General features: G+C 52.8%; 36 protein-coding genes, 1 other RNA gene and 2 pseudogenes (1 of these 39 running past the window's edge). 27 read left to right on the forward strand and 12 right to left on the reverse strand.

Translation table 11 applies throughout. From position 1 onward, the window contains the following. Positions 1 to 861 carry the 3' portion of a hemolysin family protein gene (locus D3H35_RS27890; RefSeq protein ID WP_119152378.1) on the forward strand. 480 nt of this gene lie to the left of the window's left edge, so 861 of the gene's 1,341 nt are visible here — the last part of the coding sequence; its start codon lies beyond the left edge, outside the window; it ends in the stop codon at positions 859 to 861. A gap of 349 nt (positions 862 to 1,210) precedes the next feature. Here D3H35_RS27890 and D3H35_RS27895 read toward each other — a convergent pair whose 3' ends face one another. Both D3H35_RS27895 and D3H35_RS27900 read right to left on the reverse strand, forming a co-directional pair. After that, positions 1,211 to 2,383, reverse strand: a complete 1,173-nt coding sequence (locus D3H35_RS27895; protein WP_119152379.1) for an MFS transporter — start codon at positions 2,381 to 2,383, stop codon at positions 1,211 to 1,213. Next, entirely contained in the window at positions 2,380 to 3,711 is a 1,332-nt protein-coding gene (locus D3H35_RS27900) for a multi antimicrobial extrusion protein MatE (RefSeq protein WP_119152380.1), read from the reverse strand. The genes D3H35_RS27895 and D3H35_RS27900 overlap by 4 nt, the downstream gene beginning before the upstream one ends. A gap of 176 nt (positions 3,712 to 3,887) precedes the next feature. On the opposite strand from D3H35_RS27900, the gene D3H35_RS27905 reads away from it, so the two are divergent. The 3 genes from D3H35_RS27905 to pfkA are packed head-to-tail and all read left to right on the forward strand — an operon-like array spanning position 3,888 to position 6,357. Further along, a complete protein-coding gene (locus D3H35_RS27905; RefSeq protein WP_233568203.1) occupies positions 3,888 to 4,247 on the forward strand; it encodes a hypothetical protein in 360 nt (119 codons plus the stop codon). 24 nt (positions 4,248 to 4,271) lie between these two features. After that, a complete protein-coding gene (locus D3H35_RS27910) occupies positions 4,272 to 5,348 on the forward strand; it encodes a tetraprenyl-beta-curcumene synthase family protein (protein ID WP_119152381.1) in 1,077 nt (358 codons plus the stop codon). Positions 5,349 to 5,388: 40 nt separating this feature from the next. After that, positions 5,389 to 6,357, forward strand: coding sequence for a 6-phosphofructokinase (gene pfkA / locus D3H35_RS27915; RefSeq protein WP_119152382.1), 969 nt, complete (start codon positions 5,389 to 5,391; stop codon positions 6,355 to 6,357). A gap of 64 nt (positions 6,358 to 6,421) precedes the next feature. Here the strand turns inward: pfkA and D3H35_RS27920 are convergent, their stop codons facing one another. Further along, a complete protein-coding gene (locus D3H35_RS27920) occupies positions 6,422 to 6,886 on the reverse strand; it encodes a peroxiredoxin (protein ID WP_119152383.1) in 465 nt (154 codons plus the stop codon). Between the two features lie 78 nt (positions 6,887 to 6,964). Here D3H35_RS27920 and D3H35_RS27925 point away from each other — a divergent pair, with 78 nt between their 5' ends. The 9 genes and pseudogenes from D3H35_RS27925 to D3H35_RS27965 all read left to right on the forward strand — a co-directional run bounded on the left by D3H35_RS27925 (position 6,965) and on the right by D3H35_RS27965 (position 15,883). Further along, positions 6,965 to 7,177 carry a DUF3906 family protein gene (locus D3H35_RS27925; protein ID WP_119152384.1) on the forward strand — a complete coding sequence of 71 codons (213 nt, stop codon included), beginning with the start codon at positions 6,965 to 6,967 and terminating at the stop codon, positions 7,175 to 7,177. 161 nt (positions 7,178 to 7,338) lie between these two features. After that, positions 7,339 to 8,303, forward strand: a pseudogene (locus tag D3H35_RS27930) (sugar-binding transcriptional regulator). Continuing rightward, positions 8,300 to 8,971 (forward strand): deoxyribose-phosphate aldolase, encoded by a 672-nt coding sequence (deoC, locus tag D3H35_RS27935; protein ID WP_119152385.1) that lies wholly within the window; start codon positions 8,300 to 8,302, stop codon positions 8,969 to 8,971. Before D3H35_RS27930 ends, deoC begins: the two are co-directional and overlap by 4 nt. Before the next feature lie 51 nt (positions 8,972 to 9,022). After that, the gene (locus D3H35_RS27940; protein ID WP_119152386.1) at positions 9,023 to 10,324 is read left to right on the forward strand and encodes a pyrimidine-nucleoside phosphorylase; all 1,302 of its coding nucleotides are present in this window, start codon (positions 9,023 to 9,025) and stop codon (positions 10,322 to 10,324) included. 30 nt (positions 10,325 to 10,354) lie between these two features. After that, positions 10,355 to 11,182, forward strand: a complete 828-nt coding sequence (locus D3H35_RS27945) for a purine-nucleoside phosphorylase (RefSeq protein WP_119152387.1) — start codon at positions 10,355 to 10,357, stop codon at positions 11,180 to 11,182. Positions 11,183 to 11,236: 54 nt separating this feature from the next. Continuing rightward, a complete protein-coding gene (locus D3H35_RS27950) occupies positions 11,237 to 12,292 on the forward strand; it encodes a BMP family lipoprotein (protein ID WP_119152388.1) in 1,056 nt (351 codons plus the stop codon). Positions 12,293 to 12,313: 21 nt separating this feature from the next. After that, positions 12,314 to 13,848 (forward strand): annotated as a pseudogene (locus D3H35_RS27955) (ABC transporter ATP-binding protein). Further along, on the forward strand, positions 13,841 to 14,920 hold the full coding sequence (locus D3H35_RS27960; protein ID WP_119152389.1) for an ABC transporter permease: 1,080 nt from the start codon (positions 13,841 to 13,843) through the stop codon (positions 14,918 to 14,920). The pseudogene D3H35_RS27955 and the gene D3H35_RS27960 overlap by 8 nt, the downstream one beginning before the upstream one ends. Positions 14,921 to 14,947: 27 nt before the next feature. Beyond that, a complete protein-coding gene (locus D3H35_RS27965; protein ID WP_119152415.1) occupies positions 14,948 to 15,883 on the forward strand; it encodes an ABC transporter permease in 936 nt (311 codons plus the stop codon). A gap of 301 nt (positions 15,884 to 16,184) precedes the next feature. On the opposite strand, the gene D3H35_RS27970 is transcribed toward D3H35_RS27965, so the two are convergent. The 3 genes from D3H35_RS27970 to D3H35_RS27980 all read right to left on the reverse strand — a co-directional run bounded on the left by D3H35_RS27970 (position 16,185) and on the right by D3H35_RS27980 (position 19,731). Then, on the reverse strand, positions 16,185 to 17,141 hold the full coding sequence (locus D3H35_RS27970; protein WP_158594316.1) for a transposase: 957 nt from the start codon (positions 17,139 to 17,141) through the stop codon (positions 16,185 to 16,187). 372 nt (positions 17,142 to 17,513) lie between these two features. Further along, positions 17,514 to 18,704: a putative glycoside hydrolase gene (locus D3H35_RS27975; RefSeq protein WP_119152391.1), complete on the reverse strand. Its 1,191-nt coding sequence runs from the start codon at positions 18,702 to 18,704 to the stop codon at positions 17,514 to 17,516. 181 nt (positions 18,705 to 18,885) lie between these two features. Continuing rightward, positions 18,886 to 19,731: a YitT family protein gene (locus D3H35_RS27980; RefSeq protein ID WP_119152392.1), complete on the reverse strand. Its 846-nt coding sequence runs from the start codon at positions 19,729 to 19,731 to the stop codon at positions 18,886 to 18,888. Positions 19,732 to 19,928: 197 nt separating this feature from the next. On the opposite strand from D3H35_RS27980, the gene D3H35_RS27985 reads away from it, so the two are divergent. The 4 genes from D3H35_RS27985 (at position 19,929) to D3H35_RS28000 (ending at position 23,067) form a co-directional block, all read left to right on the forward strand. Further along, positions 19,929 to 21,566, forward strand: coding sequence for a DEAD/DEAH box helicase (locus tag D3H35_RS27985; RefSeq protein ID WP_119152393.1), 1,638 nt, complete (start codon positions 19,929 to 19,931; stop codon positions 21,564 to 21,566). Between the two features lie 40 nt (positions 21,567 to 21,606). Next, entirely contained in the window at positions 21,607 to 22,383 is a 777-nt protein-coding gene (locus tag D3H35_RS27990; protein WP_119152394.1) for a YesL family protein, read from the forward strand. Between the two features lie 36 nt (positions 22,384 to 22,419). Continuing rightward, a non-coding RNA gene (gene ssrS / locus D3H35_RS27995) (6S RNA) lies at positions 22,420 to 22,602 on the forward strand. 81 nt (positions 22,603 to 22,683) lie between these two features. Next, positions 22,684 to 23,067 carry a DUF1499 domain-containing protein gene (locus tag D3H35_RS28000; RefSeq protein ID WP_119152395.1) on the forward strand — a complete coding sequence of 128 codons (384 nt, stop codon included), beginning with the start codon at positions 22,684 to 22,686 and terminating at the stop codon, positions 23,065 to 23,067. 71 nt (positions 23,068 to 23,138) lie between these two features. On the opposite strand, the gene tpx is transcribed toward D3H35_RS28000, so the two are convergent. Continuing rightward, positions 23,139 to 23,636 carry a thiol peroxidase gene (gene tpx / locus D3H35_RS28005; protein ID WP_119152396.1) on the reverse strand — a complete coding sequence of 166 codons (498 nt, stop codon included), beginning with the start codon at positions 23,634 to 23,636 and terminating at the stop codon, positions 23,139 to 23,141. Positions 23,637 to 23,740: 104 nt separating this feature from the next. On the opposite strand from tpx, the gene D3H35_RS28010 reads away from it, so the two are divergent. After that, on the forward strand, positions 23,741 to 24,643 hold the full coding sequence (locus tag D3H35_RS28010; RefSeq protein ID WP_119152397.1) for a LysR family transcriptional regulator: 903 nt from the start codon (positions 23,741 to 23,743) through the stop codon (positions 24,641 to 24,643). A gap of 80 nt (positions 24,644 to 24,723) precedes the next feature. On the opposite strand, the gene D3H35_RS28015 is transcribed toward D3H35_RS28010, so the two are convergent. Both D3H35_RS28015 and D3H35_RS28020 read right to left on the reverse strand, forming a co-directional pair. Then, positions 24,724 to 25,410: a zinc metallopeptidase gene (locus D3H35_RS28015; RefSeq protein ID WP_119152398.1), complete on the reverse strand. Its 687-nt coding sequence runs from the start codon at positions 25,408 to 25,410 to the stop codon at positions 24,724 to 24,726. A gap of 36 nt (positions 25,411 to 25,446) precedes the next feature. Further along, positions 25,447 to 25,902: a MerR family transcriptional regulator gene (locus tag D3H35_RS28020; RefSeq protein ID WP_119152399.1), complete on the reverse strand. Its 456-nt coding sequence runs from the start codon at positions 25,900 to 25,902 to the stop codon at positions 25,447 to 25,449. 385 nt (positions 25,903 to 26,287) lie between these two features. On the opposite strand from D3H35_RS28020, the gene D3H35_RS28025 reads away from it, so the two are divergent. Genes D3H35_RS28025 through D3H35_RS28035 form a run of 3 tightly spaced genes read left to right on the forward strand, consistent with a single transcriptional unit; the run spans position 26,288 to position 29,505 of the window. Further along, complete coding sequence (locus D3H35_RS28025) at positions 26,288 to 27,652, forward strand: ammonium transporter (protein WP_119152400.1); 1,365 nt, start codon at positions 26,288 to 26,290, stop codon at positions 27,650 to 27,652. A gap of 48 nt (positions 27,653 to 27,700) precedes the next feature. Further along, positions 27,701 to 28,756, forward strand: coding sequence for a DUF294 nucleotidyltransferase-like domain-containing protein (locus D3H35_RS28030; protein ID WP_119152401.1), 1,056 nt, complete (start codon positions 27,701 to 27,703; stop codon positions 28,754 to 28,756). 5 nt (positions 28,757 to 28,761) lie between these two features. After that, entirely contained in the window at positions 28,762 to 29,505 is a 744-nt protein-coding gene (locus D3H35_RS28035) for an exonuclease domain-containing protein (RefSeq protein WP_119152402.1), read from the forward strand. 3 nt (positions 29,506 to 29,508) lie between these two features. On the opposite strand, the gene D3H35_RS28040 is transcribed toward D3H35_RS28035, so the two are convergent. Together D3H35_RS28040 and D3H35_RS28045 are read right to left on the reverse strand one after the other, a co-directional pair. Continuing rightward, positions 29,509 to 29,958, reverse strand: coding sequence for a M67 family metallopeptidase (locus tag D3H35_RS28040; protein WP_119152403.1), 450 nt, complete (start codon positions 29,956 to 29,958; stop codon positions 29,509 to 29,511). Between the two features lie 89 nt (positions 29,959 to 30,047). Further along, a complete protein-coding gene (locus tag D3H35_RS28045) occupies positions 30,048 to 31,358 on the reverse strand; it encodes an MFS transporter (RefSeq protein WP_119152404.1) in 1,311 nt (436 codons plus the stop codon). Between the two features lie 191 nt (positions 31,359 to 31,549). On the opposite strand from D3H35_RS28045, the gene D3H35_RS28050 reads away from it, so the two are divergent. Then, a complete protein-coding gene (locus D3H35_RS28050) occupies positions 31,550 to 32,122 on the forward strand; it encodes a TlpA family protein disulfide reductase (RefSeq protein ID WP_158594317.1) in 573 nt (190 codons plus the stop codon). 437 nt (positions 32,123 to 32,559) lie between these two features. Here the strand turns inward: D3H35_RS28050 and cimA are convergent, their stop codons facing one another. Next, positions 32,560 to 34,173 (reverse strand): citramalate synthase, encoded by a 1,614-nt coding sequence (gene cimA / locus D3H35_RS28055; RefSeq protein ID WP_119152406.1) that lies wholly within the window; start codon positions 34,171 to 34,173, stop codon positions 32,560 to 32,562. Positions 34,174 to 34,306: 133 nt separating this feature from the next. On the opposite strand from cimA, the gene D3H35_RS28060 reads away from it, so the two are divergent. From D3H35_RS28060 to D3H35_RS28080, 5 genes are all read left to right on the forward strand, one after another. Continuing rightward, on the forward strand, positions 34,307 to 35,590 hold the full coding sequence (locus D3H35_RS28060) for a DNA polymerase IV (protein ID WP_119152407.1): 1,284 nt from the start codon (positions 34,307 to 34,309) through the stop codon (positions 35,588 to 35,590). A gap of 125 nt (positions 35,591 to 35,715) precedes the next feature. After that, positions 35,716 to 35,952 (forward strand): ferredoxin, encoded by a 237-nt coding sequence (locus tag D3H35_RS28065; RefSeq protein WP_119152408.1) that lies wholly within the window; start codon positions 35,716 to 35,718, stop codon positions 35,950 to 35,952. A gap of 180 nt (positions 35,953 to 36,132) precedes the next feature. Further along, positions 36,133 to 37,953, forward strand: coding sequence for an adenylate/guanylate cyclase domain-containing protein (locus D3H35_RS28070; protein WP_119152240.1), 1,821 nt, complete (start codon positions 36,133 to 36,135; stop codon positions 37,951 to 37,953). Between the two features lie 24 nt (positions 37,954 to 37,977). After that, the gene (locus D3H35_RS28075; RefSeq protein ID WP_119152409.1) at positions 37,978 to 41,325 is read left to right on the forward strand and encodes a FecR family protein; all 3,348 of its coding nucleotides are present in this window, start codon (positions 37,978 to 37,980) and stop codon (positions 41,323 to 41,325) included. Positions 41,326 to 41,434: 109 nt separating this feature from the next. Further along, positions 41,435 to 42,034: NHL repeat-containing protein (locus D3H35_RS28080; protein ID WP_459178274.1), on the forward strand; the 600-nt coding region annotated here is incomplete at its 3' end.

Here is a 42,034-nt window from a genome sequence, read left to right on the forward strand (position 1 = left end):
CTGTTGAACGGGACGGCCAATTTGCTTCTCCGGCCGTTCGGCATCGATACGTCGGAAGTGTCCTCTTCCGCCCATACGGAGGAAGAAATTCGGATACTCGTGAAGGAAAGCCACAAGAGCGGCCTGATCGACAACAACGAGATGACGCTGGTGGACAATATATTCGATTTTTCCGACACGACATCGCGCGAGATTATGATTCCCCGGACGGAGATGACGTGCCTCTACGGCAATCTGACTTACGAGGAGAACAAGGAAATTGCCTTGCGCGAGATGCATACCCGATATCCGGTGTGCGAGAAAGACAAAGACAATATTATCGGTTTCGTACACATTAAGGATTTGCTGAAAGTCGCCGACGGATCCATTACCGATATCCGGCAGTTGACCCGCCCGATTACGACCGTGCCGGAGAGCATGCCGATCAGCGCTCTGCTGAAGCTGATGCAGAAGCGGAAGACACAGATCGCCATTCTGATAGACGAATACGGCGGAACCTCCGGGCTCGTCACGCTCGAGGATATTATGGAAGAGATCGTAGGCGAAATTCAGGACGAATTCGATGAAGAGCGCCCAGAAATCGAGCAAAAGGAAGACGGCATTTATTCGATCAACGGATTGATGCTGATCGAGGAAGTGAACAGCTTCTTTAATCTCGATATCCCGACCGACGACTACGATACGATCGGGGGGTGGATCTACTCCCAGATCGAAATTCCGCCGAAGAAGAACCAATCGGTTCATACGGAGGACGGGTCGTACCGGTTCACGATTGAGGAGACCGATCATTTGAGAATATCCCGGGTAACCGTATCCCGCGAGGCGAACGCCGAGTGGGAGCCGGAAGCGGAAACCGGTTAATGTTAAAAAAGGTCGAGCAGAGTTGAGGGGTCAGTCCCTTGATCTGCTCGGCCTTTTTTGATGTTGATCAACAGGAGTGCGTCCCACTGGTGAGCACCCGCACACCAATTTCGTCGAAAGAATGGCAGCACGTCCCACTAATGAGCGCCCGCACACCAATTTCGTCGAAAGAATGGCAGCACGTCCCACTGATGAGCGCGCGCACACCAATTTCGCCAAAAGAATGGCAGCACGTCCCACTAATGAGCGCCCGCACACCAATTTCGTCGAAAGAATGGCAGCACGTCCCACTAATGAGCGCCCGCACACCAATTTCGCCGAAAAAATGGTAGCACGTCCCGCTAAAAGGTTATCCGCGATCCGCTCTCCGGGACGGAGAAATGTGCGAATAGAGAAAGCCTATAGCAGAGACGAGGGCGGTACACGCGCCGATCCGGTAAACGAAGGACAATCCTGCCGAATCGTACAGCCAGCCGCCGAGCAGGCCGGCGACAAGGCCGGCGATGCCCGACCAGACGACGGTGAACAGCGCTTGCCCGGAGGAGCGGTATTCGTCGGGAACAAGCGTAAGCAAATAGCGAAGCGCCGTAATATAGAAAATGCCGAACGTAACCGAATGCATCATTTGGAGCGCGACGAACATCCACGGCTCGTCGGCGAAGCTAAGGAGGCTAAGCCGAACGACGTACATGATGCTTGCGATGGCGAGCAGAGGAAGCTCCTTGAATCGTTGTCCGTACTTGGCGAGCAGGAAAAAAATAGGCATTTCGCTAACGGCCGAGGCGAGTGAAGCGGTACCGATCAGGAAGTCGCTCGCGCCGTTGTCGCGCATGGCTACGGACAAGAAGCCTTCGTTCATCCGATGGGAGATGGACACGAACGCGATAAACAGAAAAAACAGAACAACCTCCCGCCGCCGAAATAACGCCCATAATCCGCCGAACTCGAACTTTTTGACGGAAGCCTGAAAATTGCCGAGCAGGATCGAGAACAGGAGCGCGCATGCAGTCGTAGCTAGCCCGATCTTGAGCGTCAACGTCGAATCGCTTACTTTGAGCAAGTAACCGAAAGCGACCGCGCTTACGGCGTAGCCGAGGGAACCGAATACCCGAATGGATGGGAAGCTGATTTGCATCCTTTCGGCAGCAAGAAGGCTGACGCTGTCCAGCATCGAATTGACAGGTGTCTGAAACAAATAGAACAGCGCCATAACGCCCGCGACGAGGCCGAATTCCTTCTGGGGAAGCAGCAGGGCAAGCGCGAGAATTTGGCCGACAAACAGCAGGTTCAGCACTCGGCGGACGTTTTTTGTTTTGTCGCTGACGAAGCCGGCCAGAAGATTGGAGAAAATCGACAAGACTGGTCCGATCGAGTAAATCGCCCCGATCTGCTGCTTCGAGAACCCGAGGCTGTCGAAGTACAGGGGGAAGAATGCGACGACTAGCGCCATGGTCGCGAAGCTGGCAAATTGAAGGCTTCTTAATATCCATAGCTGGGCGCGAAGATTCATGTTGTCTTTCATAGCTGCAGCTCCCGCATCGATGGTGGAACGGTTAATTTATGCTTTAAATTGCGGCGGTATAGCCAGAACAGAACGGACAATTCGGCTATAATGCCCCCGGAGAGCGCGTGAGAGCCCAAGGAGCCGTTCCATGAGGGCAGCAGAATAGCCAGGACAATCATGACCAGAATGGTGACGACTGCGTTTGCCGTCTGGGAAGCGAACATAAGCTTGGTCTCGCCATTCGCCATCACAATGCCGTTCAACGTGTCCAGCCATGGAAAGACGAGCACGAAGGGCAGAAAGCTGCGGAAGGCGTGAACGCTGGCTTCCAGCAGTTCGTTCTTGACTCCGAGAACGTGGGCCAGCAGCCAAGGAGTTGCCGGAGTGAAGCCGACAGCAATGATCAGCGCAGCGGGAACGAAGCCTAGCATCAGAGTAAACTTGCGCACTTGGGCCGGATCGGACTTGATGAAAAGCAGCGAGATTTGGTGAAAATAAGTAAAGAAGCCGAGAATCAAGTTCATAAGACTGGACGCGATCGAAAAAGAAGCGACGGCAAGCGTAGCTTTGTTCGTCGTGCCGAGCAGCGTATTCAAGATCGGCATAATCCATACGACAACAAGAGAGGAATAAAGCAGCGGCTTATAGAAGAAAAGCACTTGCTTCGGACGCTTGATTTCGCAATCGGGCGCTTCCTTAGGCATTTCGCGAACGAGCTTGCGGCATTCCCACCAGCTGAGGGCGGCTTCGATTATCATGCCGACTACGAAAATCATCGACCCTTGCGCCGCGCTCGAAACACCCGTCTGTATGAAATATTGGGATACCGCAAACATGCCCGCCAGCCGGAAGATCATTCCGATCGTCAGCCAGCGGGTTCTCATTTTATAAATAATAACGCCTTGAAAAAAGCAGCGAAGGCCGGAAAATACGGTCAAAAACATAAGGACGCGAAATACGCCGATCGCTTCCTTCTCGACGTCGGCGCTGGCGCCGTATGCGATTCCAAAGATAAGGTGTCCGAGCGGACTGTAGGCGATTAGCGCGCCGAGGACGAGGGAGGCGCCGAATACGTAGTAGCCGATATGCAGTACGGCTTTGTAAGACAACTGATCCCTGACGAGAGCGGAGCAGGTTTGCCTGAGCAGAACCGCCGGTCTTTCGGAGACGGTCAGCAGGCTCATTCCGAGAGCGTAACCTGCAATGATCATCTCCGGATTGGCCGATCTCGCGAGAGTCCCGTTAATAATAACGTGGGAGAGGTTGATCAGGACGACGGACAATCCCATCGGGATGAAGAACAGGAACAATTTTTTTAGCGTGACGGGCTCTTGTGATGTGGGCATCGGGCGAACTCCTTCATAAGTCTGGTGCTTGCGCCAAGCGACATGTTGTTTATGGTATTATAGCAGATTCGACCGGTTTCGAGGCTGGATTGGCATACATTTAAGCTGGATTTCATAGGATTGAAATGATAAATTAAAGGATGACGTATTTTGATAGTCTGGAATGGGAGAGACGGATGGAACGAACGATTGGAGACAACGGCAGCGAAAGCTGGCTGGCGCTTCAGTTCCGCCGGAGCGACAGGCTCGGCATCGAGCTTCCTCTATTTTCGCAGGATTGGGAAGAGATGAGCCGCGAGCGGCAAGCGCGGATACTCACGAAATGGGAAACGATCCGAGGAACGATTCCGGATCATGTGAAGCGGTTCGAGGAGAGGATCAAGGCGCTGCAGGAGCGGTTGTTCAATGAAGACGATTTCGAGGCGTCGTGCCGCGTGAACGGCGATATCGCCGATCTGGCCAGCCGGATCAACGATTTGCACATCTGGTTTCGGACTCAGCAGGATTTGGACGAAGACGCGAAGCGCCATAGCTAAACCCGGGTTGGAGGATTTTGCAGCATGAACCATAGCTTGCTAGCGGGACGATCCCCACGCGGGCCGGTCTCGCTAATGAAAAGGGTCTACAAGTATATTTTGCCGGAAGTCAGGAGCGAGCTGGCTTCATGGCGGAAAGTGGCGGAAACGATTCCGGATGCGGAGCTGCGCAAGCAGGCGCTCGACAGCATGAACGCCAAGCAGTTCCATTGCGAGGGCGGCGGAGTATACGCGGCAGCCAATCTGGAGCGCAGAGACATCCTTATACCGCTAATTGTGGCTTTGCAGACCATTAGCGACTATTTGGACAATTTGTGCGACCGCAGCACTTCACTCGACCCGGAGGATTTTCGATTGCTTCACCGAAGCATGCTGGACGCCGTGACGCCGGAAGCGCCGCTCGGCGATTATTATGCGTTCAGGGACGAGAAGGATGACGGAGGCTACTTGCATGCGCTTGTCCGCAAGTGCCAGACTTGCGTCTCCGCGCTTCCTTCGTATTCGCTCGTGCAGCGCCATGTGAGAGTAATGGTCTCGCTGTACGGCGATCTTCAGGTTTACAAGCATATCGATCGTTCCAAGAGAGAAGACGAGCTCCTCGCTTGGTGGGATAAGCACGCCGGTTCTTACCCGGAGCTCCGCTGGAATGAATTCGCGGCGGCGACGGGCTCGACGCTTGGAATGTTCATGCTGTTTTTGGCGGCGAGCGACGAGAAGCTGGATGCAAGGCAAGCGGACTTGATCCGGGACGCGTACTTTCCATCGATCTGCGGCTTGCACATTCTGCTCGATTACTTGATCGATCAAGCGGAGGACGAGTCGGGCGGAGACCTGAATTTTTGCAGCTACTACGCGGGCCAGGACGATCTGAACGAACGGATGGACCGAATGGTGAAGGCTGCCAGGAAATCCGCCGACGAGCTGCCGTTCTCTTCGTTTCATCGGATGATCGTCGAAGGATTGATCGCCTTGTATTTGTCCGATCCGAAGGTGAAGGGGCAGCGCAGCGTAAGGGAAACGGCGCGTGTGCTCATGCGGGGAAGCCCATGGACCAGGCTTTTCTTCTGGCTGAACAGCCATTGGATTCGCAAAGCCATGTAGCAACGAGATAGGCTTAACATAACGAGGAGGAATCGGTAAGATGAGCGCAGTGAAGAAGATTGCCGTACTGACGAGCGGCGGGGATTCGCAAGGGATGAACGCGGCGGTTCGCGCGGTCGTAAGGAGCGCGTTGTTTCGGGGATTGGAGGTTTACGGAGTTCAACGGGGATACCAAGGACTTCTGAACAGAGATTTGCGTCAAATGGATTTGCGCAGCGTAGGCGATATTATCCAGCGCGGAGGCACGATATTGCAGACGGCCCGCTGCAAGGATTTCATGACTTCCGAAGGGCAGCAGCGGGGAGCGGACATTCTTCGCGAGCTAGGCATCGACGGCCTGGTCGTTATCGGCGGAGACGGCTCCTATCAAGGGGCTAACAAGCTAAGCAAGCTCGGCATCAAGACGATGGGACTTCCCGGCACGATCGACAACGATATTCCGTTCACCGATTTCACGATCGGCTTTGACACGGCTGTCAGCATCGTCGTCGACGCAATCAACAAGCTTCGCGATACGATGACTTCGCACGAGCGTTCCTCCGTCGTCGAGGTTATGGGACGTCATTGCGGAGATATCGCTTTGTATGCAGGTCTCGCCAGCGGTGCGGAAGCGATTCTCGTCCCTGAAGTTCCGTTCGACGTGAAAGAAATTTCGCTGCGAATGAAGGAAAACTTCCAAAAAGGCAAACGCCACGGCATCGTAGTTGTCGCCGAAGGCGCAGGCGGCGGCGAAGACGTCTCAAGGCAAATTACCGAGTACAGCGGAATCGAGCCGCGCGTAACCGTCCTGGGCCATATTCAACGCGGAGGCGCTCCGACCCATAACGACCGGATTTTGGCCAGCCGACTTGGCGACTATGCGGTTAAGCGCTTGATCGAAGGCGATTCCGGCAAGGCGATCGGCATCGTTAACGGCGAGTTCGTGGCGACCGACATCGACAAAGTGGTTAATACGAAGAAGCAGTTCAACCTCGAAATGTACGAGCTTGCTCTGAGATTGTCTCAATAATCGCGGAACCCAAAAAAGCCTTATGCGGACAACGGCTCCGCATAAGGTTTTTTTAAAGACTTCGTCAAATATGGTAGTCGATCGGCGGCGGAATGAACCGGGTCAGCACGCCTACGACTTCGGACGTAGGGCGGAGCCCCTTTTCCGCGTAGGCGATTATTCCATCCGAGCCGACGATGAACACGGTTCGCTGCTGAAGGAACAGCCCGAGAAACTTTCCTACTCCATACGCTTTGCGAATGCGTTCGTTCTCGTCGAAAACGATCGGGAAATCGTAGCCGTGGAGGTCGGCGAATGCCTGATGCTCATCGAGCGAGCCGGAATTGACGCCGATGACGGTTGCTCCGAGTTCCTTGTATTCGCGGCTCGAATCGCGTACCGCGCATAGCTGCTTCGTACAGCCGGGAGTGAAGTCTTTCGGATAAAAAATGAGGACGACGGGTCCTTGCTCGATCAAATGCTTCAATTGGATCCGGCCCTTCGTGCTCTCCGCCGCGAATACCGGAGCAATGTCTCCAACCGCTAACATAACGCAATCCCCTCCTTTATCCGATTGTATCGGAATTGGAAGAAACGCGCAAAACTAATATCGAAGGAGTGGACGAAGATGTTCTTGTATAAATTAGAGGTTAGCTTGTCCGATCGACAAATCGTGATGATTATTATGGGGGATTCCGACCAAGAGGTGATGGACAGCGTGGAGGACCACCTATCGAAGCACTATATAGGCACCCCGGATATCGTCGAAATAGCGCTTGTGGAAAAAAGGCGCGCCAACAAAGGGGCGGCATACGTCATTGAATGCGGAACTTCGTTCTGAGGATGCATGAGGTCGATTTTCCGCGGTCTTATGCGGCTGGAGCCCTGTTTCACGATTGAAAATTAGGCTTAATTCCTTTATAATGACTATATTGACGAACATAATTTCACAGCAGATGAACAAAATTTCAAAAATTAATGGTTGAAAGCGTGTGATCTTTGTTGGATGCCGACAAAATCCGGAAAGTAATCGAAGCTGCGAAGCTTTATTACCAGCTTGATTACAGTCAGAACGAGATCGCCGCAATGCTCGGCGTATCCAGACCGACGGTGTCTCGTCTTCTGCAGCAGGCGAAGGCGGAGGGCATCGTCCGTATCGACATCCAAGATCCGACCGAAGACGTAGAACATTTGAAGCATTCTCTTCGAGAGAAATTTCAGTTGAAACAAGTTGTTATCGCCTATACGCCTACTTACGATGACGATATCGTCAAGAAGTACATTGGACAAGCCGCAGCCGGCTATTTGCACGAATTGGTGCAGGACGGCGACACGATCGGCGCGTCGTGGGGATCGACGATGTATCAGGTCGCTCTCCATCTGAAGGAGAAGACGCTCAAAAACTCGTTCGTCGTCCAGCTTAACGGCGGGGTCAGCGACGCGGACATCCGGGTTTCCCCGTCGGAGATCGTCCATCTTTTTGGACAGGCTTTTCACGTTACGCCTTATTTCATGTATTTGCCCGCAATAGTCGATCATATTCTTGTCAAGCAGGCAATGCTTACGGATCGTCACATCCGGCGAGTCATGGACATGGGCAAGAACGCCAAAATCGCCGTCTTCACAGCGGGTGCGCCGACTCCGGATTCCGTGCTGGTCAACTCGAACTACATCCGCGAGGACGAGCTGGAAGTTATCCGAAGCCGGGCCGTCGGCGATATTTGCTCCGGTATTTCGACCGGAACGGGGACATTTGCTTAAGAGCGCTCGATGAAAGAACGGTCGGAATCGAGCTGAGCGAGCTGCGCGAGAAGGAGCACGCCATATTGGCGGCAGGCGGGGCTTCGAAGGTGAACGCGATATTCGGAGCTTTGAACGGCCGGTATGCGAATACGCTTGTTACCGATCAGATTACGGCCAAATATTTGCTTCATAAATCAGAGAACCGGGAGAGTACGACAATATGAACGCGGATCAAATTGCGAAAATGATCGACCATACGCTGCTTAGTCCAGTTAGTACGAAGGAAGATATTTTGCGGGTTTGCGAGGAAGCGAAGCGGAACGGCTTCGCCACCGTGTGCGTCAATCCTTATTGGGTGCCGACGGCAGCGGAAGCGTTGAAAGGCAGCGGAGTAGGACTGACGACCGTAATCGGGTTTCCTCTTGGAGCGAGCCGTACGGAAATCAAAGCCGCCGAAGCGACGGACGCGATCGAAGCCGGAGCGACGGAAATCGATATGGTACTTAATGTCGGGGCGCTAAAGTCCGGCGAGCGCGATGCGGTCTTGAAAGACATCCGGGCCGTCGTCGCAGCCAGCGAAGGCAAAGCCGCCGTCAAAGTAATCATCGAAACGTGCTACTTGACAGACGAGGAGAAACGGACCGCATCGCTGCTCAGCAAAGAAGCGGGAGCGGACTTCGTGAAGACGTCGACGGGCTTCGGCACGGGCGGTGCGACGGTGGAGGATATCGCTTTGATCAGGGCTGTTGTAGGGCCGGATATGGGCATCAAAGCTTCCGGAGGAGTCAGGGATCTGGCGACGGCGCGCAAGCTGATCCAGGCGGGAGCAACCCGGCTTGGTGCGAGCTCCTCGGTTGCTATCGTTACAGGCGGAACCGGGCAAGGCTATTGACGGACGATTGCTTCAACGGATAAAAGGAAAAAGGTCGGGGGTGACACGAAGGTGAGAACGGTCGATCTGATTGCCAAAAAGCGCGATGGGGAGCCATTGACACGCGAAGAAATCGAATTTCTGATTCAAGGCTATACGGCAGGTACGATTCCGGATTATCAGATGTCCGCGCTCGCTATGGCGATTTATTTTAACGGAATGACGTCGCAGGAGAGAGCGGATTTGACGCTGGCGATGGTCAATTCCGGCGAAGTGATCGATTTGTCCGCCATTGCGGGAATTAAGGTGGACAAGCACAGCACGGGGGGCGTAGGAGATACGACGACGCTCGTCGTGGCGCCGCTCGTCGCCTCTGTCGGCGTCCCGGTCGCCAAGATGTCGGGCCGAGGGCTTGGGCATACGGGCGGAACGGTCGATAAGCTGGAGTCGATACCGGGATTTCACGTCGAGATCGAGAACGATTCGTTTCATGAGCTGGTCAATCGGAACGGTATCGCGATTATCGGACAAAGCGCCAATCTAACTCCAGCGGATAAGAAGCTGTATGCGTTGCGGGACGTGACGGCAACGGTTGAGTCGATTCCGCTCATTGCGAGCTCCATTATGAGCAAGAAGATCGCCTCCGGCGCCGATGCGATCGTACTCGATGTGAAGACAGGCGACGGCGCGTTCATGAAACAAATGAGCGAGACGAAGGATTTGGCGGCGTGCATGGTAGACATCGGTAACCGCGTGGGCCGGAGGACGATCGCGGTGATCTCCGATATGAACCAGCCGCTTGGCTTCGCGATCGGCAACGCTTTGGAAGTGAAGGAAGCGATTGACACGCTGAAGGGCGAAGGTCCCGAAGATTTGTACGAGCTGAGCTTGACGCTCGGAAGCCATATGGTCGTGCTGGCCGGGAAGGCGAGCGAGTTGGTCGAGGCTCGGGCAATGCTTGAGCATTCGGTCAAGAGCGGCAGGGCTTTGGAGAAATTCAAGCAATTTTTGGCCGCTCAGGGCGGGGACGCCACGGTCGTCGACGAACCGCACAGGCTGTCTGCGGCTCCATACCTCATTGACGTTCCGGCGCGCAAGGAAGGGTTCGTGTCCGCGATCGCGGCAGAACGGATCGGCCTTGCGGCGATGAAGCTGGGAGCGGGAAGGGCGACTAAGGAAGCATCTATCGATTTGGCGGTCGGCATCGTACTGCGCAAAAAAATCGGAGACGCGGTCGCCGAAGGAGAGTCGGTTGCGACGATCCATTCGAGTACCGAACAAGCCGCCGAGGTATTGGACTTGATTTATGAATCGATCGCTATCCAGCCGGGACAGGTTGAACGGCCTCCGTTGATTTACGAAGTCATAGGCTAAGAACCGGAATACGCACATGGGGGGTTCACGATGGGTCGATTGCTTGATCAGATAGAGGAAGCGAAAGCTGTTATCGAAGCGCGCCTTGCCAGGGCGGATCGCCCGGAAATCGGTTTGATTCTTGGCTCCGGGCTGGGGGATTTGGCGGACCGTTTGGAAGATGCATTATCCGTCAAATACGAGGATATCCCGCATTTTCCCGTATCGACGGTTGAAGGTCATGCGGGCAAACTCGTCATAGGGAAGCTGAATGGCAAGACGGTTGCGGCGATGCAAGGAAGGTTCCACTTTTACGAAGGCTACACGATGCAGGAGGTTACGTTTCCCGTTAGGGTAATGAAGGCTCTTGGCATTTCGCATTTAATCGTAACGAACGCATGCGGAGGCATGAATCCTGCATTTTCGCCCGGCGATCTGATGATCATTAAGGATCATCTGAACATGACGGGTTCGAATCCGCTTATCGGACCGAACGAGCCGTCGGTCGGTCCTCGTTTTCCTGACATGAGCCGCGCGTATTCTCCTGAGTTGGTCGCGTTGGTGCGCGAGACGGCGCGGGAGCTTGATATTCCCGTGCAGGAAGGCGTCTATGCAGGTATTACGGGGCCTAGCTACATGACTCCTGCCGAGCTCACGATGCTTCGCCAGCTTGGGGGCGATGCGATAGGGATGTCCACCGTTCCCGAAGTGATCGTCGCCAGTCACATGAGCATGAAGGTTATCGGAATCTCCTGCGTAACCGATATGGCCATCGGCGAGCATCTCGAGCCGCTTACGCACGAACAGGTTATGGAGGTTGCGAACCGAACGAAGCCCCGGTTTACGCGGCTCGTTCAGGAAATCGTTCGCAAGCTCTAAAGCAAGCGCGACCTTGTTGCTCTAAAAATTCACATATTTCAGGAGGAAACCAACATGAAAAAATCGGTCAAGCTGTTCACGGGCATCGCGCTCGCGGCAACGCTGGTGCTTTCGGGCTGCGGGAAGAAAGAAGATCCGAACAATGAAGGCGCGGCCAGTCCGAGCGCAAGCTCGAGCGCGACTTCAGACGGAAGCGGCGCAGGCAAAAAATTCGCGATGGTTACCGACGTAGGCGGCGTTAACGACAAGTCGTTCAATCAAAGCGCATGGGAAGGCCTGAAGGAGCTGACGTCGACGACCGGTGCAGAGACGAAGTATTTGGAGAGCAAGGAAGACGCAAACTATTTGACGAACCTCAACCAATTTCTCGGCGAAGGCTACGATCTCACTTGGGGGATTGGCTTCCTCATGGGAGACGCAGTCAAACAAGCAGCTGAGCAGAACCCTGACGCCAAGCTGGCTATTATCGACAACGAAGTGAAAGCTCCGAACGTCGAGTCCGTTTTGTTCGCCGAGAATGAAGGCTCTTATCTTGTCGGAGTCGTGGCCGGCTTGATGACGAAGACGAACAAAATCGGCTTCATCGGCGGTATCGACATTCCGGTTATCAAGCGGTTTGAAAAAGGATTCCTGGCAGGTGTAAAAGAAGTAAATCCGAAAGCCGAGGTTACCGTCAACTACACCGGCGCTTTCGACAAAGCGGATCTAGGCAAAGCGGCAGCTGCTACGATCTACAACGACGGCGCTGATATCATTTTCCACGCTTCCGGCGGAACGGGCGACGGCGTATTCAACGAAGCGCAAGAACGGTTCAACAACGGCAAAAAAGTATGGGTTATCGGAGTAGACAAAGACCAGTCTTTGACGTTCGGCGACGATATCACCTTGACTTCCATGATGAAGCGCGTCGACCAAGCGGTTCTTTCCGTGTCCAAGGATCTTCTGGCCGGTACGTTCAACGGCGGCAAAGTAACGACGCTTGGACTGAAGGAAGAGGGCGTAGGCTTGCCTGAGACGTCCAAGAAGAACGTTCCCGAAGACATTCTCAAAAAAGTGGAAGAATACAAAGCAAAAATCATCAGCGGCGAAATCAAGGTTCCTGCAGAATAAATTTGCTAAAAGGGTGTTCGTATGGATAAGGCGAAAACAGTCGTAGAAATGCGCGAGATTACGAAGCGTTTTCCCGGCATCGTCGCTAACGACAACGTCAGCTTCAAGCTGGGCAAGGGCGAAATTCATGCCCTGCTCGGCGAGAACGGCGCCGGCAAATCGACGTTGATGAACATTTTGTTCGGACTGTACCAGCCTGATGAAGGAGAAATCCTCATTAATGGAGAACGGGCCGTCATCGACGGCCCGAACAAAGCCATCGAACTCGGGATCGGAATGGTGCACCAGCATTTTAAGCTGGTGCACCCTTTTACCGTCACGGAGAACATAGTGCTTGGTACCGAGCCGAAAAAAGGTTTGGCGATTCATTATAAAAAAGCTCGCGAACAGGTCGAAAAGCTATCCAAGCAATATGGCTTGAACGTCGATCCGGACGCAACAATCGACGAAATATCCGTCGGCATGCAGCAACGGGTAGAAATTTTGAAGACGCTTTACCGCGGCGCGGACATTTTGATTTTCGACGAGCCGACCGCCGTTTTGACTCCGCAAGAGATCGAGGAATTGCTCGGAATAATGCGCAGCCTTGTCGCACAAGGCAAATCCATCATTCTTATTACTCACAAATTAAAGGAAATCATGGCAATCGCCGATTCGGTCACGATCATTCGCCGCGGCAAAGTCATCGATAGTCTTCCTATCGCGGGCACGAACCCGAAGGAGCTTGCCGAGAAAATGGTCGGTCGGGAAGTGTCGCTTAAGCTGGACAAAAAGAAGTCAGAATCGGGTGATACGATTCTGGACGTTAAAGATCTTGTGGTCAAGGGCCGTCAAGGAATAAAAGCGTTGAACGAGCTGTCGTTCCAAGTGCGACGGGGAGAAATACTCGGTATTGCAGGCGTTGAAGGAAACGGACAAAGCGAGCTGATCGAAGCGTTAACCGGACTGCGGCCTGTCCACAGCGGAACGATCGCGCTCAGCGGGCAGCCATTGGCAGGAGCTTCGCCGCGCCGTATTTCGGAAGCTGGGTTATCCCTTATCCCGGAGGATCGTCACAAGCACGGACTGGTCTTGGACTTCGCCGTTCGGGAAAATATGGTGCTCGAAACATACTACAAGGAGCCGTTCGCTAAGCGAGGGTTTCTGAACTTCGAAGCGATTGACAAGCATGCGGAACGGCTTATTGCCGAGTTTGACGTTCGGACGCCAACCATTTTTACCGAAGCTAGAGCGCTATCCGGAGGTAATCAGCAGAAGGCGATTATTGCTCGGGAAATAGACAAAAACCCCGAGGTTCTCATCGCCGCGCAACCAACGCGGGGCTGGACGTCGGCGCTATCGAGTTTATCCATAAGCGGCTAGTGGAGCAGAGGAACATGGGCAAAGCCGTCATTCTTGTCTCGTACGAGCTGGATGAAATTTTGCAGTTGTCCGATCGAATTATCGTTTTGTACGAAGGCCGGATCGTTGGAGAAGTGCTGCCGGAGCATACAAGCGACCAAGAATTGGGCTGCATGATGGCAGGTCAAGAAACGGGAGGTGCGGCCGGTGAATAAATTCGTCCAAGCTTTCACAAAAGACAGCGCCATCGTTCCCCTGATCGCCATCCTGCTGGGCCTTCTTTTCGGCGCCGTCATTATGTTGATTGGCGGATACGATCCGATACTTGCGTATACCTCGTTGTTCGACAAGGTTTTCGGTAAAGCATCCGACTTTGGAGAAACGCTTCGCACGATTGCTCCTCTAATATTGACGGGGCTGTCGATTGCTTTTGCCTTTCGTACCGGTTTATTCAATATCGGCGCAGAAGGACAGTTTATCGTCGGCATGACGGCAGCGACGTTCATCGGAGTTAAAATCGATTTTATGCCATGGTTCATCCATGCCCCTCTGGCTGTCGTAATTGGCGCATTGGCGGGCGGTTTCTGGGGAATGATCGCCGGCTACCTCAAGGCGGCCAGAGGAGTCAACGAAGTCATCACAACGATCATGCTGAATTGGATCGCGCTCCATCTTGCCAACTACATCGTCAATGCTTTTCTGAAGGAAAAAGGTCAAGCCCGCTCCTTCAAAATACACGATTCCGCTTCGGTCAGCATCGATTGGCTAACGGAATGGATGGGCAACGCCCGTATGCATTGGGGGATGCTTGTATCTCTGCTTGCGGTGTGCGTCTTTTATGTCATCTTGTGGCGTACGAAACAAGGCTTCGAGCTGCGAATGGTGGGACGCAATCCGCATGCGGCATTGTATGCTGGAGTTAACGTCAACCGGGGCATCGTCAAGGCCATGTTTATTTCGGGAGCTTTTTCCGGGCTGGCGGGAGCCTTTCAAATTCTTGGGGTATTCAAATACCAGGCTATTTCAGCGGCTATGCCGGGATATGGGTTCGATGGGATTGCCGTTGCCTTAATCGGAGGAAATACGCCTATCGGAGTATTGCTCGGAGCATCGTTGTTCGGCGCACTCTCTTACGGCTCGGCCGGCATGAGCTTCGGTGCGGACGTACCGCCCGAGATTATCCGCATCGTTATCGGATCGATCATCTTCTTCATCGCGGCTCCGGGCATCATTCGATGGATGATTCGTCTCGTCGCGGGCAAGAAGTCGAAAGGCGAGGTGGTCTAAGTGGAATTTTTGAACGATATCGCCAATATGGTGAATATTACCCTCGTCTTTTCGACGGCTCTGATATTTACCGCTTTAGGCGGTATAATGTCCGAGCGTGCCGGAATCGTCAACATTGGCTTGGAAGGGCTTATGGTGGCAGGCGCTTTCGCTTCAGCCGTCACGGCGTATTACTCCCAAGACGCCGGCTTTGGCAAAGCTTCGCCCTGGATCGGCCTTATTGCAGGAATGCTCTTTGGCGTTCTGTTCGCCCTGCTTCACGCTGTGGCTACCATTACGTTCCGAGCCGATCAAGTCGTAAGCGGCATCGTTATCAACTTCGTTGCAGCGGGCTCGACCTTGTACTTGACGAAGCTGTTATTCGAAGGTGCCGGTCAATCTCCGATGGTTAAGGAACGGTTCTACAAATGGAATATTCCTTTGCTGTCCGATATTCCCGTATTGGGCAAAGCTTTGTTCGTCGGTTACCCGACAACCTATTTGGCGCTGATTTTAGTTGGAGTCATTTACTATTTATTGTTCAAAACCCCGTTCGGATTGCGCATTCGCTCAGTCGGAGAGCATCCTAGCGCTGCGGATACCGTTGGTATCAAGGTTTTGCGACTCCGGTACATCGCCGTTCTGATGAGCGGCGCATTGGGCGGAATAGGCGGCGCCACAATAGCGCTTACGACGACAAGCAGCTTCTCTCACAACACGATATCCGGCCAAGGCTTTATCGCGCTAGCTGCGGTAATATTCGGAAAATGGAATCCTCTGGGTGCTCTCGGAGCCGCTCTGTTCTTCGGCTTCGCTCAAGCGCTCAATAACTTTATTCAGCTGTTCGGATTCTCGAACTCCATTCCTTCCGAGTTCATTTACATGCTTCCTTACGTTCTGACCATTCTCGTTCTGGTAGGCGCTGTAGGAAGAGCAAAGGCTCCTGGCGCGTTGGGAGAGCCTTATTTACAAGGAAAACGCTAGCTTTTCTAACCGCCCTCTCGATTGTTGGAGTGGGGCGGTTTTTTATTAATCGTCCCATTATCCCCTCTGCTCAGGATCTCTCTGGGCTGTTTCAATTTGCTAACTTCGTCTCATTATCCCTTTCGCTCAGGTTGGCAAGCTTATGTGTCAATTTGTCGTTTTCGTCTCATTATCCCCTTTGTTCAGGATTGCGAACCAGACAACTAAAGTTCATTGAAGAGGCTTATTGTGATGGTGGATAGCGAAGTAATCAAACAACGAATAAAAGCTCCTTCCTGACGCAGCAAAAGTGGTTGAAATCCTAGACGGCGGCTGCGGAAACGAAACGATTTTTTCGAGTGTTTGAGTTGAGGGGCAGGGCTTGGCGTCTCGTTTTTAATAGAACGAGGGATTTGTATGTAATAGTAGCGGTAATCGCACACCACCGCAGCAAATCGAGCGACGAACTAAGCTTTTTCTTAAGCATGTTGAAGCGGTAACAAAACTGATCGATATAGGCTTGGAGGTGCTTGGCTCCAATACCGTGAAATGTGTCGTTGAGCCAGTTATCAAGCAGAATCGCTAATTTACTGGTGGATGTTGATCGATTCTTGTTATGAAACGGCAAAAATTTAGTTAATTGAGCTTTAGATATGTCAACGTGCTCGTTTGCAAAGGCCTCATCCCCATTGAATCGTGTTGAAAAATATTCTACGGGTTCATCGTAAATTTGTCTGATCATAATCTGTTCGGTTTCGGACTGGCGATTGATAGAAGCTCCAATTACCATAGGGTGGTTAAACTTGGGGATGAATTGCGGACCTCCCGATAAAGAGCCGTAGCGATCGAAGCTTATTTGCACATTGCCGGTAAGCTTGTCTTGATTATTAGCGGTTTGCATGGCGTGTCTTAGCTTATGGCCGATCAACCAGGCTGTTTTGTAGGTGACTCCGATAATTTCAGAAAGGCGGGTGGCGCTGATTCCAGAGGGATTAGCATGAAGATAAATAGCCTGGAACCAACGACTCAAAGATGTACGGCTTCCCTCAAAGATGGTGCCGGAGATAACGGACGCTTGATAGCGACAAGAGCGGCATTCGAATAGAGGGAGTCTTCTGGTCGATATTTGGTAAGCATGTGCGCAAGCGCAAATTGGACAACGATAGCCGTCCGGCCAGCGAATGCGGATTAGCATCTCGATACAATCTCGTTCTGTCCGATACCGTGTGCAAAATTGTTCAAAAGTCATATTTTCCTGAAGAAGAGACAAGTGCATCATGCAGCCTCCTTGAGAGAAGTTGGCAAACATAGGTACTGGGTTGTGGAGTTATAAGAAGCAAACCGGAGGAGGTGTTGAGAATATTTTAACGAACATCTGTTCTGTTTTCAATCAATTTTTGCAAGATTTTAGGTAGTTCTGAGCGAAAGGGATAATGCGACGGTGGAGGGAAAATAGAGACTTTATTCCGGTGACTGAGCCGACGGGATAATGTGACGTACGAAGGAAAAGGAACCAATGCTTGAATGGAGGTCAAACATGCTCAACTGAGAGACCGAGGATAATAAAAGATCCCGTTCGGGAAAATCCGAACGGGATCCAGAGAGCGGGACGAGGTTAAGCAGATACGTTATATAGTATGAGTTCCAATAGTTATTTGCCGTAATTGGCGTCGGGAGAATATTTGTTTCCGGCGTTCCATAAGAGGAATTCTTCGACGTTGTTGTCGTTCAAGGCTTTTATTTGGGCGTTTACTTCGGCGGTGCCGTACTTGATGTAATGGCCCTTGCCCAGCCAACTGGCGGTAAAATCCTGAATCCATGGACGGACGATCGGTTTTTTGTCGCCAAGCGAATCGAGCTTTTTGTGGGTGGCGATCGTCGCGCCCTCGATGGTGGCGTAAGGAGCCTTGTCGGGGTCCTTCTGATCGAACCATCCGGCGGAATAATGGCTTGGATAAATCATCGGGCAAATGACGTCGACAGCGCTTGATATTTTCGCAAAGTCTTGACCGATGCCTTCTGCGGCCGGAACGGATGCCGCATAGCCGAAGATGTCTACTGACACTCGTACGCCGAGAGGTTCCAACTGCTTTTTGGCATACGCGACGAATCCGGCGACGATATCAATTCGGTTTTGTTCCGTTTTGGTGAATTTTAAATGGTCTGCCTTCTTTTCAAAACCTTCAGGGAACCTGACGTAGTCGAATTGAATTTCTTTGAATCCGAGCTTGGCGGCTTCCTTTGCTACGGCAATGTTGTAGTCCCATACTTCCTTGCGGTAAGGATTGACGAATCGGTCGCCTTTCTTGTTGCTCCATACGCTGCCGTCGGCATTCACGAAGGACCATTCCGGTTTTTTCTTGGCAAGAATGGTATCTTTGAACACGACGATGCGGGCTATTGGATAAATCTGGTGCTCTTTTAAGGTTGCCATCGTTTTCGTAATATCCTTGATAAACGGTTGAGGAGTTCCGATTTTCGTAAGCTCGGGATTCGTTGTCTTGTAAGTAATAAAACCGCTGTCGTCTTTTAAGTCGATGACCATTGAATTCAGAGCGGTTTTGTCAAGCAAATCAAGCAAGGTCGCCATTCGCGCGCCTCCGGCGCTGTAGGCGGTCACGTAAATCCCCTTCACTTTTGGCGCATCCTTTTGCGGATCTTCTTTCGAGGGATTGCTCGTTGTCGGTTGTTCGACGTTTGGTTTGTCCGGCTTTGCATTTTGCTGTTTGATGGCTAGCTGGGTCGTATGCCAAAGCTTGCCGAGAGACGATTCGCTGTGCTGCCCTCCGTCTCCGCCAATAGCGGATTGGAGCAAGAGCAGCAGCGTCAGAAGGATGTCCATTGTTTTCTCTCCCTATAAGCTTATGAAACCGATTATAAACGAGTTTCAAAGGCGGATATAGGGGTAATTTGTAGGATTTTGATGAGAAAAGAAAGGGATAATTGCATTTTTGGATATGTCCGCCCAAGACAAATCGCGCCCTATAATGTATGCTCGAGAAAGGCGAAAATACCGTTAGTCGCTAACTTGGTCTGCGACGGAATTGTCCGATCACGTCGATTGTTTGGACAACGTTCACAAAAGCGTTCGGATCAACTCCGCGTATTATTTTTCGAAGCTCCGTAAGCTCGTAACGGGTAGTGACGGTCATGAGCATGTCTTGCTCATTGCTAGTGAAGCCGCCTCTGGTTTTCAAAATCGTAACGCCGCGAGGAAGAGTCAACAGCTTCGCGGCAAGCAAGTCCGTTTGCTTCGTTACTATAAAAGCGGTAACCTTACGGTGGGGCGTATGCACAAGATCAATTACTTTTCCCGTTAAGTAAATCGACAGCATAGAATATAAGGCGGCATCCCAATCTTTGCGGAGCCAGCCGTTGGCGGCCACGACTATCGCGTTCAAAGCGACGACGAGAATTCCAACGGGCAAATCCCGATGACGGGAAATGATGGATGCGATGATGTCGAAGCCTCCTGAAGAACCGCCGAAACGGAGCGTGACAGCCGTTCCGGCACCGACCAGTACCCCGCCGAATACGCAGGCTAACAGCCGATCGTTCGTGAGGGCATGCTCGGGAACGAATTGCATGAACGCGGATGTGAATATAACGGTGACCATGCTAAGCAGAATAAACTTTCGGCCTAGCACGCGATAGCCCCAGATCAAAATCGGGACATTAAGGGCAAAATAAAGCCAGCCGATGTTCCAGCCGCTCACATATCCGATGATCATGGCAACACCCGAAACTCCGCTGCTGAGCAGTTTTTGCGGAATCAGCAGCAGTTGGAAACCGCAGGAAACTGCGGCCGCGCTTAGCGCCATCATTATATAGGGCCCGGTTTTGGCGATCCACCCGACAGTCTTTTTCATGAATGCACCTCGTGTTCGAAGCTTGGGAAATCAGGGCTTGCGTTTCCTTAGGTTCTCCTTGAAACGCAGCCTCATGCGGATAATGGGATTGATTTCCTGATGCTGGAGTTTACGAATGCTTTTATGCTATAATGGACTGTATATTTTTTTTGGAAGCCGCAATTCGATGGCCCAATACAGAAGGAGTTTGAATAAGTTTGAGCACATTTGCAGAGTTTGGATTGGAGCAAGGCGTTCTTCAAGCCATTTCGGAGATGGGGTTTGAAGAAGCGACCCCGATCCAAGCCAAAGCGATTCCCGTAGCACTTGCTGGCAGCGACATGATCGGGCAGGCACAGACGGGAACAGGAAAAACAGCCGCATTCGGCATCCCGCTTCTAAGCAAGATCGCCCCTTCGGAAGACAAAATCGTCGCACTAGTCATGGCGCCTACGCGCGAACTCGCCATTCAAGTGGCGGAAGAAATCGAAAAGCTCGGACGCTTTAAGGGCTTGCGCTCTCTTGCGATATACGGCGGGCAAGATATCGGCCGCCAAATCCGCTCGCTTAAGCGGAAACCGCAAATCATTATCGGAACGCCGGGCAGGCTGCTTGATCATATTAACCGCAAGACGATTCGTCTCGACGATGTCCGCACTGTCGTGCTCGATGAAGCCGATGAAATGCTGGACATGGGCTTCATGGATGACATTCAGTCGATCCTGAGCTTGGTGCCGGAAGAGCGCCAGACGCTGTTGTTCTCCGCTACGATGCCGGTTAACATTCAGAAGCTCGCTCAACAGTTTCTCCGCAATCCGGAGCACATTTCCGTCATTCCAAAGCAAGTCAGCGCGCCTTCGATTCAACAATTTTATGTTGAAGTGCAAGAGCGGATGAAATTCGACGGCTTGTGCCGTTTGCTTGACATGGAGCCGCCTGAGCTCGCTATTATTTTCGGACGCACGAAGCGCCGCGTAGCCGAGCTGTCCGAAGCGCTCATGAAGCGCGGTTATTCAGCCGACGGTCTGCATGGGGATCTGTCCCAAAATCAACGCGACACCGTTATGCGGAAATTCCGCGACGGCAGCATCGACGTGCTCGTAGCGACGGACGTTGCGGCGCGAGGTCTCGACGTCAGCGGCGTTACTCACGTTATTAACTTCGATATGCCCCAAGATCCAGAAAGCTACGTTCACCGGATCGGCCGGACGGGACGCGCCGGTAAAGAAGGAACGTCTTGGACGTTCGTAACGCCTCGCGAAACGGATCACCTGCACTTTATCGAAAAAGTAACCCGTCACCGCATTTCCAAAAAGCCTTTGCCAACGCTTTCGGAAGCGATGGAAGGCAAACAAAAATTGATGGCCGAGCGCCTTCTGGAAACGGTTCGCGACGAGGAAGAAGTCGGCGCGTTCAAATGGGTCGCCATGCAGCTGTTGGAGCAATACGATTCCGTTCAGCTGTTGTCTGCGGCTATGAAGCTGCTGACGGGCGACAAGAAAGAAGTCAACGTTGAATTGACGCCGGAAGATCCAATCCGGTCCAAAAAGCGCAAGTTCGACGGACGCGGCGGTTCCGGCGGCTATGGCGGACGCAGCGGCTATAGCGGCGGCGGTCAAGGCGGCTATCGCGGCGGCCAAGGCGGAGGCGGCTACCGCGGCGGTCAAAGCGGCGGCGGTTACCGAGGCGGTCAGGGCGGCCAAGGCGGCGCACGCAAGCCTTACAATCGCGAAGGCAGCGGTTATCAAGGCAGCGGCGGCGCTTATCGAGACGGCGGTTCCCGCGGTCCTAGAACAGAGCGTCGGGACGATTCCCGCGGTACGCGTTCGCAGAGCGAAGATTTCGTAAACATCTAAGAGTTCGAGTCCAGAACGAGGTCGTCAAGGAGGAAAGCCCATGGAAATGCGGGGATTGATGGGCGGTTTTTATAAAATATCCGAATGGATCATGAGACTGGCCGTCACGAACGTGCTTTGGATCATCTGTGCATTTCCATTCTGGTTTGTCATGATCGGCGGGTTCTGGGCATTGCAGAGCGTTACGGAAGATCAAGTAACCAGTTCCCTGACCCAGTCGGTAATCTTGTTGGCGATCGTTTCCCCGTTTACCTTTTTTCCGGCGACCTCGGCTATGTTCTCGGTCGCCCGGAAATGGGTGCTCGGCGATGCGGATGTTCCGCTATTTAAGACGTTCTTCCGCAGTTACAAGCAGAACTTCGTACAGGCGATGCTCGGAGGCATCATTTACTCCGTGCTGATGGCTGTTCTGATTATCGACTACAAGGTTTATTTGTCGAGCATGAGCGGTTTCGGCGTCATTGCGTATCTTTTTATCGCCTTGCTCGTACTGCTGGTCATTTCCTTGCATCATTTTTTCTCCCTGTTGTCCCATTTCCATATGAAGACCTTTCAGTTGTTGAAAAATGCTGTCGTCCTAACGATCGGCAAGCCGATTCGGTCGTTGATCATGACCATAGGCACGGCCGCGATCCTTATGATCAGCTATCGATTCAACTTCCTGATTCCGTTCTTCTTCGGAAGCATCATCGCGCTCTTTACTTTTTTTAACTTCAACATCGTCATCCAGAAGATGATGATCGCGAAGGATTCGGATTCTTCCGACGAAAACGAGGAGCCCGAAATTCCGGAAAACCAACGCGAGACGAAGAAGTAAGTTTTACATTTTTGTTGTTACTGCTTATAATGGAACTAACTCCTGCGATGTACGTTACGGCGATTTAATGTTTTGAACCAATGATTTTATGACGGGAGTCCAACATTGCTTGGCAGCTGGCAAGCCCTCGAAAGGGGAAGCCAAACGCCTTTGCTGCGGACACCCACCTGCGAGAGCGGGTTCGAAACATGAGCGTCGGACGGCATAGGCGGGTTTTTTTACGCGGATTTACTTTTATGCTTGGGACAAGCTTGGTATTATAAGTTAAACGCGTACTTGCACCGAGAGGGAGAGAGAGTATTGCTGAAGCGAATGCTGATCGGACTGATCCGCAGCCAGGAGCATACAGGCGATAAAGCGAAGGATCCCAAGCTGAAATCTCATTATTATAGGCTTTCTAAAGATCGGGCATGGGATGAGATCGGTTCGATACTGAAGAAGATGCAAGGCTACAAAGTGCTGCACGAAGTGCCGACGATCGGCGAAATCGTCATGGAGAAGCGGACCGTCTCGGGCCGTACGATGGACATTACGGTACAGATCGTAAGTCCTACTCCGGGAACGTCGGCCGTCGATATTTATTCGGCTTCGCGCGGGTCGCTAGGAGATTTGGGCGCGAATTATCGCGTCATTCAAGAAATTTATGCCGTATTGGACAGGAAGCTTGCCGCGAATCGCATGTAAGCTTGCCGGCTCCATAACAAAAGCGAGGAAGGCCGGGGGCCTTGCCTCGCTTTTATTATGCTCTGCAAGGACTACAGAAGCTGTTGTACGGCTGCGACAGCCGCTTCGTAATTCGGGTGCTCCGTCATTTCCGGAAGCACTTCGACGTATGTAATCTTATCGTTGGCGTCAAGAACGAAGATTGCGCGCATATCCAGGCCGAATTCCTCGATCAGCACACCGTAAGATTTACCGAAATTGTTATCTTTGTAGTCGGATAGCAGCACGACGCGGTCTACACCGGCAGCTCCGCACCAGCGGGCTTGGGCGAACGGAAGATCCGCGCTGACCGTCAAGATGATAACGTTGTCGCCCAGCTTGGACGCTTCTTCGTTGAAGCGGCGGGTTTGTGCATCGCATACGCCGGTATCGATAGAAGGAACGACGCTAATCAGCTTGACTTTGCCTGCATAGTCTTGCAGGGATACCGATTCAAGCAGGTTTTTGCTTAGTTTAAAGTCTGGGGCTTGATCGCCGACTTTAAGCTCCGGTCCAACCAGAGTAATCGGATTGCCTTTAAAAGTTGCCATTACATTTTTCCTCCTTCATTGATAAGACTTGCGTAAATTATTATAATCGTTTACGAACGGCGTTGTCCAATCGCTTAACGGAGCTGCGAAAGGAGATAAACGGATTGGAATTTCGACAGCTGCAATATTTCGTTCGCGTTGCGCGCCTCCAGCACGTTACCAAGGCCGCGGAAGAGCTGCATGTCGCCCAATCGGCGGTAAGCAGACAAATTCATCGTCTGGAAGAAGAATTAGGCGTTAATCTGTTCATGCAAAAAGGACGAAACGTCCAGCTTACGCCGGTAGGACAGTTGTTTCTGAAGAGGGCGGAAGCGATATTGGACGATCTGGATCGCTCGGTAACGGAAATTCATGAATTTCTGGACCCTGAAGTCGGTGAAATTCGTCTCGGATTTCCACATAGTCTCGGCTTTCATCTCGTTCCGCAGGTCGTAGCCGCATTCCGGAAGCTGCACCCGAACGTCAAATTCAAATTCAGACAAGGGATGTATCCGTCCCTAATTAAAGACGTGGCGGACGCAGAGGTCGATTTGGCATTCATCTCTCCTCACCCCGAGAAGAACGATCTCGTCACAGGGGAAATCGTTCTTACGGAAGAGTTGTTCGCGATTTTGCCGGAAAATCATCCTCTCTCGCAGCAAGAATCGATCGAATTGAACCAGCTCAAGGAGGAGACGTTCGTCTTGTTCAGCAGCGGCTATTCGTTGAGGCCCATAGTGTGGGAAGCTTGCCTGGAGGCGGGGTTTACCCCTAAAATCGGATTCGAGAGCGAAGAGACGGATACGATCCGGGGATTGGTCGCCGCGGGTATGGGCGTAAGCCTGCTGCCCGAAATGGCGTTGTATCGCACAAGTTCGATGATGCCGGCTGTCGTCAAAGTCAGTGCTCCCCATGTTGCACGGACGATAGGCATTATTCGCAGAAGCTCCGAGAAGCTTCCGTTGGTCGTGCATATGTTTCATTCTTTTTTGCTTGAATACTTCAAATCCCAATATACCCCGAGATAACGATAGTATAATTAAACAAGCCTGCCGAGTCGACATCGACCCGGCAGGCTTGTTTTTCGTTGGCGTTATGGCTCCGAAGGTTATTCGTCGCGGCTGCTGCTCGTGAAAATCATAATGTACTTGATGAGCTCGAGCAGGGAGATCAAAGCGGCGGCTACGTACGTAAGCGCTGCGGCGTTCAATACTTTCGCGACTCCGCGTTCTTCCTCGCCGGTAATAAATCCTTCCGCGACCATCAGATCCCTGGCTCGCGAGCTTGCGTTGAACTCGACGGGCAACGTGATGAGCTGGAAGGCGACGGCGATGGAGAAGAAGACGATTCCGAGACCGATGAGGCCGGTTGCCTGGAACAGGAAGCCGGCGATGAGCAGGAACGGCGCGATACCGGAAGCAATGTTCACGAGAGGGAAGATGCGGTGACGCAGAACGAGCATCGGATAATGATTCTGATGCTGAATGGCATGACCGACTTCGTGACAAGCGACCGAAATAGCGGAAATGGAGCTTTCGTAATAGACGGGCTCCGATAAGCGGACGACGCGGTGGATCGGGTCGTAGTGGTCGGACAGGCGACCGGGAACGGGCTCGATCGGGACGTCGTGAAGGCCGTTGCGGTCGAGCATTCTCCGCGCCGCCTCGTAGCCTGTCAGCCCGCTCATGGCGCGGACGTCGGCGAAACGATTGAACGTACCTTTAACTCGGAACTGAGCCCATAGCGACAATAGGAACGCAATAATGATCAAGAAATCCATCGGGTGAAAAAACATGACGTTATGACCTCCATTGGCGGTGAAGTGCGAAAGCTACATTAAGTTATTCTTCCCAAGAAGAAGCAGCAATGCTTCGATGCAAGCGGCCGTTTGCGGTGTGATGGCCCGGAACAGCCTCTTCACCTGCTGTGGCTTCATCTGATCAAGCACGGGCTCCAGCTCCTTCACTCCGCGCTCCAGCTGCGTCAGCTGGCTCTGGAGCTCCGCCAGCTTGCGCGAAACGTGCTCGTCGTGCGAAATCCGGTTAAACGCCGCGAACTTGTCGCGAATTTCTTCGAGGGAAAGCTTCTGTGCCTTCATCTGTTCAATACGGCGAATTCGGTCCAACGTTTCATCGTCGTACAGGCGATAATTTCCCGTTGAACGTTTGGCGGGGGCGAGCAGCCCGAGGCCGGTGTAATAGTCGATTGTGCGAGGGCTTATCCCTGCCAATCGGGATAATTCACCGATCCGGTAAAGCTTAGGCGGATTCGTCGATCCGTGTTTCATGGTTCTCACCTCTTCGGCAAGTTCTCGATATCTTCTATAATACTGAATGTTCAACCGTACAGTCAAACGTCATGCTTCGCTTGAAATCCCTAGAGATTGAGACATTTATTCAACCTAATGGAACATAAACTAACATATTTATAAATTAGACGGCATGGACGCGAAGGGAGGGTGGGGATATTGATAATAAGCAGAGTGGGAATTGCTCCATAATTAAGGCGAAAACTTAACATTGAATCGATAACAAGGGCTTAATGTTAGATTTTTAGCGTGTTCCATGAATAAATTTACGCATTTTGTATTGTCAAATCGTGAAGTTCTTACTATAATGACATCAAGCCTTTCTTCAAATGTTATGAAACATTACACGCAGGGAGTGGTCGTTGTGGTCAAGAAAAGTTTACTAGCGTTGGGTGCGCTTATGGTGCTCTTCCCGACAATGGCATTTGCCGAGGATCCATCAGCAGCAACGCTTAATTCGGGACTGAGCGCTCTGTGGATTCTCGTTGCAGGCATTCTGGTGCTGCTCATGCAAGGCGGATTCATCCTGCTCGAAACGGGTTCGACCCGGATGAAGAACGCGGGCCACGTAGCCGGCAAAACGATCTTTACTGTAGGTCTTGCGTCTCTTGTATACTGGGCAGTAGGTTACGGCTTCGCATTCGGCGGCGACGCCGGAGAATCGCTCAACAAATTCATCGGCTTGGGCAACTTCCTTTACGAGCCATCGTTCCTGGCGGTAGACGGAGAGAATTATCCTTCTTCCGTATTCTTCGTTTTCCAACTGGCCTTCGTAGCCGTTTCTCTCTCCATCGCTTGGGGAGGATTCGCGGAACGCGCAAAGCTGTCCGTTTACTTAATCTTCACCTTGTTCTTCGCCGGCGTCATCTATCCGATCGTCGCCCACTGGATTTGGGGCGGCGGCTGGTTGGCTGCCGACGGTTCGCAAGACTTCGCGGGCTCCACGGTCGTTCACTTGACGGGCGCCATGGCCGCTTTGGCTGGAACGATTTTGCTTAAACCGCGGATCGGCCGTTTCAATAAAGACGGCTCCGCCAACGAAATTCTCGGTCACAACCAAGTGTATACGGCTCTCTCCGTATTGCTCCTCTGGGTTGGCTGGTTCGGATTCAACGCAGGCAGCTGGCTCGCCGTTAGCGACGGATTTTTCGGATTCGTAGCTTTCAATACTCAGCTCGGCGCAGCGGGCGGCGCAGTGGCAGCCCTCCTTATCTCTTGGCTGGTACTTGGCAAAGCAGACATTACGACGACGTTGAACGGCGCACTTGCGGGTCTGGTTGCTATCACCGCATCTTGCGCATATGTAGAGCCTTGGGCTGCAGTCGTTATCGGTCTAGTAGCCGGTGTGCTCGTATTCTTCAGCGCTAAATTTTTCGAAGCGATCCGCGTCGACGACCCGATCTACGCTCTCTCCGTTCACGGGGCTGCAGGGGTATGGGGAACGCTGTCCAACGGTCTATTCGCAACGAAGGATCTGGTAACTATCACGAATGTTGGTAAATCCGGTCTGTTCTACGGCGGCGGCTGGGAGCAGCTGTGGGTGCAATTCGAATCCGTCGTCGTCTGCGGCGCATTCGCTTTCGTAGCTTCCTTCGTAGTTCTGTGGGTTATGAAGCAAGTGGTCGGGCTTCGCGTAACCGAAGAGCAAGAAATCATCGGTCTCGACCTTTCCGAGCACGGCACTTACGGTTACCCGGAACAAATGAAAAAAGCGGGTACTTCGGTCTAATAGCTTCATCAATATCGACGGCGTCGTTACGGGAGGGATAGAAGCCGCATGTCCAGATCCAGATGGGAGAAGCGGTTGCAGCAAGAAATAGGCAGCGCCTCTGATCCGGAAATGTTGCAAATGCTGCGCAACAAGGAGCAGAATCGACTGTTGGCGCTGGTTTCAATCTCTCCGATTAATTCGGTCGTCGACGCTATGAACGAGCTTCAAGACGCAATTATCAGTCGCGCGCTTGAGCTAGTGGAGAACGATTTGGCACGGTTGGGGCTTGGCGCCCCTCCCGTGCCTTATGCGTATTTCCTGTTCGGCAGCGGAGGCCGGTCGGAGCAGACGATGACAAGCGATCAAGACAGCGGCATCGTCTACGCCAATCCGGCGAACGATGACGAGAAGGAACGTTGCGAGCTTTATTTCGAACAATTCGGTCAGACGGCCGTCCAGTATCTCGTTCGCGCCGGATACCCGCCTTGCGAGGGTAACGTCATTGCTTCCAATCCGGAATGGCGTCTCTCTCTCCATGATTGGGAACGAAAAATCGACGGTTACTTCAACGAACCGAGCTGGGAGAACGTTCGGCATTTGCTGATCATCGCCGATGGCAGGAAGGTAGCGGGGGATATCTCAATGGCGGAGGAATTCAGGGAACGTTTTTTTTCCGACATGCTGAGCAACTCCGTTATCGTTCGTCGAATGATGGAAAATACGCTTCGCCACAAAGTTCTCGTCGGCGCTTTCGGTCAACTGTTGAGAGAGCGGTACGGCAAAGATTCCGGCAGTCTGGATATTAAATACGGCGCCTATATTCCGATGGTCAACGCTTTTCGGCTGCTCGCCGTCCAGGCCGGCATTCACGAATCGAGCACATTGGGCCGAATAGCGGGCTTGCAGCACGCGGGAGTATTGACGCTCGGCGAAGCGGAGGAAGCTTCGTCGGCCTTTTCGTTCCTGCTGCGGCTTAGGCTTCTAACCCTTGGGAATGGCAAAATACCGCGGGACCAGCTAACGAAGGAATTGACGCAGCCGCTCAAAAAAGCTTTGAAAATCGGCAAAAAGGTTCAGCGGAAAGTGGAGCGCGAATTGCAATACCGCTTCGGCGGGAGGTGAAGGGAATGAACGAGCCTAAAGGGACAAACTCGATGGGCCGAATGTGGCATTTGTACAAAATGGGCGGTCTTACGCCCGCGATCGCTTCGATGCTCGGGTCGTCCAATGCCCAGCAGATGGCGTTCATCCGCTCGATGTCGCGCGACCAGCGCAAGGAGAATACGCTCGATATACCGCTTGCGGAGCTTGAGGCGGTCGTGTTCGATTTGGAGACGACCGGATTTTACCCTTACAACGGCGACGAAATTATTTCGATTGGCGGAGTTATCGTTCGGGGCGGGGAGTTCGCGGAGGCCGAGCCATTCTACCGATTGGTTAATCCGAAACGCAAAGTGCCCCGTCATATTACGGAGTTGACCGGCATTACGAACGATATGGTGGAGAATGCGCCGGACATTATGCACGGGCTGCACGATTTTATGGATTTCGTCGGCAAGCGCGTGCTCATCGCGCACGGTTCGGGGCATGACAAGCAATTTTTAAATTCGGCGCTATGGCGCACCTCCAAGGTGAATTTGACTCACAGGGTGCTCGATACGATGATGATTGCAAAATGGCTGAATCCGGCAAGCGGGCAGTACGGCTTGGACGAACTTTTGGAAACGTACGGCATAGAAATTACGGAGAGACACCACGCGTTGCACGATTCGATAATGACAGCCAACCTTTATTTTTCTTTTCTCAAACAAATCCATGCCCGAAATTTGACGACTTTGGGCGATTTGTACGCCTATTTAAGCCGACATTGAACGCTACGGTACTCGTTCCAAGGAAAGCGGGAGCCAATCTCCGGCTTCGTCCCGTCTATAGACGGCTATTTCCGGGCCGGATTCCTTGCCGAGGCCGACAATCCAATAAGTTCCCCAAGACAGCGATCCTTGCCCGTCCTCGAAGCTGGGCAGAGGCTCGCCCGTCGGATGGGAGTGAAAAAAGCCGACGAGCCTTCGTTGGTTTTTTTGCGCTTCATAGACGGCGGCGACATACTCCTCGGGCGAGAAGCGAAAGGTGCGCTCCGGATTCGTTGACACGTTCCGCACGATGGCGAATGAGTCGGGCTTCATTAGAGCTTCGTTGCCTTCGGTATCCGACTGAGCGGCTAGCACGATGCCGCAAGCTTCGTAAGGAAGGCGGCTTCGGCAAGCGGCCAGCAGCTCCTTTTCGAGCTTTGAAGTCAATATTATTTTGGACGTATCCGCGTTCATCGCCGCCGATCCCTTCGTTGCATTTTACCCATTAGTATGAGGGACGCAGGGAGCGGAAGCAACACGAGCGGCGGCTGCCCGATACTTGTCTATTTCACTTGCTTGCCAGGCTTGACCATGAAAAAGACGAGGCAGAGAGCGACGAACGACAGTGCGGATACGGAGATGAACACGGTGCGATGCGAAATTCCCATCATCCAGCCGAACAGCGGCGGACCGAACGCAACGCCGAGAAAACGCAAGCTGCTGTACAGGGATGTGATCATGCCGCGTTCCGCTTTTTCGACCGCTCCGGTAATCATCGTGTTGAGACAAGGAAGCAGCAGCCCGGTTCCGACGCTGCTGACGGTCAACAGTCCGATAAATACGTACAGGTTCGCGTTCAACCAGATGGCAAGCGCCAAGGACACGACCATAAGCGCCAGCCCGACGTTCATGAGAAGTCGGATAAGAACGCCGTTTTTGCGAATGACCGATCCGGTTACATAGGCGGTAACGACCATGCCGAACAAAGGAATCGCAAGCACGAAGCCTTTGCGAACGCCGTCGATCGAATAAGGCTTTTGTTCCAAAATATCCGATAAGTAGAACAGCACTCCGAACAGGATGAACAAGGCCAGCGAGCCTCCGAAAAAGGAAGCGAGCAGCCAGCGGCCGTTTTTTCGAAAAAGGGTGCCGATCGCTTTAACGTATTCCCGGAGCGGCTTGGGTTCTTCCTTGCGCTTCGGCTCCTTGATCAAAAATATGACGGCAACGACGGACAGCGCGCAAAAAACGGGAAAAGCGAAAAAGGCCGCGTACCAGATGACGAGAGCGAGCAGCGCTCCCAGTATCGGACTGATGACCTTGCCCGAACCGTTCGCCGCTTCGATGAGTCCGAGAGCCTGGCTTTCCTCCCCGTCCTTGTACATGTCACCGACGAGCGCCATGGCGATCGGAGCCGTTCCGGCGGCCCCGACGCCTTGCAGGATTCGGGCCCCCATTAACACCGGATACGATTCCCACACCGCTCCGAAGCCGGCTAATATACCCGCTCCTCCATAAAGAATCAAAGCCGGAATCATGACTTTCTTGCGGCTGTACCTGTCGGACAAATAACCGGCAACGGGGATGATGAGCCCGGCCGCAACGGAAAACAAGCTGATCACGAGGCTCGTCTGAAATTGCGAAATGCCGAACTGGCGCTTCAGAGTGGGCAGGATCGGCACGAGCATGGAGTTTCCTAAGACGAGCACGACAGGGACGGAGGCGAGAGCGATATATTCCCATATTCGGCTTCCTCTGCCGGTGCTCGCGCCTTTGTTGGAAGTTTTGGGATTGGCAGTAGGGCGAGAAGAACGGGAACTGTCTTTCTCCTGTGAGCCGATGCGAAGGTTCGGTCTGGATTTTGCGGTCGCCATGGCGTCCTCCTTGGATGTGGTTGACGGCGCGGATCGCCAATGCCGGGCTCTTGACTGCCCAAGGCATAATATCTCCACGCCTGCGGCGACCCATGCAGGAGCAAGCCAAGGTTGGAACAACGAGGCGATATGAGGTAAAATGGGAGTCGACCGACAAAATGAAGCATCGACGGAAAAGTGGGGTTTTAAAGATGAAAAGAAATTTATTTATTCTAATTATAGTTGCCGCGGCGATTGCGGCCGTATTTGTCTATACGAATGACAAGGGGCCGAAAGCTTCGAATGCGGGAGGGACGGCCGAACAAGGCCAGGAGAACGATGCGGCCAAGCCTAAGCCGGGATCGAAAGCGCCGGCCTTCAAGCTTGCCGCGTTGGACGATAAGCTGAATGCGACTTACGAAGCCGGAGGACCCCGGGATAAGGTGCTGATCGTCAACTTTTGGGCATCCTGGTGCGGTCCTTGCGAGCTGGAAGCTCCCGATTTAAAGACGTTGAACGAGAAGTATAAGGATAAGGTGGATTTGTACGCCGTCAATGCGACGAAGTACGACGTCGTCCGCAATGCAAAGCTGTTCGTCAAAGAGCACGAATTTACGTTTCCCGTACTGACCGACGCCGACGGCAAGGTCGGCGATGAATACAAGGTGTTCTCGTATCCGATCAGCTTCGTTATCGGCCGCGACGGTACCATTATCGAGCGGATCGAGGGCGTAAAGCCACTTGAGGATTGGGAAGCGCTGCTTGATAAAGCGATAGCGGGGTAGTTCTTTCGGCGATTGGCGAGTTCGGGCGTTCGATAGTGGTACGGGGTACCATTCTTTCGGCGATTGGCGGGCGTAGATGCTCATCAGTGGTACGGGGAACCATTCTTTCGGCGATTGGCGAGCGTGGATGCTCATCAGTGGTGCGGGGTACCATTCTTTCGGCGATTGGCGAGTTCGGGCGTTCGATAGTGGTACGGGGAACCATTCTTTCGGCGATTGGCGGGCGTGGATGCTCATCAGTGGTACGGGGAACCATTCTTTCGGCGATTGGCGGGCGTAGATGCTCATCAGTGGTGCGGGGTACCATTCTTTCGGCGATTGGCGGGGGTGGACGCTCCATAGCGGTGCGAGTTACTCTAAATCTTCGAACGGATCATAACAGACAATAAAAAAGGACGTTTGCTTCCCGTTAGGAAGCAAACGTCCTTTTTTTGCTATTAATGGTTTACCCAGCCATAGGATTCGCGGGGGGCTTGAGGAGAAACATCCCGCTTGACCATTCCGAGAAGAGCATACCGGATGCTGTCGACCAGAGCTTCCCAGCTCGCTTCGATGACGTTGGTGGATACGCCGACCGTGTTCCACGAGTCCTTGAAGTCCGTCGATTCGACAAGCACCCGCACTTTGGCGGCCGTCGCGTCCTTTTCGTTCAGAACGCGAACCTTGTAATCCGTCAGATGAATATCGTGAATGCCGGGATAGAACTGCGACAACGCTTTGCGGAGCGCATTGTCAAGCGCGTTGACAGGGCCGTTGCCTTCCGCTACCGTATAGACCTGCTCGCCGCCGATGTTGATTTTTACGATCGCTTCGGACACCATGCCGTTCGCCGTTTTTTCGACGATGATTTTAAACGTTTCCACTGTGAAAATATCGACGGTATCGCCGTACGCATCTCTGAGAAGCAGCTCGAGCGAGGCATCCGCGCCTTCGAATTGATAGCCCTGATGCTCCAATTCCTTGATCCGGTCGATGACATTGCGGGATTTCAGCCCTTCCGCGCCGACGTCAAGTCCCAGCTCCTGCGCTTTGGACAAGATGTTGCTCTGTCCGGCCAGCTCGGAGACGAGCACTCGCTGCTTATTGCCGACCAAAGCGGGGGAAATGTGCTCGTACGTTTTGGAATCCTTCATGATCGCGGAGACGTGAATGCCTCCTTTGTGCGCGAATGCCGCGTTGCCCACATAGGGCTGGTTGACCGGCAAGATAACGTTCGCGATTTCGCTGACGTACCGCGCGACGCTGGTCAATGTCGTTAGCTGCTCGTCGCTTACGCAATCGTAGCCCATTTTTAGCTGGAGGGTGGGGATAATGGAGCAAAGGTTCGCGTTGCCGCAGCGTTCTCCGTACCCGTTGATCGTGCCTTGGATTTGGCGGGCTCCCGCAGAGACGGCCGCTATCGCGTTGGCGACGGCCATCTCGCAATCGTTGTGCGTATGAATGCCGATAGGAGCGTCGATGACGGAACGGACGCGGGAGACAATTTCGTGAATTTCGCTCGGCAGCGTGCCGCCGTTCGTGTCGCACAGAACGATCCATTCCGTGCCCGCTTCCTTCGCTTTGGCTAGCGCGGCGAGCGCGTATTCGGGATTCGCCTTGTAGCCGTCGAAGAAGTGCTCGGCGTCGAACAATGCTTCCATCCCTTTGCTCCGGACGTAGGCAAGTGATTCATGGATCATGGCAAGGTTCTCTTCCAGCGTCGTCTGCAGCGCCGTATGCACATGGAAATCCCATGTTTTGCCGACAAGCGTAGCCGCCGAGGCGCCGGATTCCGTCAGATGCTTGAGGTTCGCATCCTGCTCGCAGGCGATGTTCTTGCGGCGGGTGCTGCCGAATGCCGTTAGCTTGGCCCGAAGGTTCAATTCCCGGATGCGCCGGAAAAATTCGATATCCTTGCTGTTACTGCCGGGATTGCCGCCTTCGATATAGTGGACGCCCAGTGCGTCGAGCTTGAGGGCGATTTTTACCTTATCTTCCGCTGTTAGGCTGATGCCCTCGCCTTGCGTGCCGTCTCGTAAAGTAGTATCGAAAATGCAGAGGGATGTTGACATGCCGAAACGAAATGCCTCCTTAAAAACAAGTGTATCTATTATAGCATTACTTTCCCCAAATGTAGAGGGCGGCTTATAATGGAGACATAGGACGAAAAGCCCGAAATCCGGCGACAAGGAGGAGAAGCGAATCGTGAGCGGAGCGAAAGGAAGAGTCATTCTTCATATCGACATGAACGCGTTCTACTGCTCCGTCCATGCCGCAGAGGATCCGGATACTTATATGGGCAAGGCGACAGCGGTGGCAGGCAGCGTAGAAAAGCGAAAGGGCATATTGGTGACGAGCTCCTACGAGGCAAGGGCGAGAGGAATACGAACGGGCATGACCGTCAGGCAGGCGCTCCAGCTTTGTCCCGAGCTCATTCTGATTTCGCCGGACTTCGATCTGTATCGCAAGTACAGCAAAGGGTTTCTGCGCATCGCCGGAAGCTATACCCCGTTAGTCGAAGCGGTTTCGATCGACGAATGCTTCCTCGACATTACGGGAAGCTCTCAATTCGGCGAGCCGCTCGTTATTGCGGAGACGATTCGCCGCAGGGTCAAGGAAGAGCTTTCGCTCCCTTGCTCCATCGGCGTCGCCCCCAACAAGCTGCTTGCGAAGATGGCTTCCGATATGCGCAAGCCGGATGCTATTACGGTGCTTAGACGAAGAGAGGTTCCGGCGCTGCTATGGAACAATCCGTGCCAGTCGCTATACGGAGTAGGCAGCAAAACCGCGGACAAGCTGCTTAGGCTGAACATTCGTACGATCGGCGAGCTCGCTGCCGCCGATGAGAGGATGCTGACGGAGCGGTTCGGAGTTTACGGCGCCTGGATGAAGAAAGCGGCGCACGGACTGGACGACTCTCCGGTCAACCCGGACCGCGAAGCGGCCAAATCGATCGGGCATACGACGACGTTGCCGGCCGACTTGACGGAACGGGAGCAATATCGCCGCGTTCTGCTCAATCTGGCCGACCAAACGACGAGGCGCCTAAGAAGGCAGCGGATGGTGTGCGCCACCGTCCAAATTACGATCAGGGATCCCGATATGCGTACGATCACGAGAGCGGCCGGCTTGCCGTCGCCGACGGACGCGATGGAAGACGTGTACGCCAAGGCTTGCCGTCTCATGGACGAGAATTGGACCGAGGGCAAGCCGGTTAGACTCCTCGGCATTACGCTTCAAGGGCTTTCTCCCAAGAAAGATACGCCGGTTCAACTCGACTTGTTTTCGTATGAGGAAAACCCGAGGCGAGAGCAGCTCATATCGGTCATGGATCGCCTTCGCGACAAATACGGGGAGAGCGCCGTGCTGACCGCGGGGATGTTGGGGGACGATCCTTCGTCTCTGATTCGCAACAAAAAGGTGAGGGGGACGTCGCTTCAAACCGATTTTTTGCGAGAAAAGGACGACGCCGGTGAGAACGATTATTAACTAAGAGAGTTGTTCTTTTTGCCTTGCAATTTCGTTTGATCTCGGGGTTGTTTTGTATTATATTGAACATAAGATAGCGCTATCTCATCGCTATTCAGGAACCGAATCTGGGAGGTTATTGAATAATGGCTAAATTCACTTATGTAGATAAAGACACCTGTATCGCATGCGGCGCTTGCGGCGCGACCGCTCCCGACATTTACGACTATGACGACGAAGGTTTGGCCGAGGTCATTTTCGGATCCGACGGCAATCACGGCAACACCGAAATTCCGGAAGATCTCTACGACGATTTGCAAGATGCATCGGACGGCTGCCCGACGGATTCGATCCAAATCGCGGACGCGCCTTTCAATAAGTAAGTAAGATCGGATTCGGAGAACCCTTTCGTAGGCCACAAGGCCTATGGAAGGGTTCTTTTTTGTCATCCTTTATGACTCCCGTCATTTTTCGTCATTTTTTTCCTATAATGCAACAAAATTTACGGGTCGTGCGGTATAATGTAAGGGGTCTGGAATGATTTTCATAGGGCGGGATAACCATTGCGGGATCGAATAAAAAGGATAGCCATTTTACTTAACGTCGTATTGCTGCTTGCTGTCGGCATCGTCTATGCGAACGGCCTCTTGAAGCCGATCGATTATCTCTTTTTCGATTACAACATGAAGAAAGCCGCGGATCACAACCCTCACGAAAGCATTATCGTAGTCGGAATAGACGAAGACTCTCTCGCTGAGCTTGGTCGATTTCCATGGGATCGAGCGGTATATCCGCCATTCCTCGATGCGATGAACCAGCCGGAGAACGAGCCGAAGGCTATCGTGTTCGATATTTTGTTCAACGAGGCTTCGGAGGACGAAGCCAGCGATGACGCCTTGGCGGAATCTTTCTCTCAGTATTCGAACATCGTTTTGCCGGTCATTGGAATTACGGAAGGCGACGTATTCGGTACGACCGTCGTTCGCCGGCACGAGCTGCTAACGGCTTATCAGCTGTCCAAGCCACTGAAAAAGTTCGCCGACCATACGCATCTGGCGAACATTAACCGCGTCATCAGCGACGACGGCGTCATCCGCCAGACTTGGCTGAAGATCAAGACGGAGGACGGCACCGTCATTCCATCGCTCGGCTATGAAGCCGCCAAGATGTACGGGGCGGATTTGAGCAAATACGACGACATGACCGATCCGGGCAAAAAAATCGCCAAAAACACGATCACCATCGACTATCAGCTGTCAACAGCAGATTTTATGACGATTCCCTTCATCAGCGTGTTGAACGGGGAAATCGATCCGACCGTCTTCAAGGACGCCATCGTGCTCGTCGGATTCACTTCTGTCGGCGTTGGCGACGAGAGCGGTCAAGATAGCGGCATTACACCAATCGAGAAAAATATGAAGCTCGTCTACACACACGCCAACATCGTCAACCAATTGTTGAAGGGATCCGAAGTTAACTACACTCCCAAATGGATCGAAATGCTGCTTGCCTTCACGCTTTTCTTGTTTTTCATCTGGCTGCCGTGGAGAACGAAAAACGTCGTCTCCTTCCTCGTCTTCGCAGCGTCATTAACCGCTGTCTACTTCGCGCAATTCGTTCTTTACGAATCCCAAGCAACTTCCATGAGCATCGCCAACATCGCTCTAGCCGCCATTTTGGCTTATTTGGCCAACCTGTCGCTGAAAGCTTATTCCGAGAGCGTTCAGAAGAGCTTCGTAACCCGCCAATTCGGACGATACATATCGAAGGACCTGGTCAAGCAAATCGTCGACCAGAATATCGACATCGAACTCGGCGGCGATTTGAAGGAAATTACGATTCTATTCCTTGATATTCGCGGGTTTACGCCGCTGTCGGAGAAGCTGACGCCTCCGGAGTTAGTCGATACGCTCAACACGATGTTCAACATGATCACGGAAACGACGCTGCGCAACGAAGGCACAATAGACAAATTCATCGGCGATGCCGCCATGATTTTGTTCGGAGCGCCTTTGGAGTTGAAAAACCACGAGCGGATGGCAGTCAAAACTGCCTACGAGATTCAGCAAGGCATGAACAAAATCCGCGACAACATTATAGAGAAGTACGGCGTGGAAGTGAACGTCGGAATTGGCATTCACACGGGCAAAGTCGTCGTCGGCAATATCGGTTCTTATCTTCGGGTGGATTACACGGCCATCGGAGACAATGTCAATATCGCGGCGAGGATCGAATCGCAGACGAAGAAGGGACAGGTTCACGTCTCGGAGCAAGTCTATGAAAAGGTGAAAGAGCATTTCCTTTTCGACGAAGGCGAGGACCGGATGTTCAAAGGCAAATCCCACCCGATCAGGGTCTATGAAGTGCTTGGCGTAACGGATTAACACGAACGAAAGGAGCGGTGATTCGTGTCGAAAAAAAGCAGTTTGACGTTCATGGCGTTCTTGCTTGTCGCGATTCCTTTTTTAGGAGTATTTGCCCGCGATACTTACGCTGCGACATCGAGAGTCGGCATTATTAAAGAGCTGACCGGAACCGTCGAGGTGAAAAAGTCGGGCGGCACGAAGCAGTTCAAAGCTTACAAGAAGATGAGTCTGAACGAAGGAGATGTTCTGACCGTCGGTCCGAAGAGCTCGGCCGTTCTGCAGTTTTCGAACGGTTCGTCCGAGGACGATCGGGTTACGGCCGGCGCAGGTTCCACGCTGACGTTCTCGAAGCTGACCGATCGAGGCGGCACAACGACCAAGATCAGCCTGCTGAGCGGAACGACCTGGTCCGAAATCAAATCGATCAAGAGCAAGGACGACGCCTTCACGATCGAGACGCCGACGGCGATCATGGGCGTCCGCGGCACGCATTTGTTTGCGACCGTCGACCCGCTGTCGGGAAGCACGCTGACGATGGTGGCATCGGGGTTCGCTAACGTCGCCAAAAAGACGAACGGTTCCGCCCGGCCAAACGGCGGAAATCCGACGACAACGATCTATCCGACGCAGCAAATTATCGTCGACGTTCAAGGATCTTCGCAGGAAATGGACGACTCGGTTACTTTTCTGGATGTCGATGAAATTATCAACCATGCGTCTCCAGAAGTGATCGAGCAATTTATCAGAAATAAAGCCCAGATCGATAAGGAAAACGAAGAGCTCATCAAGAAGAAAAAAGCGGATCTGGAAAGCTTGCTCAATCGGACGCCGGGCTTGAATGTAGGCTCTCCCGAAGAGCTCGACAAGCTCATGAAAAATGTGAGCAACCTGATCGGCGCGCTTGCCAAGGATGCCATCGATAAAGGCAAGTTGACAGCTGCGGATATCGAACGTCTTGCCAAGGAAGCCGGCACATCGATCGATTTACGGAATACGGAGCTGGAGCTTTCCAAGCTGGAGCAGGACAAGCTTAACAAAGAGAAAGAAAAGCTCGCCGAGCTTCAGAAGAAGAAGCAGGAAGAAGCCAAAAAAGAGAAAGAAAAGCTGAACGAACAAGTTCAAGCGGCGCTGGAAGCGCAGCGGCGGGCGCAGGAAGCGGCGAATAAAGCCGCCGAAAGCGAAATAAAAAAGAAAGCGCTGGAGGAGTACGAGCGCCAGCTTTCGGAGCTTGAGAAGAAGCGGCTGGAGCAAGACAGGCAAACGAACGGGGAAGTCGTGCCTTCTCCGACGACAGGAACGGGCAGCGGTACGGGGAACGGCGGTTCATCGGCTTTCTACGGGATCAAGTACAATATTATAGGCAGCGGAACGGCCAACGAGTGGGTCAAAGCTCTTCCTTTCGGAGCGCTGCAGTCCGACTATTCGCTTGAAGTGCCTTTCGGTGCCATTTACGCAGTCGTATCGCCGCGTTTGAACGCGACGACGACCGTGTCGACCGTTCGTTACTCGGAAGACGGCGGCGAAAGCGAAATGTCTTACTATGCGACTTTTGACGAGACGATGGGCGGCTACATTGTTCCTCTTATATTCGAACATACCTATATTGCCATTTCGGGGATAAAAGCGGACAATTCGTCCGTCTTCGTCGGAGTAGCCCTTACGAAACGCGATCAGCCGGAGGGGCTGGCATCGTCTAGTCAACAATACAATGAGCTCAGCGGATCGGGAATCACTTGGAACCCGTTCGAGTGGGAATACGGGTACGGAGGCATTTTCGGAGCAAGGGTGCCGTCGGAGAGCACCGACTTGAAGTGGACCTTGCAGCTCACCGGAGGCGCGGTCAAGGCGGTCGTTAAACAAATTACGTATTCCGGTTCGGAAACGGAAGTGCTTTCTCCGGTAACGATGATGTCAAACGTTGAGACACTTTTCACGATTTCAAGCAAATACGATTATTTCCTGGTCGAATTATTCGACGCGAATAATCACCAAGTCGGACATCCGATCATCTATTGGCTCATTGACGACGATATCGTATTCGGGGAGGATGACCATCCTTTCGATTTGAAGGACAGCTCCGGGAATGCGGTAGACTATCGACTCGGCAATTCGGAAAGCCGGGGTTTCCAAGCTAGAGTGGATGCATCCGTCAACGAGCTTCGATTCTATTCGGCGGAAGGCACCGATTTAACGCTGGAGAAGGCCATCGTGTTCGAAGAATCCGACTACAATTCGGACGAGTATTACCCGAATAATGCGGGAGTCATTACGGTCCCGCTGACGAACGAATCGACGAGCCTAATGGTCGAGATGAAAGATATTGGCGGCGGCTCTCATTATTATGATCTGATCGTACATCGCTACGATCTTCCTCAAGGAGTTGCCGATTGGCATTTGATAGACGATCTGGACGAGGAAATGATCTGGGAACAGGCCCGAAATCTTCCGTCAGGATCGCCGAAGCGCTTCGTCGCATCGGTAAGCGGCGACTCTAGCTGGACAGATCTTCATTTCGATCCGACGAGTGGAAGCGAGCTGAAGCTTTACGACTCTTACGGCGAGCTTGTCAAGACGTTCACGGCAGAGGAACCGGAGTACAGGGTTGAATTCAACGGCAACGGCTATTATCGGTTCAAGCTAATGAATGGAACGAAGGCAACGGAATTCGTTATCGAAAGAGGATTCGTTTCTTCTCAGTTGGACGAGAATGAATTTTTGATAAACCAGGCTGGCAATGAGCGGGTTACCATTCCTACCTATAATTACGAAGGAGACGATTTCGAGAAAGGTTTTGCCGTTGTAACGGACGATATCGCAAATCCGATCATGTTCGCGCTCGACTCCGACTTCGGCGATATCGAGCTTCGAACGGATAACTCTGCGGTTCACATTTCGGAACCGGACGGAGACGGCTATCGAACCTTGAATTTCTCCGAGCCTGGCACTTACGATGTGTCGGTAGAGGTACACAGTCCGCTCGACTATTCGGACGCAACAAAATATTTGCTAACCGTTTATTATGGCAGCGTACCGGCCGCTATCGATCTGACGCCGTCCCAGATTGCCTATGCGGGCGGCACCGTGAATTCGGTAACCTATCTTGGAAGCTACACCTACCAGATCAACATGACGCAGGGACTAACCCAGAACCCGTTCGTTGACTTGACTCTTTCATTTAGCGGGACGATTAAAGGCTTTTCTTCCGATGACGGGATGACGGCATCGCAAGCGGGAGCTGCCTATATTTTGTATGGCGTACAAGCCGGCGCCTCCAAATCTATTTACCTTACGGTAGAGAATGGAACGGACATCGAATTACCTATGTACTCATTTTCCAAGTCGGCTTCCCGTTGTAGAAAAAAAGTAGGAGAAGGAGAATTGATTCCATGAGCAGCAGAAACAAACGCAATTTGCTAACCGTGTTGGGACTCACGCTGTCACTGTCGCTTCCCTCCGTCGTTTCGGCCGCTCCGGCGACGGCTGGCTCAAGTCCGCTTCCTTGTTCGAGATTCGTACCCTTGCCGGCCAATCCGAATGGGGGCACGCCAACGGAGCGGCTTCCGCCTCGACGTTTTTCCACCCGCGTTCTTTGCTGGAGCTGAGCGATGGGCGAGTTGTCGTCAGCGATTCCGGCAACAACATGATCCGGGTTGTCAAAGCGGGTCAAGTATCGACCTTGACGGGGTTATACATCGGAGACGATTCGGCGGGGCTTCCGCTCGGTTCGAATAAGGACGGCCAATCGTCCGAAGCGGGATTTAATTTGCCGATGGGAGTTGCGGCGGACGGTCAAGGTGCGATCTACGTCGCCGATTCAGGCAACCATTCGATCCGCAAGATCGCCAAAGACGGCACGGTGACGACGCTGGCCGGCAACGGCAATATCGGCCAGACGGACGGCAAAGGCGCGAACGCTGCCTTTTACAGCCCATCCGATGTCGCGGTCGATGCCAAGGCAACGTTTATGTCGCGGACACGCTTAACAACGTTATTCGAAAATTTTCGCCCGACGGAACGGTATCCAAGTCACGGCCACGTTCACTCGTCCGATCGAATATTTTCCCGGAGCCGTCGAATATGCGGGAGACTTTGCGACGGT

It is taken from the genome of Cohnella faecalis (genome assembly GCF_003570905.1).
Classification (GTDB): Bacteria; Bacillota; Bacilli; order Paenibacillales; family Paenibacillaceae; genus Cohnella; species Cohnella faecalis.

What these genes read in the sequence shown, in the direction of transcription:
- D3H35_RS27895 (WP_119152379.1), bottom strand. Translation starts at nt 2,383, where the DNA reads ATGAAAGACAACATGAATCTTCGCGCCCAGCTATGGATATTAAGAAGC.
- D3H35_RS27900 (WP_119152380.1), bottom strand. Translation starts at nt 3,711, where the DNA reads ATGCCCACATCACAAGAGCCCGTCACGCTAAAAAAATTGTTCCTGTTC.
- D3H35_RS27905 (WP_233568203.1), top strand. Translation starts at nt 3,888, where the DNA reads ATGGAACGAACGATTGGAGACAACGGCAGCGAAAGCTGGCTGGCGCTT.
- D3H35_RS27910 (WP_119152381.1), top strand. Translation starts at nt 4,272, where the DNA reads ATGAACCATAGCTTGCTAGCGGGACGATCCCCACGCGGGCCGGTCTCG.
- pfkA (WP_119152382.1), top strand. Translation starts at nt 5,389, where the DNA reads ATGAGCGCAGTGAAGAAGATTGCCGTACTGACGAGCGGCGGGGATTCG.
- D3H35_RS27920 (WP_119152383.1), bottom strand. Translation starts at nt 6,886, where the DNA reads ATGTTAGCGGTTGGAGACATTGCTCCGGTATTCGCGGCGGAGAGCACG.
- D3H35_RS27925 (WP_119152384.1), top strand. Translation starts at nt 6,965, where the DNA reads ATGTTCTTGTATAAATTAGAGGTTAGCTTGTCCGATCGACAAATCGTG.
- deoC (WP_119152385.1), top strand. Translation starts at nt 8,300, where the DNA reads ATGAACGCGGATCAAATTGCGAAAATGATCGACCATACGCTGCTTAGT.
- D3H35_RS27945 (WP_119152387.1), top strand. Translation starts at nt 10,355, where the DNA reads ATGGGTCGATTGCTTGATCAGATAGAGGAAGCGAAAGCTGTTATCGAA.
- D3H35_RS27950 (WP_119152388.1), top strand. Translation starts at nt 11,237, where the DNA reads ATGAAAAAATCGGTCAAGCTGTTCACGGGCATCGCGCTCGCGGCAACG.
- D3H35_RS27965 (WP_119152415.1), top strand. Translation starts at nt 14,948, where the DNA reads ATGGTGAATATTACCCTCGTCTTTTCGACGGCTCTGATATTTACCGCT.
- D3H35_RS27970 (WP_158594316.1), bottom strand. Translation starts at nt 17,141, where the DNA reads ATGATGCACTTGTCTCTTCTTCAGGAAAATATGACTTTTGAACAATTT.
- D3H35_RS27975 (WP_119152391.1), bottom strand. Translation starts at nt 18,704, where the DNA reads ATGGACATCCTTCTGACGCTGCTGCTCTTGCTCCAATCCGCTATTGGC.
- D3H35_RS27980 (WP_119152392.1), bottom strand. Translation starts at nt 19,731, where the DNA reads ATGAAAAAGACTGTCGGGTGGATCGCCAAAACCGGGCCCTATATAATG.
- D3H35_RS27990 (WP_119152394.1), top strand. Translation starts at nt 21,607, where the DNA reads ATGGAAATGCGGGGATTGATGGGCGGTTTTTATAAAATATCCGAATGG.
- tpx (WP_119152396.1), bottom strand. Translation starts at nt 23,636, where the DNA reads ATGGCAACTTTTAAAGGCAATCCGATTACTCTGGTTGGACCGGAGCTT.
- D3H35_RS28015 (WP_119152398.1), bottom strand. Translation starts at nt 25,410, where the DNA reads ATGTTTTTTCACCCGATGGATTTCTTGATCATTATTGCGTTCCTATTG.
- D3H35_RS28020 (WP_119152399.1), bottom strand. Translation starts at nt 25,902, where the DNA reads ATGAAACACGGATCGACGAATCCGCCTAAGCTTTACCGGATCGGTGAA.
- D3H35_RS28030 (WP_119152401.1), top strand. Translation starts at nt 27,701, where the DNA reads ATGTCCAGATCCAGATGGGAGAAGCGGTTGCAGCAAGAAATAGGCAGC.
- D3H35_RS28035 (WP_119152402.1), top strand. Translation starts at nt 28,762, where the DNA reads ATGAACGAGCCTAAAGGGACAAACTCGATGGGCCGAATGTGGCATTTG.
- D3H35_RS28040 (WP_119152403.1), bottom strand. Translation starts at nt 29,958, where the DNA reads ATGAACGCGGATACGTCCAAAATAATATTGACTTCAAAGCTCGAAAAG.
- D3H35_RS28045 (WP_119152404.1), bottom strand. Translation starts at nt 31,358, where the DNA reads ATGGCGACCGCAAAATCCAGACCGAACCTTCGCATCGGCTCACAGGAG.
- D3H35_RS28050 (WP_158594317.1), top strand. Translation starts at nt 31,550, where the DNA reads ATGAAAAGAAATTTATTTATTCTAATTATAGTTGCCGCGGCGATTGCG.
- cimA (WP_119152406.1), bottom strand. Translation starts at nt 34,173, where the DNA reads ATGTCAACATCCCTCTGCATTTTCGATACTACTTTACGAGACGGCACG.
- D3H35_RS28065 (WP_119152408.1), top strand. Translation starts at nt 35,716, where the DNA reads ATGGCTAAATTCACTTATGTAGATAAAGACACCTGTATCGCATGCGGC.